We start from the raw sequence: 57,671 nt of genomic DNA on the forward strand, positions 1-57,671 counted from the left end.
AGTGATCGTTTTGTTTGTCCTTAATCTGAGTGGAAATAAATCGTATTCTGGATTCAAATCAAATAAAATAGACGAAAAAGACTAAAAAAAGGCTGCTCATAACTAATTTGAGCAGCCTTTTTCTTTGATTATGCGATGAATAACCGAATCAGTCCAATAGCTAAAAGAACTTGAATGACACCAACAGAAAGTCCGTAGATCAAGAAACGTTTGCCTTCTTTAAAGAATTTTTGAAAATCTAGACGTAATCCGATCGCGGCTAAAGCAGTGATTTCAAACCAGCCGCTAAAAAAATGAGCTGTTTGGCTTAGTTGTGCAGGAAGTTGGATCAAGCTATTAATAATACAAAATAAGACGAATCCAACGACATACCAAGGAAGACCAGCCTTTTTTTTAGCAACAGTTGCTGTTTCGGCGGTTGTTGCAATTGGCGTTTTCCGTTCTTTAAACTTTCCGAAAAGATAAACAACAACCACTAACAACATGATTCGCATGATCTTAAACAACATAGCAAATTCAACCACTTCTCCGTTGATCATACTTGCACTAGCCACTACTTGTCCAACTGATTGTAGAATCCCTCCAATCAGAGCGCTTTTTGCTAATAGATCAGTACCATATAGAATAGAAGCGATCAAAGGTAAGAGCAGCATCAAGATAGTGCCTAGCAAGTTGACTAATGTGATGATTTGTCCTTTTTCTTCTTCTTTTGCATGGATTGAAGGAGCAATCGATGCAATCGCAGAAGATCCGCAGACTGCATTACCCCCAGCCATCAATAAAGACATGTTATCCGAGAACAATAATTTTTTTCCTAGAATATAAGTAGCAAGGATCGTTAGTCCCATTTGTAACACTACAAAGATCCCGCCTTTTATCCCAATATGAGCAATTGTCTGAAAAGTTACTGTTGCACCTAACAGGACAACTGAGAATTCTAATAATTTTCCTTCTGCTATTTTTGTTCCTTTCTCCAGTATAGGATGTTTTAAACACGTATTCCCTAACACTATGCCTAGTAAAATCGCGATCGTCGCTGCACCTAACGTTGGCAGCCAAATCGCGATTCCTTTACTGATCACAGCAACAATAAAAGCGGTGATCAGTCCAGGCAGGATCGTGAGTGCTTGAGTTAAATAAGAGTTAGTAGTTTTCACTAAGGTATTCATCTTCTTTCTTCATTTATCTATGTATTCAGTATAGCGAAATAAGTTGCATTTGAGAAATAGATAGTTAGAATAATATCTATAAGAGAAATGAATGGAAGGGGATTCTATGTTTAAATTACTGAAGACATTCCGCACAGTCTACGAAACAAAAAATTTTTCAAAAGCAGCAGAGACCTTATTTATTTCTCAACCAGCTGTTTCTAATCAAGTAAAGCAGCTAGAAGAAGAGTTGGGTGTCGTGTTGTTTATACGAAGTGGACGGCAAGAAATGACTGCGACAAAACAGGCTGACATTTTATACCATCATCTACTGAATCTAACGGATGATTGGGAAGATCTTTTACAAGCCTTAAAAACACGATCGATCCCTAGAGAGATTTGTAAAATAACTGCTTCAAACACATTTGCTGTCTACTATTTACCAGAAGTGATGAAAGAGCTAGTACAGCATTTTCCAGATGTTTCATTTATTTTAGAGATGGATAATTCAGAAGTTGTTTTGGACAAAATAGAAAAACATCAGGCACATTTTGGTTTTATTGAGAAGCCGTTAGTCATGGAAACTGCTATTCGTCAGGAAATTTTGAGTGATGAATTGGTTCATGCTGGCGATCTATCAAGCGACTTATGGTTGATTCGGGAAGAGAACTCTGGCGTCTATCATTATACAGAGCGCTATTTTTTAGAAAATGATCTGAATCCACAAAAAATGATTGTTAAAAATAATGAAATCATTGTTCGATGTTTAGAAAAAGGAATAGGACAATCCATTTTATCAAAGAAAGCTATAACTAAAGCTGTCAATTGGCGTTCCTTAGGGCCTGCATATCAAAGAAAATTTTACTTGATCAAGCGTGATCGCATTGAATCTGTCCAGTTACAAAAAATCATTCACTTCATCAGCACTTATTTTGAAGACGGAAGAAATCTAAGTTGATGTAAACTATTTTTTCTAGACAAGCAACATGATAAAATAGAACAGGTAGAGGACGAAATATTTATTTAATGAGCATCAAAAAAATAGGCTGGAAATAAGCGGATCAGGCTTATTTCCAACCCTAATAGTCACCAATAAAGAAAATACACACAATGAGTGTCGTATATAAAAGGAAGTATTGAAAAAGGTTACGAAGTTAATTTTGTTGTATTTTCTTATTGAATACTTGGGAGTAGTACCTGACTATTAGCTTTAAAAGAACGATACTTACTCAATCAAATCATCCAGGAGAATGGGAAAAAGCTGGTTGGGAACAGCTTTTATTTGTCAATGATTGGTTGACGAATATATGTGATGATTTCAAAAAGTAAGTCAACGTCCTCTGAGATAGAAACGAATACGTAAAAAAAAACGACGTTGGACACAAATCCAACATCGTTGTAAGGTCAATAAATAAGCATAAACATCTTTAAGTCAGAAAAAACTAGTATAAACCTCTAGAAATTTCTGTCAAAATTGAGTAAAATGGAAGATGTCAATGTATAACTATTGGCTTAAGCAACTTGATTGGTCAGGTGTTCACTGACTGTTCAGGGCTTCATGATTTAGTTGGTAGCTAAATTATGAAGTGCTTTTTTTTATTCTATTCGTTTCTATCTACTTTCCATTTTATAGGAAAACCCTTTTAGGGTCAATAAAGGGTTGGAAAAAAATCAGACATTTGTCGGATTTTTCTGTAATTTATCTCAACCTATTAAAATAAAATAAATACCTTTATGCGTGTTTCATTGATTAAAAGTAGTTTAGAAGTATTTATGTGAAGCTACATTTCTTGACCAATTATAACCTAAAAAGTATTTGCTACTGAAAAATAAGAAAGAATAGCTTCTATTTAACCCTTTTACTTGAAATTATGGTAAGCCCAAAACAAAACTAAAAATTAGTTTTGTTTTGGGCTTTTATTCTGAGTAAATGGCGAAGCAAAAGCAGCTCTTTCAGATATAAACACTTTTGTCTCAGCCTTATTTTTTGTTCAGAGAAAAAGTAGATAAAAAACAGATTGGCTTTAGAAGAACTACAGATGGCTTGTCTATAATAAGTTTTATCAAATAGATACAAACTAAATGAATGGATCGAAAGGAAAGATTTAATATGAAAAAAATAACGAAAATAATTTTGGCGATGGTTATTGCATTATCTTTGAGCGCAATGACAGGTTGTAACAAAAAAGAAACGAAAGAAGACGGTTATCCATCAAAGCAAGATTTCAAAGATAATGTTCAAAGTAAGAGAAAAGTAACCGTTGATGGTGAAGAGAGAGATGAATACACTATGAAAGATGGGATGAAAGTTCAAGGTGTTGGCCTTGAAGACGCTGTTGAAGGAGACGAAGATTCAGAATAAACTGAAATAGAAAAATGAGAAGGTTTCAAGGGAAAAAATCAGCTTCTCTTGAAACTATTTTTAATAAGGAGACAATAAATATGAGAGCAACAGGAAAAACAAATAGAAAAAAGCTTTTGCTGATAGGTTTTGCAATCGTGATAGCGGCATTAATTACTTTTATAGTGATAAATGCATTTAGCTCGTCCGAGGAGAAAAATATAAATGCTTCTAATCCAGAAAACAAAGTGGAAGAGAGGAGCATCAAATCTTTAGTTGAAGAAAGTAAAGCGAGCGATTTGACTTTAGCTGGTAAAGTGACAGCGAATAATACGAATAAAATAAAAATCGACCCTGATAAAGGGACGGTCAAAGAAGTTTTAGTAAAAGAAGGAGATCGCGTAGAAAAAGGTCAAGCACTATTTACCTATCAAACAGATCAGCAAATGAAAACAAAAGAAGCTGAACTGGATGCAGAAGCTAAAGCTAGAGCTGTTGAAGTAGCAAGAAGCAGTGCGGGCATCAAATGGGAAACCTATAATAAAAAGGTAGCGCAATTGAACAAAGCGAAGGCAGATTATGATAAAGAGAACACAGAAGAACTAAAAGGTGAAATCAAAACGCTGGAAGGTGAAGTCGATCAAGCATACACAGAAGGCTTGACGGGAGATAATGAAGTAAAAAATGCAGAAAGTGAATTGGAAAAAGCGCAATTGATGCAAACAAACGAACAGGAAAGACTAGGAGCAGATACGATCGTTGCAGATAATGCTGGTACGATCAAATCATTGAATATGGATTTGATCAATCAATCGAAAGAAAAACAACGGGAAGAGAGCTTTATGGAAATCATTGACGACTCAAGCCTGTTTGTCAACGGCGATATCAATGAATTTGATAGAGAAAAAGTGTCACTAAATCAACCAGTAGAATTGATCGATAGAAAAAATAAAGATAAGAAGTGGCAGGGGAAAATCGTTCAAGTTGCTAATTTAAGCTCAGATGAAGCAGGAAAAGACAAGAAACAAGACGAAGATCCCAACTTATCTAAATTTCCTTACAAAGTCCTAATCGACAAAACGGATCAAATGCCGATTATTGGTTCTCATGTCTATGTAAAAGTGTTACCGAAAGAATTTGAAAGCGGCAAAATTATTTTAAATAAACAATATATCCTTTCACAAGATGATAAGCAATACGTGTGGAAAATAGACAACGATAAAATCAAACGCCATGAAATCAAAGGAACACCAGTCGGTGAAAATTTAGTGTCAGTCAATGAAGGGCTTGCCCAAACGGATAAGATCGCAATACCAAAAGCTGGCATGAAAGATGGAATGGAGGTAGGTGAAGATGTTAAGCCTTAAACAAATCAAAAAATCCTACTGGCAAGGGCAAACAGAAATTCCAGTATTGAAAGGAATCGACTTGGAAGTAGATGAAGGAGAATTTGTTGCTATTATGGGACCATCTGGTTCTGGTAAATCAACGTTGATGAACATCATTGGTTGTTTAGACAAAGCAACAAGCGGCGAGTATGAAATCGAAAATGTAGAGGTGAGTACTTTATCTGATAATGAGCTAGCCGATTTAAGAAATCAGAAAATCGGCTTTGTTTTTCAAAATTTTAATTTAATGCCTAAGTTGACCGCCTGTCAAAATGTAGAGCTGCCGTTGACTTACAGTAAAGTCAGCAAACAGGAACGGCGCGAACGTGCATTGAAAATGCTTGATTTGGTTGGTCTAAAGGAGAGAAGCGAGTTCAAACCAATGGAACTATCTGGAGGACAAAAACAACGTGTAGCGATTGCCAGAGCATTAGTGACAGATCCGAGTTTTATCTTAGGGGATGAACCGACCGGAGCGTTAGATACAAAAACGAGTGTTCAGATTATGGAGCTATTTAAAGAGTTTCACTTGGAAGGAAAAACGATCGTCTTGATCACTCATGAGCCAGAAATCGCCGAGCTATGTGAAAGAACGGTCGTTTTGCGTGATGGCAATATCACAAGTGACACCTCGGAACAAAAAGAGGTGATGGTGTAATGGAGGAAATCGGCGTTGCTATCCAATCCATATTGGCACATAAAATGCGTTCGATTTTGACAATGCTTGGTGTGATCATCGGTATTGCAGCGATCATCTCTATTTTTAGTATCATCGAGGGCAATACAGCAAATATGAAAAAGGAAATGATTGGTGGCAGTAACAACACGATGGAAGTAGAATATGATAAAAAAAGCTCATTCGATCCATCTCTTCGCTCGGGAAAGGAAGAACAAAAACCAAGCTATTTACCGGAAATCGGTGAGGAACAGCTAAAAAAAGTGAGACAGGTTCCAGACGTGATCGATGCGGGATTAGCGTATCAAACGGAAGCGAATGTTTACCGTCAGGCAAGCAAGACTCAAAGCAAAGTATCAGCTGTAACACCAAATATCGATAAATTGAAAAGGTTGAAAATCCTAAAAGGAGAAGGCTTTGATTCAAAGGATTTTAAAGAAAATAAGCAAATCATTTATTTGGATCAAACCTTGTATGAGGAACTATTTAAAGGTCAAGATGGAATCGGGCAATATGTAGAGGTCAAAGGAGTGCCGTTTGAAGTCAAAGGTGTTTTTAAAGCTGAAGAAGAGGATGATAGTCCATATAGCTTTGTTGAAAAAGAAGCATATATCCCATTAAAACAGGCTTATAAGATTTTTTCAGAGATCGATATCGCACCGAAAGTAATCATTCAATCAACAGATACGGATAAACTACAAATTGCAGCGAGCAAAGTTGCGGAAGTTTTAAATAAAGAAATCCCCAAATCCGATTATGTTTATGGTGTGAGGAATATGGAAGAACTTCAGAAAAGCCTTGAACAGTTCAATCAATCCAACTTTATTCTTTTAGCAGGGATCGCTAGCATTTCACTTTTGGTTGGCGGAATCGGAGTAATGAATATCATGCTGGTGTCAGTGACGGAGCGAACACGAGAAATCGGTGTAAAAAAAGCTTTAGGAGCAAGAAGGAAAGTCATTCTAAAACAATTTCTTGTAGAAGCAGTGGTCATTACTTTAATTGGAGGGATTTTGGGTGTATTGATCGGTTTATTAGGTGGCTTTATAATAACTCGTGTGTTGGAATATCCGTATATCGTTTCAATTATTTCAGTCGTTGCCAGTCTTGCGTTTTGTTGTATAATTGGAATTATCTTTGGATTGTTACCGGCGATGAAAGCATCGAAGCTGGATCCAATCGAAGCATTACGCTTTGAATAAGGAGTTGTAAACATGGTAAAAATTCTAGTCGTTGAAGATGATGAAATGATCAATCAGGTTGTAACAGAATTTTTGATGGAAAAAAACTATGAGGTTGTCTCTGTAAAAGATGGGGAAGAGGCGTTAGAGGAATTTGAATTGCAGCATTTTGATTTACTTTTGCTGGATATCATGCTGCCTTCGATTAGCGGAGTCGATATTTTAAAAAAAGTTCGTGAGACATCAGACGTTCCAGTCATCATGTTGACAGCGATCGATGATGAATATACTCAGTTAGTCAGTTTCAATCATTTGATCAGTGATTATATCGTGAAGCCTTTTTCACCAGTCATTTTGATGAAACGTGTAGAAAATGTATTAAGAATGAGCAGACCAAGTACACAAATCGAGATCAACGGCTATTTGATTGATCTTGACGATTGTCTAGTGACCTATGAAGAAAAAGAAATTTCCTTGACGAAAAAAGAGTATGAAATTTTAGCTGTTTTAGCAAAAAGAGCAGGTAATCTAGTGACCCGTGAACAATTAGTTTACCAAGTATGGGGCTATGATGATTATTTAGATAGCAGAATATTAGACAACCATATGAAGAATTTGCGAAAGAAATTACCTTTATTGTCCATCCAAACGATCAAAGGGATGGGCTATAAAATCGAGGTCTTGAAATGAAAATCATGTGGAAGAATTTCTTGTTTTCGATTTCTGTGATTTTTACAGTAACGACGGTTTCATTAGTGATTTTGTATTTTGTGATGCCGATTTACTATGAGTACACGAAACTGAATGCAGTAGAGAAAGAATTTAATAAGATCACGGACGAATTGAATCAGAAGTCTTTAGAGGATATAAAAGGAAAGATAGATAAACAATTATTTGAAGGTCAAGAAGCAATCACACTGATTTTATCTGATCTAGATGGAAAGATCGTTCATCCATATTTAGGAGAGGGAAGTAATTCACTTAGTATTGGATTAGGCGATCAAGGAGAAACGAAGATCTTAGATTCCTCAGACGTGATGAATGTGGAATTATCAGAATTGGATAGAGGAAAAGAATTGATAAGTACAATCAAAGATGAACATGGAACGGAATATTTGTTGACAGGACTATTCTCACTGCAGCCGATCTCTGATGCTAGCGCAGTATTGCTGCAGATTTATCCATTTCTTTTAGTGATCGATTTTTTGATTGGCGGAATTGCGGCGTTTTTTTATAGTCGTTTTTCAACGAAGCGAATCAAGCAGATATCTATGGCGACCAATCAAATGTTAAGTTTGGATCATACGATCAAATGTGAGATCAAAGGAAAAGATGAACTGGCTTTACTTGCTCAAGATATTAATCAGCTGGATCAAACACTGCTGACGACGATCGATGCCCTAAAAGCTGAAGTTGCTAAAGTAGAAGGAATCGAACGTTCTAAAGCTGAATTTATGCGCGTGACTTCACATGAATTAAAAACACCGGTCGCCTCATTGATGGGAATCATTGACGGCATGATTTATAATGTTGGAAAATTTAAGGATCGCGAGCATTACCTAGCAGTATGTAAAGAGATTTTGCAGCAGCAAGCAGACATGATCCAAAATGTTTTGACAGTTTCAAAGTTGGATATGTTTTCTTTGGAGGAAACGAATCAGGAAGTTTTTTCCCTAAAAGAGGTCATTGAGGATAAGCTTAAAACTTATCGATTGCTTGCAGAAGTCAATCAGGTGAAGTTAGTTGTGCATTTAGAAGAATGTCTGATCGAAGGAAATAAAGATGAGATCGGTAAGGTGATCAATAATCTTTTGAGTAATGCTTTTCGCTACACAAAGGTGAACGGTCAAATCGATTTATTTTTGGATCAGCATACGTTAGTGATCGAAAATCAAGCAGTGAAAGTTTTGTCTAAAGCTGAATTAAGCCAAATTTTCGAGCCGTTTTATCGTCCTGATTTTAGTCGGAATCGAGAAACTGGAGGATCAGGCTTAGGGTTATTTATTGTGAAGCAGATTTTGGATAAACAAGGATGGAATTTTTCATTCAAAGAATTAGAAGGTACACGAATGTGCTTTTCGATTTATTTTGATACAGAAAGAGTCATCATCTAACAAAAATATTTTTAGGTTTGTTATGAAAGTCCAATGACGATTCAAATGTAGCTTTCATAGATGTAAGGTTATGGGATCTTTTGTAAGTAGTTTACTCACCTTCCGTATGCTAGTATAAATGTACTGAGAGAAAGAAGGGGCAGGAATGAGTCGTGCAAGAGAAGTTATATCTTATCTAGTTATCATCTATCTATCGATCAGTGTTGGGAATCGGGCATTAGCCTTTTTTCAGAAGTTTCCAACTAATATTTGGATCGATCGAATCATTTGTATCATCATTACAGCAATAATCGCTGGTTTGTTAGGCTGTCTTTTATTGCCAAAAAACAAAGTCAAACAATAACATCAAATTTTGAGAGCGAAACAAAACTGATTTTTAGTTTTGTTTCGCTCTTTTTTTGTGATCAGTTTATCCAAATATCAGGCGGTAATATTTTTGTACTAATGAAAACAAGGTATAGTGATGAGAAAAATTAAAGAAATTATATTGTAGAAAGTGATCATCTATTTATTGCTGTTGAATCATACATTTGTCTTTTTTTTAGCGATAGGAAGATTTGAAATAGTCGATTCGCAAAATAAGAAAGGACGACGATTAAATCAATTCTAATGTTTTTTTTTAAAGGCATCAATTCTTAATTCGTAGTGCTATATTTTGTTTGAGTTATCAAAATAAATAATGATGATTGATAAAAAACGAAAAAATATGATGAAATATTTTTGGTAAAAAAAGAGTAAATAAAGCTTTTAAATGAGATTGTATAGGCGTTTATACAACCAACAGTTTATACAAAAAAATGAAAAAATACTCTTTCAATTAATGATGTGGTTCTGTATAGTTAATAAAAAAGAGAGAGGAAAAAGAAGATTTTTTAGTTATTAAATAGCTGAAATTGATTGCGATAATGAAGTAAAATGAAAAAAGATAGGGGTTAATAGAATGAGTAGAGTATTAAGTAGATTGTTGAGTAGATTGTTTTCACGTACTGATGGAGAAAGTTTAGTAGGCTATGTTGGAGTGATCCTTTTATTGTTGGTTGGAATTGTCTTCATTTACTGGCTATATTATAAATTTGTTACAGATAAGAAAATAGATTCTTTTGTGAAAGCTTATGAGGCTCCAGCTGATAAGCAAAAATATTTAGCTGCAGCATCGATCTATAGCCATGATCCATATCCAACAATGATATGTTTAAAAAGCTTTGATTTGGAAAAACCATTTCTTAAATTGATTCGAAGACAGGTATTTAAAAGAGACTGGTCGATCACTAATCATCAAACAACGATAGATACACTTGACTGGTTGTTTGACTCTGGACATCGAAAGGAAATAGATTTAAGCAGTACTTTGCACCAATTAGATTCGAGGTATGTGATCGATAGCCATCTTGCTCAGTTGATTACTGCTGCAAATGGTATTCAGGTATACAATGATAATGGTGAGCTACGAACAATAGATGAAAATGCTATTTATAATTGCAAAGGAATCTTAGCTTGGGACGCCCTACGCGGAGCTAATGTGGCGCGAGTTTGCTATAATTTGGGTTATTTGTCAGAAGAAGAAACTTGGCACTATTTAGAAAAGTTCTCTCATCAGCTTAAAGAAAATTACGATAATTGGGAAGAGGTTGCTTTTTCTTTTTTATTAGGACGGTATTTGTGGTCTGGAGATTCAACGCAAGAAACGTATGTTGGAATAATTACGAACCAATTTACGCATTATCCAATGCCGCAAAAATCTAAAAAAGAAATCAATATGTGGCAAAAATTTCCTGTAAGTTCACTGTAAATTAGAAGAAATGCAATCGATGCTGGTAATTATCTGTTTTTCTCAGGTCAAGTTGCTAAAAATAGTACTAATTATATCGAAGAAACCGGGAGTATAGAAGAACAAACAAAACAGTGTTTTGTCAATTTACAAGAAGTGATGAAAACGGCCAATGTTAGTTTAGACGATGTTGTAAAAGTCAATGTCTATCTAACACAAATGAAAAATTTTGAGGCGATGAATGAGGTTTACAAAACGATGTTTAAAGAACCTTTTCCGGCCAGAACATGTGTAGCTGTTCTGGAATTACCATTAGGTGCGGATATTGAAATAGAGGTCATTGTTTATAAAAATTCTAATGAACGTAATGACTAAAAAGGAGACAGTTTTGAAATACACGCCTAGGCTCTGGATAACTACTCTTTACTTTTTATTGATCATATTTTCTTTATTAATATATACGTCGAAAAATTGGGCGATTTCTTTTTTTAGTGTCCTATCAACTGATTTTTATTCGCATATATCGAATTTTTCTATTAGTCTGATAATCAGTTTGAGTGTAGGGTATATATGGTTATTGATGGGTGTGTATTTTCGATTTATAGCTATATTTTTAGGAATTATTGGTATTTTGAATGTATTATGTGAGACAGTCATGGGGTTCATGAATACTGCAGATTTACAAGATGCCCTGTATGGGATAATTGGTGTTGGAATAGCTTTTGTATTTTTATTGATCATGTCTAAATATGGAGTAGTTGTGTATAAAAAGGAAGAAAATAAGAATTGAACGAATCAGCCAGTTCTAGGTGAAAAGGAGAGATACAGATGTCAGATGAACTGAAAAATAGCTATCATGTAGCGGTGCCTACTGCTTTTTATGAGGATGAAGCGCTGAATGTACGAGCAACGTTGGATCATATCCTTTATCTGCAAACGATTGGTGTGCGGTCATTTTTAGTATGCGGCTCCACAGGAGAACAACATAGCCTAACTCTTGCAGAAAAAATCTCGTTATTAAATGAGATTGAAAATGAGGATAGGATAGAGAGCGATGTTGAAATTATTTTTGGCTTATCTAGTATACGCCAAAAGGAAGCAGTGGCTTTAGCTAAAGCTGTTGATAGCAAAGAAAAAATTTCGAGTATCCTTGTTGGATTTCCTCCGTATATTTTACCAACACAGTCAGAAGCGGTAAAGTATGTAGAAGCGATCTCGTTTGCTTGTGAAAAACCAATGATTCTGTACAATAACCCTAAGCGAACTGGCTTCAATTTGGAAACAGCTTCTTTTTTAAACATAGTGGAAACATGTCGTGTTATAGGCTTGAAGGAAGCAGGAGATGAACATCGCATCCTTGAGTTAAAATCAGTATTACCGGAAGACTTTTATTTCTATGCAGGCGGCGAAAATAAACTAAAAGAAAAAGTCGCCTTAGGTTTTAATAGACTTTCTTCTATCTCAGGTAATTTATATCCATTAGAAGTTAAACAATGGTTTGAGTCGCTGTGTAGCGGGAATGATGAAATTTTCTATTTAGAAAGCGAAATAAATAAACTATTCGAACATAGTCCATTAACTTATTTAAAAGCTCAACTATCAAAAAAAGAACACATACAGATGGGCATGCCAAGAAGTCCACTAGGAAATTAAAGTATTTAAAAGAAGTACGAATATGCTCGTTCTAAAAATCAAAGGTTCCCTATGCGTTTAAAGTATGAGGAACCTTTATCTTTGATAAAAAGTTGAACACTATAGACGTTGATCGATATTGCCGATTTAAACGGTCAATTATTGCTCTTCAATTTTTTTATACCCCATCTCAAGCAACAATTTTTCTACTTCATCTATCGTAGAAAGATCAGCGAGTGCAGATAAAAAGCCTATTTTTTCCCGATCGACCTTAGTGAAATCTATTTTATAGGATTCGATGGCTCGTTCTTCTTGATACTCTACGGAATAGTTGACCCCCTCAACATTTTCCAGCTCTTTTTGTTTCTGAGAAATCAAGGATTCGGCTTCTGTTTTATCTTTGATACCAAACCCAGCGTAAGGAATAGCTTCGGTCGTTTCTTCGGCAATTATTTTTCCATTTTCATAGGTTACTTTTTTTTCCATTTTATCTTCTTTACTGCCCAGCTCGGCTGTATAAGTGACGGTTCCTGTTTTTCCTTCACTTTTTGTTGAGCTTGGTGACGATTTCCCCTTTGATGAATTGCTCGTAGAGTTGATTTTTAATGATGCTTCCGAATTTTTTGTCTTGTCTTTCGTTGATTCTTCATTTGCTGTGCAGGCTGCTAATGTGACCGTTGCAGTCACTACTGTCAAAAATAGCACACGAGAATAGTGTAATTTCTTTTTCATATAAAAGACTCCTTTCCACTGTATCTGTAAGTCAGGTTATCATAAAAAGCTAGGCTAATAATGTGATGTAGAAAAACGGTACGAAAAAAATAGACAAAAATTACATTAAGGCATTTTATAAAAGAAAAACGAATTTGTTAATTTTATCTTTTTTATCTCGGCTAAAAGTCCTATATAAATGACGGACATTTTCTGATAAGGTACAATAGAAGAAACAAGTGGAGGGAATATGGATGGCAAAGATCATGATTGTGGAAGATGAAACGACGATTCGCGACTTGATTCGTGAAGAGCTGCAAAAATGGCAGTTTGATACATTCGGAGTGACTAATTTTAATACTGTTTTAGAGGACTTTCAGCAGGAAGATCCGCAGTTGGTTTTACTGGATATCAACTTACCTGTATTTGATGGTTATTATTGGTGTCAAAAGATTCGTGAAATTTCTAAAGTACCTATTATTTTTATTTCGAGTCGTAATACGAATATGGATATGATCATGGCGATGAATATGGGGGCTGATGATTTTGTGACAAAACCATTTCAATTAGATGTTTTGGTAGCTAAGATCAATGCTTTGCTACGGAGATCGTATAATTATTCTGAGGTCGGCAGCGAGATCATGTCTCATAACGGCATCACCTTGAATGTGGATAATGGCAGTATGGAGATCAATGGTGAAATCATTGATCTAAGTAAAAATGAGTATCGTTTGCTTTATATTTTGATGAAGAAGCATGGAAAAATATTGACTAGAGAAAAGCTACTGCGTGCGTTATGGGAAGATGAACGTTTTGTTGATGACAACACTTTAACAGTCAATATCAATCGCTTACGGAAGAAAATCGAACAGGCTGGATTGGAAGGCTACATCGAAACCAAAGTTGGCCAAGGCTACATTGTACCGTAGATAGGAGAAACGCATGACGATTCGTAATTATTTAAAGGATCACTGGCTTTTACTCGTTGGCTGGCTGACATTTATTGCACTGACCTGTTTTATTCTTTGGTTATCTCCAGATACTGCGGTGAATTTTTCGATCATTGGTTATTTAGTCTTATTAGAAGGTTTATTTTTACTGCTCTTTTTAACGATCGATTATTCATTAAAAAAACGTTGGTGGCGCTCACTGGATACAACAGAGCATCCGCCTTCTTTACAGCATTATCTAAGTGAGGCATCAAGGGCAGAAGAAAAGCTCGTTCAAGAATATATCAATGGGTTATTGGTCGAGCATCAACAAGTGATGCAGCAAGCGATCAATAACCAGCAGGATCAAAAAGATTATATCGATTCATGGGTGCATGAAATCAAAGTACCGTTGGCTGCAGTGAACTTGATTTTACAGTCTCTGGAAGATGACATTCCAGAGAAGAAATATTACTTGGTCGAAAATGAGCTGACAAAGATCGATGAATATGTGGAGCAGGTACTTTATTATGCCCGTTTGGATAGTTTTTCCAGAGATTATCTTATTCAGGAATATTCGTTGAAGGAGATCGTTCAATCTGTCATTCGGACACAGGGAAGCTATTTTATTCAAAAGAATCTACATTTTTCAATTGAAGGAACGGATCAACTCGTGTTGACGGATGCAAAATGGGTGGCGTTTATCTTCAAACAATTGGTGAGCAATGCAATCAAATATACGCCAGCTGGGGGAGATATCACTGTTACTTTTTCACGTACAAAAGAAGGCGCTTGGTTACAGCTGAAAGATACGGGTGTTGGGATTCCTAAAGAAGACCAGGGACGGATTTTTGACAAAGGCTTTACGGGTGAAAATGGTCGAACGAGTGAGCAGCATTCCACGGGTTTAGGCTTATATTTGGCAAAGAGTTTAGCGGATAAATTAGGTCATCAGCTATCGGTGGAATCTGTAGAAGGTGAAGGAACAACGATGAAATTGCTCTTTCCATTTTTGAGTTATTTTAAAGAGAGACGATAAAAATGAAGCCAGCGGATGAATTCGTTCGGCTTTCTTTTTTTGTGAAATTGAGAAAATGAGAGAAATTCTTTTGAACTTTTTTCTTTATTCTGGTTGTATCGGAAACGTTTTTATTGTTAGACTGAGATATCTACTTTATTGAATAGGAGTTTATTATGAATATTTTGATTGCGTTGATTCCGATGTTTGCCTGGGGCAGCATTGGTTTAGTCAGTGGAAAGATCGGCGGCAGTGCGAATCAGCAAACACTTGGAATGACGATCGGTGCATTGATCTTTTCACTAGGTATCTATTTTGTTGTTCAGCCGGCTATTACAGCCCAAATGATCCTCATTGGTATTTTGTCTGGTTTGTTTTGGAGCGTTGGACAAAATCAGCAATTTCATGGAATGAAATATTTAGGTGTATCTGTTGGATTGCCTGTTTCTACTGGAATGCAGCTGATCGTCAATACGATTGCCGGAGCAGTATTTTTTCATGAGTGGCATGGCAGCCGGGATTATCTTTTAGGTTTTCTTGCGTTAGGATTATTAGTGTTAGGTGCGTATTTGACTGCTCGTCAGGACGATGAAAGCACGGTCAAGACTACAAATTCTATGCTTGATTTTAACAAAGGTTTTCGTGCATTGATTGCTTCAACAGTAGGGTATGGAGCCTATACGATCATTATCAATGCGTTTGGGCTCGATCCGATGGGCATCATTTTGCCGCAAAGTATTGGTATGTTGATTGGTGCTAGTTTCTTTGCATTCAAGAAAATCAAGGTGGATCGCTATGTTTGGTTTAATATGAGCTGCGGACTTTTATGGGGGCTAGGGAATATTTGCATGCTTTTGACGATGCGTCAAATCGGATTAGCTATCAGTTTCTCTCTTTCTCAAATGGGCATTATCATTTCAACATTAGGCGGTATTTTCATTCTTGGTGAAAGCAAAACTAAGAAGGAAATGAGATATGTGATTTTTGGTTGCTTATTGGTGATCGTCGGTGGTATTCTTTTAGGGTATATGAAAGCGTAAATGAATGATTTACGCTTATTTTTATGAAATAAATGCAATTATTTATCAAAGTGAAGCGGTTGCTTGAATTTATTGGAGGAAATGAAATGTCGATATTTAGGAAAAAAGCACTGAAGGATTTATCTACTGAGCCTAGCGGAATGAAAAAAGACTTAAAAACGATGGATCTGATCATGTTAGGAATCGGTGCAATCGTTGGAACGGGAATTTTTGTGGTGACAGGGGTAGCAGCGCAAAGAGATGCTGGGCCGGCGTTATCTTTATCTTTTTTAGTAGCGGCAGGTGCAATTATTTTAGCAGGGTTATGTTATGCTGAATTTGCTTCCCGTATCCCGGTGATTGGCGGACCGTATGCGTATATGTATGTGGTGTTCGGCGAATTTATTGCCTGGATGACAGGCTGGCTTGTGATCTGTGAATTTTTCTTGGCCGTTTCGTCTGTTGCTTCCGGCTGGTCAGGCTATGTTCATGGATTTTTGAACAGTTTAGGGATTCATCTGCCTAAGGCTTTGAGTGGTGCATACAATCCAGCGAACGGCACTTATGTCGATCTGGTTGCGATGCTTGTTCTTTTAGCAGTGATGTTCTGGGTGTCTTTAGAAGCTAAAACCGCTTTACGCTTAAATAATGTCATGGTTTTTGTGAAATTTGGTATTATTGCTTTATTTTTAGTTGTTGGAATTTTTTATGTAAAACCAGATAATTGGCAGCCGTTCATGCCATTTGGTTTTTCAGGTGTGATCAGCGGCGCCGCAGTCGTTTTCTTTGCTTTCTTAGGCTTTGATGCGGTGAGTATGACTGCAGAAGAGGTCAAAAATCCGCAAAAGGATATCCCTAGAGGAATCATCGGCTCGATTTTGATCACAGCGGTTTTATATGTGATCGTCACATTGATCTTAACTGGGATCGTGCCATTTGATGCACTTGGTGTGAAAGATCCAGTGGCATTTGCGATGCGTTTTGTACAGCAGGATGGTGTTGCAGGTGTGATTTCGGTTGGTGCGATTTTAACACTTTTGACTGTGACGATTTCGATGATGTACAGTTTGGCTCGAATCATTTATGCGATCAGTAAAGATGGTCTTTTACCGAAATTTATGAGCAAGATCGATGAAAAGAATCGTACGCCGAAAAATGCGACATATGTTGCTGGTGTTTGTACGATGCTATTTGCTGGATTGGTGCCGATGGAATTGTTGGCTGAGCTGACGAATATCGTGACATTGATGTATTTGATCGTGATGGCGATCGGGATCATTCGTTTAAGAAAAACAGACGGTGCTCCTAAACCGGGGGAATTTAAAATTCCTTTTGTACCGTTTTTACCTATTTTATTGGTGATCGTCAGTATTGGTCTGATGTTGCAGCTACAAGCGGCTACTTGGAAAGCATTTGCTATTGCGTTAGTGTTAGGCGTAGCGATTTACTTTACGTATGGCTATACGCATAGTAATGAACATAAAACAGAAAAATAGATAAAGAAATAGGGTAAAGCAAATGACAGTAGTTGGCTTTACTCTATTTTTGTTTCGAAAGGTGGGCAAAGGGCGAACGATAGAAACATTTAGGCATGAAAAGTTACAAATTTCATTGTAAAAAAAGGCTGAACTACAGTATAGTTGTAGTAACTGAATAGATAAAGGAGAGGATCAGGTATCATGAGCTATCGGATCGAAAATGATTCTATGGGAGAAACTCGAGTGCCGGAGACGGCACTTTGGGGAGCGCAAACGCAGCGCAGCCGTCAAAATTTTAGTATCGGGGCTGAAAAAATGCCGCTGTCCCTGATTCAAGCATTAGCTATAGTTAAAAAGCACGCCGCGAAAGCCAACGAAGCCACCGGTAAGCTTGATACAGCGATCAGTCAGGCTATCCAGCAGGCAGCAGATCATATCGTCGATGGAATAGTTGATGAACACTTTCCATTGTCGCTTTGGCAGACAGGAAGTGGAACGCAGACAAACATGAATGTGAACGAAGTGATCGCTCATCTGTGTGAGAAAGAAGGCATCCAAGTTCATCCCAATGATCATGTGAATATGTCTCAAAGTTCAAACGATGTATTTCCGACAGCTATTCACATTGCTGCAGTTTTATTGATTGAACGAACACTGTTTCCTGTGTTGAATCGATCGATCGATACGCTAAATAAACTTGAGCATGCCAATGAAGAGGTCATTAAGATCGGTCGTACTCATTTACAAGATGCAACGCCAGTCACATTTGCACAGGAGATCAGCGGGTGGCGTTCTGGTTTTGAGCATACTAAACAAATGATCGAGCTAAGTTTGACTGAGTTGAAACAATTAGCGATCGGCGGAACAGCAGTTGGTACTGGGTTGAATGCTTCAAAAGAATATGTCGATTTTTTTATTGCAATCCTAAATGAAGAGACACAGAGTCAGTTTTCGGCTGACTCAAATAAATTTCATGCGCTTGCAAACAAGGACGCTGTAGTATTTACCTCTGGTGCATTAAAGGCATTAGCGGCAAATGCCATGAAGATGGCGAATGATATTCGCTGGATGGCTAGCGGTCCGAGAAGTGGACTGGGCGAAATCACGATTCCTGCAAATGAGCCTGGAAGTTCGATCATGCCGGGAAAAGTCAATCCAACACAAGCCGAAGCGTTGACTATGATCGCCATTCAGGTAATGGGGAATGATACAACGATCGGTATCGGTGCATCACAGGGAAATTTTGAATTGAATGTATACATGCCGGTATTAGCATATAATTTGATTCAAAGTATTGAGTTGCTAACAGATGGTTTACGTTCGTTCAATGAGCATTGTTTAAGCGGGATTCAGGCAAATCAGGAAAAAATGAATCAGTATGTCGAACAGTCACTGATGTTGGTCACTGCTTTGAACCCACATATTGGTTATGATAATGGTGCTAAAATTGCTAAAAAGGCTTTTGCAGAAAATATGACATTAAAGCAAGCAGCTTTATCAACAGGGTTATTGACAGAAACGGAATATGATCAATGGGTGAGACCAGAACAAATGTTAGGAAACAACGTTTAATTTTTACTTGTATGAATTTGAAAGGAGAAAAAATAAATGACAACGATTTATGAAAAAGCATTGAAAGCACATGAAGAATGGCGTGGAAAAATCGATATTCATTCGAAGGCGAAAGTAAAAACGAAGGAAGACTTATCTCTAGCTTATACACCAGGCGTAGCAGAGCCTTGTAGACAAATTCATGAAACGCCTGATAAAATCTACGACTACACTTGGAAAGGGAATACCGTTGCAGTAGTGACAGATGGAACAGCTGTGCTGGGGTTAGGGGATATTGGTCCAAAAGCTGCGTTGCCTGTTATGGAAGGTAAAGCATTATTGTTCAAAGAGTTTGCAGATATCGATGCGATCCCGATTTGTTTGGACACGAAAGATCCTAAGGAAATCATTCAAATCATTAAAGCGATGGCGCCAACGTTTGGCGGGATCAATTTGGAAGATATTTCTGCTCCACGCTGTGTTGAGATTGAACGAGCTTTAATTGAAGAATTAGATATTCCGGTTTTTCATGATGACCAGCATGGCACAGCGATCGTAACGATTGCGGCTCTAATCAATGCACTGAAAATCGTTCATAAAAAAGTAGACGAGATCAAAGTCGTTATTTCCGGGACAGGTGCTGCCGGCAGTGCGATTATCAAGATGCTTCACCATTTTGGCGTGAAGAACATGATTGCTTTCAATATTGATGGGGCCTTAAGCAAAAACTCAGAACGATCGCTGGACTTCCTAGAAAAAGAGATCGCTGAAATTACAAATACCGAAAATTTTCAAGGAACGATGGCTGAGGCAATGGTAGGGGCAGATGTATTCATCGGTGTATCTGCACCAAAACTGGTATCGAAAGAAATGGTCGCATCAATGAACAAAGGAGCGATCGTGTTTCCAATGGCAAACCCGGAATCAGAGATCGATTACCAGGATGCGATCGAAGCAGGTGCTGCGGTAGTTGGTACGGGGCGTTCTGATCATCCAAACCAAATCAATAATGTTCTGGCTTTTCCAGGATTGTTCAAAGGTGCTTTCGTAGCAGAGGCAACTAAGATAACTGAGAATATGAAATTGGCAGCAGCTCAAGCGATTGCAGAAATTATTCCTGAATCTGAGCTGACAAGTGATTATATCATTCCATCACCATTTAATCCGGATTTAGTCGATATCATCATAAAAAAAGTTGCTGAAGCGGCTGTAAAAGACAGTGTGATCCGTTCATAAAAAAATTCTTGTAAAAAGCATCAGGTCATTTTTGTCCAAAGAGAATGATCTGATGCTTTTTATATGGAGAAAACACAAGGATTTCTAGTTCAATAAAGCCAAGTATGGTATACTGTTTAGGAGTAAATTCAAGAGAATGCTAAAGGAGGATGTTTCTGTATGTCAGAAAAAGAAACATTTTATATCACCACCCCGATCTATTATCCAAGCGGACAATTACATATCGGTAATTCATATACAACAATTGCCTGTGATGCGATGGCCCGTTACAAACGCTTGATGGGCTTTGACGTATTTTACTTAACAGGTGTGGATGAGCATGGACAAAAAATTGAAAATAAAGCATCAGAGCTAGGTGTTACCCCGAAAGAATATGTGGATAAAATGGCAGCAGATGTTCAAAAATTATGGAAAACCCTTGATATCAGCTACGATAAATTTATTAGAACCACTGATGATTACCATAAAAAAGCCGTACAGCAAATTTTTGATCGTTTATTAGAACAAGGCGATATTTATCTTGGTGAATATGAAGGCTGGTATTCAGTTTCTGATGAAGAGTATTTTACTGAAACCCAGTTAGCAGAAGTATATCGTGATGAAGATGGCAAAGTCATTGGCGGTAAAGCGCCAAGTGGTCACGAAGTTGAACTAGTCAAAGAAGAATCTTATTTCTTCCGTATGAGTAAATATGCTGATCGTTTACTTGAGTACTATAATGAGCATCCGGAATTTATTCAGCCGGAATCCCGTAAAAATGAAATGATCAATAACTTTATCAAACCAGGTCTGGAAGACTTGGCTGTCTCACGTACGACGTTTTCATGGGGAATACCGCTAACGAAAGATCCTAAGCACGTTGTTTATGTTTGGATCGATGCATTATCAAACTACATTACAGCATTGGGCTATGGTTCAGAAGATGATAGCTTATTCCAAAAATACTGGCCGGCAGATGTTCATATGGTCGGAAAAGAAATCGTTCGTTTCCATACGATTTACTGGCCGATCATGTTGATGGCACTTGATCTACCGTTACCGAAGAAAATTTTTGGTCATGGCTGGTTATTGATGAAAGACGGTAAAATGTCTAAATCAAAAGGCAATGTGGTTTATCCTGAAATGCTTGTGGAGCGCTATGGTTTGGATGCGTTACGTTATTATTTATTACGTGCCATTCCATTTGGCAGTGATGGTGTCTTTACGCCGGAAGACTTTGTTTCTCGTTTGAATTATGATTTAGCCAATGACTTAGGTAATTTGTTAAATCGAACGATTGCGATGATCAATAAATACTGCGAAGGCCAAGTACCGACTTATGCGTCTAAAGTTACACCATTTGACAGCGAATTATCCACAACTGCAGCTAATGTGATTGGAAAATACCATGAAGCGATGGAAAAAATGGAGTTCAACACAGCGATTTCCGAAGTGTGGACATTGATTTCCAGAGCGAACAAATATATTGATGAAACACAACCTTGGGTTTTAGCCAAAGATGAAGAAAAGAAAAATGAACTGGACAGTGTCATGGTGCATTTAGCAGAAAGCTTACGCATCGCTGCGATTCTTTTACAGCCTGTGATGACGGAAACACCAGCGAAAATTTTCGAACAGTTAGGTTTAGATCCTGAGACGATGAATATGGAAAACATCCACTTTGGAGAGTTTCCGACTGGGATCAAGGTTGTGGCTAAAGGAACACCGATCTTCCCTCGTTTGGAGATCGAAACAGAAGTGATCTACATTCAAAAGAAAATGTCTCAAAATGCCCAGACAACGACAGAAGAAATCAAATGGGATCCAGAGGAAACAGAACTGGTTTCTACCAAAGAAAAGCAAATCAAATATGAAGATTTTGATAAAGTCGAACTAAAAGTAGCAGAAGTGATCGACTGTAAAAAAGTCAAGGGTGCAGATAAGCTTTTACAATTCCGCTTAGATGCCGGCGATGAACAAGATCGCCAAATCCTTTCTGGTGTGGCAGAATTTTATCCAGACCCAAGTGCTTTGATCGGTAAAAAGGTTGTGATCGTTGCAAACTTGAAACCAAGAAAAATGCGGGGACAAATCAGTCAAGGAATGATTCTTTCAGCAGAATCGCCAGATGGTAAGCTGCAAATCATCGATGCACCAAAAGATATGCCGAATGGGGCAGGAATTGCATAAACATAGTCATGTAACGAAAATGAATGATTCTCAGAACTCTTATCCAGTCATTTGACTGGATAAGGGAACGCTGAGGTCGTTTTTTTTAAATAGTAAAAACAATTAGAACGGTGGGACAGACATGTGTGTATTCTGTAACAAAATAAATTTTATTTTGGAAAATGAACTGGCAGGCGCTTTTTATGATACATCACCGGTAAACAAAGGTCATATGCTGATCATACCTAAAAAACATAAAGTAGATTATTTTGATTTATCCATAGAAGAAAAAATAGCAATGGACGAGCTTCTCCAAGAAGGCAAACAGTTGCTTGACGAAAAATATCAGCCGGACGCTTATAACATCGGGGCCAATTGCGGTGTTGATGCGGGCCAAAGTATATTACATTGTCATATCCATCTGATCCCTCGCTATCATGGAGATATGCTTGAGCCAAAGGGCGGAGTACGAGGAGTGATTCCTTCAAAACAAGCCTATTAGTTAGGAGTAGTTGGTATATGAAATTAAGAGAATTATGCATAGAAGATCAGTTGAAATATCAGGCTTTTGTTCAGGAATGGTCAGATGCAGGAGAAATAAAGATCACGCCAATGTCAGCTAATCTGAATGGTCTAACGTTTGAACGTTGGTTAGAGAAATTAACGAAAGATAGACAGAAGAAAAATAATTCTTTTGTGCCTGCAGATACGTTATTTTTGGAGGTAGATGATAAGCTCGTTGGAGCGGTTCAATTAAGATATGAATTGACAGAAGGGCTTCAGAAAATAGGTGGGAATATAGGCTATGGCATAGCACCATCTGAAAGAGGAAAAGGATATGCTTCTGTGATCTTGCAGAAAGCTTTACTACGTTTTGAGGATAAAGGATTTTCTTCTGTTCTTTTGACTTGCGATAAAACAAACCTTGCTTCACAAAAGACGATACAAAAAAATGGTGGTTGTTTACTAGCGGAGTATTCCGTTGAAAATAAAAAGATTCAAAAATATCAAATCAACATAAATTCTTAAAAATGAATAGACATGAATAAAAATGATTGCTCAAGTTTTTATTCATGTCTATTTTTTATCGACGTATTGTTTTCTTTGCTGTCTTGATCCGTTTAAACCTTGTAGGTAAAAGCATTACTAATAATGCATAGGGAACACTCACGATCGACCATGCGAGAGTGCGGCTCAGACTATTATTTTTGTAAAGCCAGTGTAGCAGAAAATGTAACCCTAAAACACTGATAATAACGAAAAGCATGACAGCATAGTCCGGTTCGTTTTTAAGGATGGTACGACCGATACTACCGATCAATGGAACAAGATAGAAATATGCACTAGTCAACGATATGCGCCAGCTTTTTACAACTGTTCCTAAGTTCAACAGAAAAAACAACACGGATAAAGCAATTCCCAATGGTGGGAAAAAAGCGACCAGTAAAGAATAAATAGTCCCCCATAAGATCATCAAAGGTCCTTTAACAATTGCTGCAATCGCCATAAAAAGAGCAATCAAAAAGATTTGCTGTGTCATCGTGCCATATGCTAATAAACCAAACAGAATCAAAAGCAGCCAGTGCCAAACGGTATTCCCTTGTGGTTTTCTTTGGATCGTCACATTTTTTTGAATCGTTGATTTTAAAAAATCAGAACGCTCAAAGAAATTATTCAATCGATTCCCTCCTATCAAAATTGAAAATCAGGTTGATTTACAGTTTACTGCGGAGAGAATAGAGATACATCGGACTAAAGTCTTGTTTTCAACTTACTAGTAAATATGTTTCGATCAGACCCGATCGATTCGAGCGCTGTAACAACCTCTGGCAGCATAGTGAACATGGATAAATGAGATGTTCTTGTTTGTTAAAATGTGGCAGATGTCTTTTGCTGTCAAAGTTTTTGGCTGATAGAGGTAAGCCTCGATCATCATGCCTGACGAATCATAACAACGAAGAGATGTGAATCGATTGTAAATGATAGCAGGGATCTCGTTGATCTCCAGGGCAGCCTCATCCGTTCCTGCAATAACAAAAATAGGTCCAGCTGCATCATAAGGCGATTGTTTTTTTAGATGCTGATAATTCAACAAATAAATGGTTTCACCGACAGTACCTTCTCTTAACGTAATTCTACAAGGAAATCCTGGAGAACGATCAACGATTTGTTTTTTGATATGTTGTTCTTCTAATTCTTCTGCTGTCAAAGAATCTAATGCCAGAAAATCTTTTCTTTTCAATCCCGATATTAAAAAATTGTTTTCCATACTTAGTGCCTTCCTTTCTAGTGAATAGTAGCAGTATATATGAAAAAAATACTTCCTTCTTTCGAAAAATGAACAATAAATTTGTTTAGACTGCTACACCACAGAAAGAGATGGTCTTATTATTAGGCTATTCTGGATTTTAGCATTGATTCTAATGATTCTTGCGTTATTTTAGTAAGCTGACTGTTTAATCTGTCAGTAACTCTGCCAATTCTCCAATATAAGGAAGGAATACTTGTTTCATCCCACGGGAAATAGCTGTGTACAAAATCTTCTTCTCTCTATCCGTAGTTCCGTAATGTTGTGTGGATGGATCATGGATGATCACATGATCGAATTCCAGCCCTTTAGCCATATCGATCGAGAGAATTTGTACTTGTTTTTCTTCTGGGTCCAGCAAAAGTTCGGTTGTTAATTGCTGAGCTTCAGCAGCTGTTTTTGTGATGATCGCTATTGTTTCATCTGTTGTTAAGGTGCTTAACAGTTTAGTTAGTGCTTCTAGATAGTCTTCATGATCCGTACATTGGATAAAGACAGGTTTTTCACCATCTTTTCTGATAGGTATAATATTCAGTGACTCATGGTTTGTGACCAATCGTTGAAAAAGTCGCGTGATTTCCTTGCTGGAACGATAGCTATTCAGCAGCTGATGTGTTGATACTGATCGAGAGCCGCTTAATAAACGCTCCAAATCTGAAAAACTGATCGAGGTATTGAAAATCGCTTGGTTCTCATCTCCTGCGAAAGTAAAGCTGGCTTGAGGAAATAGCTTTAATAATAAAAGTAGCTGTGCTTCTGTATAATCTTGTACCTCATCAACAAGAATAAAAGCCATCTGACGATTTGTGATGTCTTCGATGAACGTATCTTTGATCAAGAGTAAAATCACGATTTCATCAGCAGTATAAGCTGTAGCTTCCCGAACATAATCAGTTGTTGTATAGCTTTTATAAAGTGTTTCAAAAAGCTGCCATTGATCGAACCAGGAAAAGTTAGCAATGGCTTTTTGAACAGTGCGGTACTTTTGCTGCAGTCGTTTCAAAGCAAATTCACTCAATTGATGCTCTTCTTGATCAGAAAAGGTGGTATGGAAATAACGTAGTTGTTCTTCTTCAGTCAAATCCTGCATTTGATCGATCATTTGTTTCGATTTTGATTGCTTGATCAAGTAACGGTTCCATTGGCTAGCTAGTTTCTCCTTTGTCGCAGAAATACGATCTCTGATCGTTAAAGTGCCAGGGGTTTGCTGATACAAATCAAAAATCGTTTTAGCGGAAAACAAAGGTTTACTTTTAAACATGATCGGTTTGAATAATGAAGGCTGAATAGCATTTGTATCATGATAGTCCTGAATAAAGGTAACAAATTCCTTTTTTTGAATGATTTGCTGTTGTTTTGATACTCCTCCAGCTGTAATACGCGTGAAATAGTCTATCTCATTTTCGATCGTTTGTTCCTCTTGAAACGTAAATTTGAGAAATTGCAGTAAGGTCAAATTCATTGGATTACGTTCACCTAGATTAGGCAATACTTGTGAAATGTAGTCAATAAAAGTTGAATTTGGCGATAAGAGTAAAATATCATCTGCAGTGATCTCAGAACGATGATTATAAAGCAAATAAGCGATCCGCTGCATAATGGCAGAAGTTTTCCCGCTACCGGCGATACCGTCGACTACCAATAGAGGAGAGCGTTCATCCCGAATGATCTCATTTTGCTCTTGCTGGATCGTTGTTGTGATATCTTTCATATATTGAGAAGAATCTGCTTCTAAAGAATGCAGCAGCACATCATCTTGAATCGCGAGTGTTGTATCAAAAAAGTTGATCAGCTGATCTTTATCAATGATAAATTGCCTTTTCAGATTTAAATGAACTGGGATTTCTGATCCATTAGCAGTATAGCTGCTTTTTCCTAAAATGTTCTTATAAAAAAGTGAAGCAATCGGCGAACGCCAATCATAAATACGAGTTTCGCCCTCTAAATTAGTGAAATCATTCATCCCGATGTAAAAGGTGTCCTGATCATCACTAGCATCTAAAAAAGTAACATCGATTTTCCCAAAATAAGGCACTTTGAGTAAACGTTCGACTTTTTCTAGTTGCTTAGCGGTCGTTTCATTCTTGATATTGAGTTGGTCGATTTCTCTGTTTTTCATTTCCAACATGGAGAAGGTATCAAGGTTATCAAGATAGCTGTCGAAATTTAGCTTCGTATCACCACCAAATTGTTCTAAGATACTTTTCCCATCAGCGTTGACTTCTTGGATGGCTTTTTGATACGTTTTTTCTGCTTGCAGTAATTCAGTATAGATCGACTGAAGCTGCTGGTTTTCTTGTGTTTTTTCGTTGGACATAACGACTCCCCCTGACATCAAATGGTGTAACCGAATAGTATAATCTATTTAGAGAAACAAATCAATAATAAAAATTAGAAAAGAATAAATACTGTCCGTTCAGCTTTTGTAAAAAGTATGATAAAGTATAGAAGACAGAGGAGGAATTTATTTGATATTTGATTCACATACCCATTTAAATGCAGAACAATTTAATGAAGATATTCCTGAAACGATTGCCCGTGCCAAGGAACTTGGAGTTACTGAGATGGCAGTTGTTGGTTTTGATACAGCAACGATCAAGAAATCGCTAGAACTAAGTCAAACATATCCAGAGATTCAAAGTATCATCGGCTGGCATCCGACTGAAGCGGGGAGCTATACGCCGGAAATTGAAAGACTACTACAAGAACGATTGACCACACCTAAAGTAGTGGCACTTGGAGAAATCGGCTTGGATTATTATTGGATGGAAGATCCTAAAGAGGTTCAGGATCGAGTATTTAGACGTCAAATTGCGATAGCTAAAGAAATGAATTTGCCGATCAGTATTCATACAAGAGATGCAATGGAAGATACCTATAAAATTTTGAAAGAAGAAGATATCCGCGATATCGGCGGAATCATGCATAGTTTTAGCGGCGATCCTGAATGGATGAAGAAATTTTTAGATATGGGCATGCATATCTCACTAAGCGGCGTGGTGACGTTCAAAAAAGCCTTAGAGGTTCAAGAAGTAGCAAAAGAGGTTCCACTTGAGCGTTTATTAGTCGAAACTGATGCCCCTTATCTAGCACCTGTACCTTATAGAGGCAAGAGAAATGAACCAGGTTATACGCGTTTTGTCGTCGAAAAAATAGCTGAACTGCGTGAGTTGTCTTTTGATGAAATTGCTAAAAATACGACCGATAATGCCCATCGCTTGTTTAGGTTAGTCTAATGACAGAAAAACTCAGGATCGAAGAAATCATAGTGGTCGAAGGAAAAGACGACACAAGACGGATTCAGGAGGTCGTTGATGCAGATACGATCGAAACGATCGGTTCAGCAATCAATGAAGAGATTTTGGAGCAAATCGAGCATGCACAAGAAACCAGAGGTGTGATCATTTTTACAGATCCAGATTATTCAGGAGAAAAAATACGTAAAACGATCATGGAAGTTGTACCAGATGCCAAACATGCTTTCTTATCCAGACGCTTGGCGGCACCTAAAAAACGCAGGTCAAGTTTAGGTGTGGAACATGCTAGTGATGAAGCAATAGTAGAAGCTTTAGAAAAGATCGTGACACCTGTTCATGAAGAAGATGATTATCAGGAGATCCCTCGACAAATGTTGATAGAATATGGTTTAATAGCGGGAGCTCATGCAAAAGAACGTAGAGAAAAATTAGGGGATGCTCTACGAATCGGTTATACGAATAGCAAACAGCTAACGAAACGGCTCAAAATGTTTCGAATCACAGAAAAAGAGCTTACTGATGCCATGAATGCTATCATAAAAGCAGCAAGTGAAAAATCGGAGGAATCAATGTGACAGAATATAAAGAAATCGCCACTCCTTCAAGAACGAAAGAAATTTTGAAGCAGCACGGCTTTTCATTTAAAAAAAGTTTAGGGCAAAATTTTTTAACAGAACCGAATATCTTACGTAAAATCGTTGAAACTGCTGGCATCGATACACAGACAAATGTAATAGAAGTTGGCCCTGGAATTGGCGCTTTGACAGAACAACTGGCAAAAAACGCCGCTCAGGTTTTAGCTTTTGAAATCGATGATCGCCTGATTCCTGTATTAGAAGATACACTTAGTCCTTATAGCAATGTAACTGTTGTTCACAAAGATGTGCTCAAGGCAGATTTGATCACAACGACAAAAGACGTGTTTAAAGAAGAGCTGCCGATCAAAGTCGTAGCGAATCTGCCCTATTACATTACAACACCTATCATGATGCATTTTTTAGAATCTGATTTAGAGGTTAGCGAGATGATCGTCATGATGCAAAAAGAGGTAGCTGATCGAATTTCAGCTAAGCCTAGTACGAAGGCGTATGGCTCTCTATCGATCGCTGTGCAGTATTTTATGGAAGCAAGTATTGCGTTTATTGTACCTAAAACAGTCTTTATCCCACAGCCGAATGTTGATTCAGCGATCATCAAATTAACGAAACGTGACAAACCAGCTGTAGATGTCACGAACGAAAAAGAATTCTTTAAATTGACCAAAGCGTCATTCCAACTACGTCGTAAAACATTATGGAACAATTTGACGCATTCGTACGGCAAAGATGAAACGACAAAAGAATGGCTGACAAAAAGTTTGACTGAAGCAGAAATCGATCCGTCACGTCGCGGTGAAACCCTTTCTTTAGAGGAATTTGCTCGCTTAAGTAATCAGTTAGAAAAAAATCGGTCACTCTAGACGAGAACTAAAGAGAATCAAAAATAAAGCAATTCCGTTTTATTTTTGGCTCTCTTTTTTGAACAATAAAGGGCGTTATAAAAACCATTTAATTGTGACTTTGTGCAAAATAATTCGCTTTGAGTTATTGACATTTCACAAATAACGAGCATAATATAAGAAAGCGCTTTCTTTGAGTGAGGAGGAATTTTGTGGATAAAAAGGAACCGAGAAATGTTGTTTGGATGCTTACAGCTATTTTTTTAGGCTATAGTTGTATCTATGTGGATAAGATGACGATTGGTATGTCGCTGGTAACGATTGCAACGGATTTAGGCTTTGATCCGCAGCAAAAAGGGTTGATCTTAAGTGCTTTCTTTCTAGGATACACGATTTTTCAAATTCCATTTGGGTATCTATCGAATAAAATCGGTACTAGAAAAATGATGATCACTTCTGTATTTTTAGTAGGTATTTTTCTTTGTTTATTCGGCTTTGGTTTTTCATTATTATATCTAATTATGGTTCGATTTATGACTGGAGCGGTCGCTCATTCTGGGTACCCATCTTCCGTAAGTACATTTATTTCACAAGAACTACCTTTAGAAAAACGTGGGCCAGCGCAATCGACAATGATTGCTTCATCAGGTTTTGCTTCGATCATTGGGCCGTTGCTGATCGCACCGCTATTGGTAATGGTCGGCTGGCATAAAACCTATTACTTATTAGGTGTAGCAGTGATGCTGATTGCGGTCATGATGTATTTTGTGATTCCAAAAGAATTTGGCGGAGTCAAAGAGCAGCTGCAGAATAGACAATCGATTTCTTTTAAAGAAGTATTGAAGGACCGAAATGTATGGGTCATGATTTTTGCGGCTTTTTTCATCAATGCAGCTGTCTATGGATTAAACGGTTGGATGGCGACTTATTTAGTAGAAGCGCATGGACTTGCTTTGACTCAAACAGCTTACGTGTCAGCAGTTATTGGATTATTCACAATGGTTGCGGCGATGGCAGGCGGTGTAATGGTCAATAAGTACTTTATGGGAAAAGAAAAATATGTGATTTTAGTTGCTACAATAAGCGGTGGAGTCTTTTCTATTTTTGTTTCGCTTGTTAGCAGCTTTATAGCAAGTATGCTATTTTTGGCTTTGGCAGTAGCAGCAGCCAGCTTGGCATTTGCGACATTGATGAGTATTCCCCTAAAGATTTTCCCGTCGGAAGAAGTATCTGCAAAATATGCAACGATCAATGCAGTAGGCGTCTCAGGAGGATTCGTTGCGCCAACGATCATTGGTGCTCTGATTCAATTGTCTCAAGGCAATTTCTTTAGTTCATTTATTTTTATTGCAGTATCGTTTGTTGTATCAGGAATCATCACATTGATGGTTCAACGAAAAGTGTAAGTTTGAAAAAATAAAAGGATGTGAAGGTATGTGTACAGGAATTTCAGTAGAATCAAAAGAAGGAAATCATTATTGGGGACGTACGCAGGAATTCAATCTTTTGTTGGATTATGAAGGAGCGATTATTCCCAAAGATTGTGAAATAAAAGTATCACTTGATCGTTTTAGGATCCGTTATGCTGCAATGGGTGTAGCACTTGCTGAAAATCCGTTGTTGATAGATGGGGTGAACGAAAAAGGATTGATGGGCGGTTCCTTTTATTTTGGCAATTATAATCGTTATATTGAAGAAGAAAAGATCCGTTCAGCTGGCAAGCTTCCTCTAGCCGGCGCGGAATTTGTGACATATGCGTTGACGAATTATGCCTCTGTTCAGGAAATCAAAGAGCGGGTGAATCAAGATACGGCAATCGCGATCGTGGACAATCAGTTGGGTATTCCTCAACATTATGTATTCCAAGATGGAACGGGTGCATCTGTTGTTGTTGAACCTTCCGTCGAAGGTGGTTATGAAGTGTATGACAATCCAGTTGGGGTATTTACAAATAGCCCTAAATTTGACTGGCATTTAATCAATCTTCAAAACTATGTTGGACTTAGTGATCAGATAGCAAGTGATATTCAAATGGGAGATCTGCACATTTTTTCTAACGGTAAAGGTTCCGGCATGCGTGGCTTGCCAGGAGATTATACCCCGCAATCACGTTTTATCCGAGCAGCGTATTTAAAGCATTTTACAGCACCAGTAAGCGATGATCTGGTGATCGAACAAATCTTTCATCTTTTGAACAGCTTTGATATTCCAAAAGGAGTGGTGAAAGTGACTTCGGAGAAAGACGTTCAGTATACACAGTATACAAGCGCTTATGATTGCGAGAAAAAAGTTATGTATATTCATTTGTATGAAAATCGTATGATTCAAACATTATCTTTAGACGAACATTTAGAGAAGGCAACGATTCCGCAATATTTTACTTTGAATATGAAACCTGCGTATCAGACAATGGCAAAAAAGTTTTAAGCTAAAAGGAGAATGATTGGGATAAAAAATGGATCTATGGTAAATTTTAAGTATAGGCGTTCGTTTATTTATCTCAACGTTAAAAACATAGAAGTTAAAATAGATTTGATGGAAGAAAATTACGGGAGAGACTGACTGACAGCACCGAAGGAATAAATAATAATTGGGGCACCCTTTATTATGAAGATCTCAGGTAAACGGACCGTAATTGGACATCACTCTGGAAAGCATAGGCACCGAAGGAGCAACTCTTCGATGAGAAGACGAATCTCTCAGGTTTTGTACAGAGGAACAGGCACTTTTTTAAGGTGCCTGTTCCTCTGTTTTTATATACTTATTTCAGCATGGAGGTGTCAATAAAATCAGTGTGAAAAACAGATGGAAAAAATAAAAAGTAAAGGAGTATGAAGATGGATCTAAAAACACCCTTATATGATGCGCATGTAAAAGCTGGCGGAAAGATGGTTTCTTTCGCAGGCTACATGTTACCTGTACAATATGCAAAAACAGGCGTGATCAAAGAGCACTTGGCGGTTCGTAACCAAGTTGGTCTATTTGATGTTTCCCATATGGGAGAAGTCGTGTATGAAGGAAAAGATGCTTTAGCGAATTTGCAATATGTTTTAACCAATGATTTTACTAATTTAGAAATAGGTCGGGTCCGCTATACCTTGATGTGTAACGAAAATGGCGGAGTCATCGATGACCTTTTGGTATATAAATGCAGTGAGGATAAATATCTACTTGTAGTCAATGCAGCGAATAGAGAAAAAGATGTTGCTTGGATGAAGCAGCATTTGTTTGGTGAAGTTGACTTTTCAGATCAGTCGGATTCATTCGTTCAAATCGCTTTACAGGGTCCTAATTCAAAAGAAATCATTGAAAAGCTGACTGCTGAAAAGGATATTCCAAAAAAATATTATAGTTTTGTTGAACATGCTAATGTGGGCGGAATCACTTGCCTATTGTCCAGAACGGGCTACACAGGAGAATTCGGCTATGAATTATATTGTTCTGCTGAAGATGGAGTTAAACTATGGGAGCTATTATTGGAAACAGGCGAAAAATTCGGACTTGTTCCTTGTGGTCTAGGTGCACGTGATACCTTGCGTTTAGAAGCAGGGATGCCGCTATATGGACATGAAATGAATGATGAAATCACTCCATTTGAAACAGATCTAAGCTTTGCGGTGAAGATGAAAAAAGAAGCGTTCATCGGAAAAAAAGCTTTAGAGGAAAAAGGTGAACCAAGCATCACTCGCATCGGTTTAATATTGACTGAACGGGGAATCGTGCGTGAAGGAGCACCTGTGTATTTCAATGGACAGGAAATCGGCACAACTACCTCAGGAACGATGTGTCCTTATGTGAATAAAGCTTGTGCCATGGCGCTTGTGGATAAAGGTCTTGTAGAAATCGGTTCATCGATCGAAGTTGACGTACGAGGCAAGAAAATTGCCGCTGAAGTTGTAGAGATTCCATTTGTAAAAAAATAATTTGACTAGAGGAGACGGTTAGAATGGCAAAAGTAGAAGAATTGAAGTTTTCGAAATCACATGAATGGGTCCTTTTTGAAGGAGACAAAGTAAAAATCGGTTTATCTGATTATGCACAGGATCAATTAGGAGACATCGTCTTTATCGATCTTCCAGATGAAGGAGACGAAGTCACTAAAGAAGAATCATTTGCTGATATCGAGTCAGTTAAAGCTGTTTCAGAAGCATATTCTCCATTGACAGGTACTGTGTCTGCTGTGAACGAAGAACTTTTAGATAGCCCTGAATTGATCAATTCAGCGCCATTAGATTCTTGGCTGATCGAAGTCGAAGAAATCAAGGAAGTCGAAGATTTATTAACAGCTGAGGAGTATAAGAAATTCTGCGAAGAATCTGAGGAGGCTTAATTCATGGGAAATTATCTTGGATCAACAGAGCAACAGCAAAAAGACATGCTGGAAAAAATCGGGCTCAACTCGATGAACGAACTGTACCAATCGATCCCAAAGGAAATGCTGGTAGAAAAACTTGATATTCCTGCTGGGAAATCAGAATTTGAAGTACGCAGTATCATAGAGAATATGGGACGGAAAAATAAAGTATTCTCTAAAGTCTTTCGTGGAGCAGGCGCTTATAACCATTATATCCCTGCTATCGTCAAACAAATCGCAGCTAAAGAAGAGTTTGTCACATCTTATACACCCTATCAGCCGGAAATCAGTCAGGGGTTGCTGCAATCCATTTTTGAATACCAAACAATGATTTGTGAGATCACAGGGATGGATGCAACAAATGCTTCAGTTTATGACGGTGCAACAGCGACGGCAGAAGGGATCAATATGTGCTTAGAGAAAAAAAGACTGAAGGTCTTGATCTCCGAGACGACCAATCCGATGACTGTGCAAACAGCGATCACTTATTTTAGCTCTAGGGATATCGAGTTTGTGATGATCCCTGAGAAGGATGGATTAACAGATTTAGCCGCTTTAAAAGAAGCCTTAGATGAAACAACAGCCTGTTTTATCGTTCAACAGCCGAATTATTACGGTGGTATCGAAGCAGTGGAAGAAATCGAAGGGTTAGTTCATGAAGCAAAAGCAAAATTCATCATGAATGTAAATCCTGTTGCCAGTACAGTTTTAAAATCAGCTGGAGAAGTCAATGCAGATATTGCCGTAGGCGACTCACAGCCATTTGGCTTGCCGCTAGCTTTTGGCGGACCTTATATCGGATTTATTGCGACGAAAGAAAAAATGATCAGAAAACTTCCTGGTCGAATCGCGGGTGAAACAGTAGATGAAGCTGGAGATCGCGCCTTTGTTTTGACTTTACAGGCGAGAGAACAGCATATCCGCAGAGAAAAAGCAGCTTCTAATATTTGTTCCAACCAAGCCTTGTGCGCATTGACGAATGCAGCCTATATGAGCACGATGGGTGCCAAGGGCATTCAGGAAGTTGCTACACAATGTTACAGTAAAGCACATTATTTAGCAGATCGATTAAGTAAAATAGCAGGCGTTCAGCTGGCAAATGATGCGCCATTTTTCCATGAGTTTGTCACTACATTACCGGTTTCAGAAGACCTCGTTCTTGCTAAATTAGAAGAACATGATATTTTGGGTGGCTATCCTACTGAAAAAGGGTTGCTATGGTGTGTGACAGAAATGAATACAAAAGAGCAGATGGATGAAGTAGTAGCGCTAGTGAAGGAGGCATGCCAGTCATGAAATTGATTTTTGAACGAAGTGTTGAAGGCTATTATAACGAAATGATTTCCTCTTGTGATGTGCCTGTTGTTGAATTGCCAGAAACGATGAAAAGAGAAAAAGAATTACATTTACCATCTTTGCCGCAGCCTGAAATCAGCCGTCACTATACTGAGCTGGCGAATGCGACTTTTGGGATCAACGATGGATTTTATCCGCTAGGTTCTTGTACGATGAAATACAATCCAAAAATCAACGATGAAATGGCGGCATTCCCAGCTTTCTCCAATATCCACCCGCTACAGCCGGAACGAACTGTGCAAGGCTCTTTAGAAGTATTCACTATGACAGAAAGACTATTGAAAGAAATCACAGGGATGAATGCGATCACTTTCCAACCAGCTGCAGGAGCTCACGGAGAATTTACCAGCTTGTTGATGATCAAAGCTTACCATGAAAAAAATGGCCAGCCCCAACGAAATAAAATCATCGTTCCTGACTCTGCTCATGGTACAAATCCTGCTAGTGTGGCAATGACTGGTATGATCACAGTCAATATTCCGTCGGATGAATATGGATGTGTGGATATAGAGGCATTGAAAGAAGCGGTCGGTGAAGATACGGCTGGATTGATGCTGACGAATCCGAATACTGCTGGTATTTTTGATAAAAATATTTTAGAAATCACGAAAATCGTTCATGATGCTGGCGGCTTAAATTACTATGACGGCGCAAATTTAAATGCGATCATGGGCGTTGCCAGACCAGGCGATATGGGCTTTGATATCATTCATTTAAACTTGCATAAAACATTCTCAACACCGCATGGCGGTGGCGGACCAGGCTCTGGTGCGGTAGGCTGTAAAGATATTTTGAAATCATTTTTACCCAATTTTTTTCCAGTTCAACAAGGAGAACAAATCGTCTTTACTGAACCGGCAGATTCTATTGGACAAGTCAAAGGCTTTTATGGTCAATTTTCTGTCTTTTTACGTGCGTTGACTTACATTTTATTCTTAGGCTCTGAAGGGATCTCCTCAGCATCTAAAGGAGCAGTTTTAAATGCAAATTACATGCTTCATGAATTGAAAGATATATTTGAAGTACCATATGGCGATACATGTATGCATGAGTTTGTGATCAGTTTAGATCGATTGAAAAAAGAAACGGGTGTTACAGCTTTAGATGTTGCTAAAGGAATATTGGATCATAAAATGTATCCGCCGACCATGTATTTCCCATTGACGGTACCAGAAGCATTGATGGTAGAGCCGCCTGAAACAGAATCAAAAGAACGGATCGATGACGCCATCTCTGTTTACCGCAAATTGTATGAAGCGGCGCATGAAAATCCAGAGGACTTCCATAATTATCCGCTCCATGCTCAAATTCATCGTGTAGATGAAGTGAGAGCGGCGCGGCATCCAATCGTTCGTTATGATTTTTCTAAAGAATAAGGAAGGGAGTGAAAAGGGTGAGGTATGATTTAATTGTTGTTGGAGCAGGACCTGGAGGCTATGTAGCAGCAATCAAGGCTGCTCAGTTGGACATGAAAGTAGCACTTGTTGAAGAGCAAAGAGTTGGCGGGACATGCTTGAATCGAGGCTGTATCCCGACGAAATCTTTGCTGCATTCTGCTGAGACAGTTAGAACGATCAAGCAGTCAGAGGAAATCGGCATTCACATCGACAATATCGTTCTTGACATGGATAGTATCTATCAAAAAAAAGAGCAAGTAGTCGATCAATTGGTTCAAGGAGTTGAAGCACTAGTCAAGGCAAACAAAGTGGACTTGATCATGGGACGCGGCGAAATCATTGCAAAAGGTAAAGTCAGAGTTTCAGGAGAAACTTATGAAACAGATAAGATCCTGATTGCAACTGGCTCAAAACCAGCGATTCCGCCCATACCTGGAAGTGAATTACCTGGTGTTTTAACGAGTAATGAACTTTTGGCTCAGTCAAATCAATATAAGCAGTTGGTCATTATCGGTGGAGGTGTGATCGGTGTCGAGTTTGCTTCGATTTTTAATGATCTAGGCTGTGATGTGACGATCATTGAGGCTGCTGACACGCTTTTACCAAATTTTGATAGTGAGATTTCTAAGAAATTAGCATTGATCCTGAAAAAGCAAGGAATCAAGATCTTTACTAAATCTAGTGTTGCATCGATCACTAAAGATGAGCTGTTGACCTGTACATTCACTTCAAAAGGCAAAGAAATGAGTGCAGAAGGGGACGCCGTACTGATCGCAACAGGTCGTAAAGCTGCATTTGATGGACTGTTTGCCGAAGGTTTTGCTGTTGAGCTTGATAAACAGGCGATTTGGGTCAATGAAACCTTTGAAACATCTGTTAAAGGCATTTATGCGATCGGTGATGTTGCCAGCCGCGGTATGCAATTAGCACATCTAGCTTCTGCTCAAGGAGTGAATGCTGTGATGGCAATGAATCAAAAGGCAGGTGTCTATGATTTGGACTTAGTTCCATCTTGTGTGTATACGACGCCAGAGATCGCTTCAGTCGGAATAACAGAGGCACAGGCAAAAGAACAGGGAATTTCGATCAAACTCGGTAAATATCCGATGGCCGGCAACGGAAAAACGATCATTGCAGGTTCTTCTTTAGGTTTTATCAAAGTCATCGCAGAAGCCCAAAGTGATAAAATCATCGGTGCTCATCTAATGTGTGAGCGTGCGACAGATATGATCAGTGAGTTTGCGACAGCTATCGCAATTGGCTTGACAATCGATCAAGTGACGACGATCATTCATCCTCATCCAACGTACAATGAAGGCGTTGGTGAAGCTTATGAGCTTTTAACAGGGCACAGTATCCACACCATGCCTAAAAAATAGACTGGAAAAATGACGCAGCGGTTTGGTATGATAGGTTTAACGTTTTATCTGTTGTTTTTGGTTGTTTACGATAAGATCAATGCGTCGCTCGATTGATCTATGTATATCAGTTAAAGTCACATCGGATCAAAAGAAAAGGAGAAAAATAAATGCTAACAGAAAAACAAACATTATTTGCTGATGGATTACAAGAAGAACTGGTCGAAATCAGAAGACATTTGCATCAAAACCCAGAGATTGGGCTGGAATTACCTAAAACCGTTGCGTTCGTGAAAGAAAAATTGACAGAGTATGGATATGATCCCCAATCGTGCGGGGAATCAGGAATTACGGTTGTTGCTGGGAAAAAGCCGGGAAAAACATTTTTACTACGTGGAGATATGGATGCTTTGCCAATTAAGGAATTGACTGATTTGTCTTTTAAATCTGAAAATGGCTATATGCATGCTTGTGGGCATGATATGCACACAACGATGCTCTTAGGTGCTGCAAAAATCCTGAAAGAGTTTGAAGATGAGCTTGAAGGGCAAGTAAAACTATTGTTCCAGCCTGGAGAAGAGATTCTTTCAGGATCAAAAGTTTGTATCGAAAGTGGTGTGTTAGAAAACCCTAAAGTGGATGCAGGAATGATGATGCATGTCTTTCCTTTCAGCACGCTAAAAGTCGGACAAATCATGCCGACGCCAGGGGGAACCTTCATGGCAAGTGCTGACTGGTTTGAGATCAATATCAAAGGACGGGGCGGTCATGGTTCTCAACCGGAAACATCGATCGATCCAATCAATGTAGCTGTGCATATCTATACTGCTTTACAGGAGCTTTCTGCAAGAGAGATCGGTTCAGAAGAACGATTTGTATTGACGATCGGTGAATTTACAGGAGGAACACCAGGAGCTTCAAATATCATTCCTGAAACGACTGTGATGAAGGGCACATTAAGAACATTGAAAGAAGATGTACGTGTGCAGGTCAAAGAACGAATGATAGCGATCGCAGAAAATATTGCCAAAGCATTTCGTGCAGAAGCAGAGGTCGTCTTTACGAATGGATGTACTACCAATATCAATGATCCTGAACTTTCAGCCTTTACCAAAGACTCACTGACAGAAACGTTTGGCGCAGAACGAATCGTAGATATTCCTATCTCAACACCATTGATGGGAAGCGAGGATTTTGGCGAAATCAGTCAATTGATTCCAACAGCAACGGTTCTTTTAGTCGCATCAGAAGAAAATATCAATTTGCATAATCCTGCCATCGTTTTTGATGAGTCGATTTTAAAAGAAGGAGCAAAAGTTTATTTTGATACAGCAGTGAGCTGGTTGAAAAAATAGACGAAATCAAATCAAAAAATGGAGGGTCAAAATGGTCAAAACAGATATCGAAATCGCACAAGAAGCAACGATGCGACCAGTGACAGAAATCGCTGAAAAGATTGGATTAAATGAAAATCAGTTTGAATTATATGGAAAATACAAGGCAAAGATCGATGTTGATCAGATCTCCCAAAATAAAGAAGGAAAAGTCATCTTAGTTACAGCAATCACACCAACACCAGCAGGCGAAGGAAAAACAACGACTGTCGTTGGCTTAGGAGATGCGTTGAATCGAATTGGCAAAGAGACGATCATTGCACTGAGAGAACCTTCTTTAGGTCCTGTTTTTGGGATCAAAGGTGGTGCTGCAGGTGGCGGCTATGCTCAGGTGATCCCTATGGAAGACATCAATCTACATTTTACAGGTGATTTCCATGCGATCGGCGCGGCAAATAACTTACTGGCGGCAATCATCGATAATCATATTTTCCAAGGCAATGAGCTGGGCATAGACAACCGCAGAATCACTTGGAAAAGAGCAGTAGATATGAATGATCGTCAATTGAGACATATTGTTGACGGGCTGGGTGCACGTGTGAATGGGGTTCCTAGAGAAGATGGTTTTGAGATCACGGTTGCTTCAGAAATCATGGCGGTACTATGTTTATCGAATGATATTGAAGATCTAAAAACAAATCTTGCAAATATTATCATTGGTTATACGTATGATAATCAACCAGTCACCGTAAGGGAATTGAATGCACAAGGAGCAATGACCGCTTTACTGAAAGATGCCATCAAACCGAATTTGGTTCAGACGTTAGAAAACAATCCAGCGTTGATCCACGGCGGTCCGTTTGCTAATATTGCTCATGGCTGTAATAGCGTGATCGCAACAAATACGGCTAGAAAATTGGCAGATTATGTTGTGACAGAAGGAGGATTCGGTGCAGATCTAGGTGCGGAAAAGTTCATTGACATCAAGTGCCGTAAATCAGGAATTCGTCCTTCAGCAGTCGTTGTAGTCGCAACAGTTCGCGCATTGAAAATGCATGGTGGCGTGCCAAAAGATCAACTGGGAACAGAAGACATCGATGCGTTGGAAAAAGGTTTGCCGAATTTACTTAAGCATATCGAAAATACAACCACTGTTTTTGGCTTACCAACAGTAGTTGCGATCAATAAGTTTCCGACGGATACAGATGCTGAATTAGCTTTAGTTGAAGCAGAATGTAAAAAACGAGAGGTAAACGTAGTTCTTTCTGATGTTTGGGCTAATGGTGGTGCAGGCGGTGAAGAGCTAGCTCGCGAAGTTGTTCGTTTAGCAGACCAAGAAAATCATTTTTCTTTTACCTATCCAGATGAGTATTCGATCAAAGAGAAAATCAGTGCGATCGTAGAGAAAGTTTACGGTGGTAAAGGTGTGCAGTATGAACCACTTGCCGAACGTGAAATTGCGAAATTAGAAAAACTGGGATTCGGTCATTTACCGATTTGTATGGCAAAAACCCAATATTCGCTGTCTGATGATCAAACGAAATTAGGACGGCCGACAGACTTTACTGTTACTATCAGTAATATCAAAATATCCGCAGGAGCTGGATTTATCGTTGCCTATACGGGAACTATCATGACTATGCCAGGCTTGCCGAAAAAACCAGCTTATGAGAAAATCGATGTTGATTCTGATGGGAAAATTGTAGGGCTTTTCTAAAATAAGAAAAAATAATCAAGTGCATAAACTTTAAAAAACATTCATGATCGATCTAATGAAATCATGAATGTTTTTTTGTTCAGCATATGTGTCTTGACACCTTGGGGTTTTTCACGTAAAATAAACTCATTCTATGTGTCAAGACACCTTTAAGGAGCTTAGAACAATGAAAAAAAAATCAGTTAGACAGTTAACGATCGCAGCATTATTAGTGGCAATGGGTATCATTATCCCGATGGTTATGCCAAGAATCACGATTGGTCCCGCTTCATTTACCTTAGCAAGTCATGTCCCGCTTTTCTTAGCAATGTTTTTTTCACCTGGTGTAGCAATCGCAGTTAGTTTGGGGACAGGCTTTGGATTTTTCCTTTCTGCGACGCCGATCATTGCTTTACGGGCACTTTCGCATTTGTTATTTGCAACAGTAGGTGCGTTATATCTACAGAAGCATCCAACGATCGTTTTATCAAAGCATAAGGTTGTTTTCTTTAATGGACGTTTTCAATTATTCAACTTAGTGATCGGCTTAATACATTCTGCAGCGGAATTAGCTGTAGTAAGTGTTTTTTATACGATGGGCAATATGCCGGAAACCTACTATACACAAGGGTACATGTATTCCATCTTTTTATTGATGGGTTTGGGCGGGTTGATCCATAGCTTGATCGATTACAACATTGCTTATTTTGTAGCGAATGCTTTAAGCAAACAATTTGATCTTCCAATTTTTAGTCAGGCTAGAAAAATGGAGAAAGAAAAACAACAAATTCTTCCCCAAGAAGTAGAAGTACAAGTGCGTTGAGGAGACAAAAATAAGAGGATGAGGTAAAACTAGAAAATAGTTTTACCTCATCCTTTTATTTTAACGATCACAAAATCAAGGTAACTTAATGACTTGTTCTGATTCAGGATCGAAGAAATGTGCTTTACTGATATTGAATGCTAAATCAACCATTTCTTCTGGTTTGTGAAAATCACGCGCATCAACTTTAGAAATAAATTCTGTATCGCCCAGTCTAGTATAAAGCATTGTTTCAGCACCTAGAAGTTCAGAAACTACGACTTCGGAACGAACGACTGCATCAGTCATTGTGTCTAAAGCAACTTGTTCACTGTGGATATCTTCAGGTCGAATACCGAAAATGACTTCTTTTCCTTCATAGCCTTTTTCAACGAGTAATTTGTTTTTTCCTTCTGGAATCTTTAATTCAAGTCCATGGCCATCTCGGATCACGCCATTGTTCAATATAACTTTAAAGAAATTCATTGCAGGTGAACCGATGAAGCCAGCAACAAACATGTTGCTAGGTGTATTATAAACTTCTTTTGGCGTTCCGATTTGTTGAATAAAACCATCTTTCATGATAACGATTCGGTCTGCCATCGTCATTGCCTCTGTTTGGTCATGTGTAACATAAATCGTCGTTGTTTCCAGACGGCGGTGTAGTTTAGCAATCTCAGCACGCATGGCAACACGCAGTTTTGCATCCAAGTTGGATAAAGGTTCATCCATCAAGAAGACTTTTGCATCACGTACAATGGCACGACCTAATGCCACACGTTGACGTTGTCCACCAGATAAGGCAGCGGGTTTGCGTTTTAAGTATTCTGTCAGACCTAATATTTCGGCAGCATTTTCTACCCGTGTTTTGATTTCTGCTTTGTCATATTTACGAAGCTTCAATCCGAAAGCCATATTGTCAAAAACAGTCATATGAGGGTATAGTGCATAGTTTTGGAAAACCATAGCGATGTCACGGTCTTTTGGTGCAACATCATTCACGACTCTATCTCCGATCGAAAGCTCGCCCTCTGTGATATCTTCTAAACCGGCGATCATACGCAAGGTTGTTGATTTTCCACAGCCGGATGGGCCAACAAAAACGATAAATTCACGGTCTGCTATCTCTAAGTTAAAATCTGTTACAGAATAATTCTCTGCATTATCATATTTTTTATAGACATTTTTTAACGCCATTTCCACCATCGTCGTCACTCTTTTCTCTTTTAGTATAAATGTAGTATAAATGAAAGCGCTGTACATGCTCAACGGAAGGTTGCACAAGAAAAAAAGCTTTTTTTCGTCATTATGACAAAACGTGTGATCATTCCTCTAACTTTTTATTAAAAGACTTTGTTATAATAGTAAAAAGAAGAGAATCGGGGGATAAAAATGAAAATAGCATTGATTGCTCATGACCGTAAAAAAGATTTGATGGTCAAATTGACCTTGGCGTATCAGCCTATATTGAAAGAACATGAATTATTTGCTACAGGAACTACGGGTTTGAAAATCTCAGAAGCAACAGGGCTGCCTGTTCATCGATTCAAGTCTGGTCCTCTAGGCGGTGATCAGCAAATCGGTGCAATGATTTCAGAGGACAAGCTCGATATGGTTATTTTTCTTAGAGATCCTTTGGCTGCTCAGCCGCACGAACCAGATGTGACAGCGTTGATCAGATTAAGTGATGTGTATGAGATTCCTTTAGCAACAAATATCGGTACGGCAGAGATTTTGTTAAGAGGACTTCAAGCCGGTTTTGCTGACTTTAGAAATGTTGTTCATGAAACAGATAATAAACCGCTTTCTTTTTAGTCAAAATTGATTGCAGTAATGTAAGGAATATGCTATATTTCAAGTAGGCTTCGGCCTAATAAAAACAGAGTAGGAAATAAAGCGTCAAGTGCTGAAAGGATGGGATGTTGCCTTTCGGACGAAGTATGAGGTAAAAGAAGCACGAGCTGGCTTTTCTGATCATACGCGGTTTTGTTTTCGCATTCGCTGCATATTTTGTGTAGCAGCTCTTAGAGGAGATGCTAGTATTGAAGAAAAAAAGAATTGATGCACGAACCATTACGTTGATGAGTTTATTGATCGCGTTGATGGTGGTTTTCACACGGTTTATTTCGTTTGAGACCCAATTTTTACGGATCAGTCTGACATTTATTCCAGAATCATTGATGGGAATTTTGTTTGGACCATTTTGGACAGGGATCGGCAGTGCAGTTGCTGACACAGTTGGCATGATGCTGTTTCCAAAGGGACCTTATTTCCCTGGATTTACACTGAATGCGTTTATTTCAGGAGCAATTTACGGTTTCTTCTATTATAAAAAGGAGCTGACTTGGAAACGTGTCTTTACAGCAACCTTGCTTGTAACAGTGCTCATTCATCTATTTTTAACACCATTGTGGCTGGGACTGATGTATGGGGTGAATCTATCAAATATTGCCTGGTGGATTCCTAGAATTTTGAAGAACATTATTTTCTTCCCGATTCAAGTAGTTGCTACTTACTATTTAGGCAATAAAGTACCATATAAACAACTTTTGAATAAATCATTAGCAAATTTTAAATAAAAAAACCCTTGATCTTTTCTACATCCCAGAAAAGATCAAGGGTTTTTATTCATTACAATTGATTCTTAAATTGAGCTTCGTATAATGCATGATAATAACCATCTTCTTTTTCGATCAGTTCGTCGTGACTACCGATCTCAACGACTGCTCCTTGATCCATGACTAAAATTTTATCTGCATTTTTGATTGTTGATAATCTATGAGCGATAACAAAGCTCGTACGACCAGTCATCATTTGCAAAAATGCGTCCTGGATCTTTTTCTCTGTCAAAGTATCGACTGAACTAGTGGCTTCATCAAGAATCAACATAGGCGGGTTGCTGATCATCGTTCTTGCAATTGTCATCAATTGTCTTTGACCTTCTGAAATCTTGATGCCGCTTGCACCGATCAGTGTATCCAATCCTTGTGGCAAACGTGTGACAAAATCAAAGATGTACGCTTTTTTCATGGCTTCCTCGATTTCTTCATCAGTTGCGTCTGCATTGCCGTAAGTCAGATTATCACGGATCGTACTGTCAAATAGCCATGTATCCTGCAAGACCATACCGAAACTTTTCCGCAAACTATCTCTCGTTATTTGTGTGATTGGATGTCCATCAATTAAAATCGATCCACTATTTACATCATAAAAACGCATCAGCAGATTTACTAGAGTTGACTTTCCTGCTCCGGTTTTACCTACGATAGCAATCGTTTCACCTGGGTTAGCGACCAAATTAAAATTTTTGATCAGTGGTTTAGATGGAGTATAGGAGAAATCAACATGATCAAAAACAACTTTTCCTACTGCACTAGTCAAAATAATAGCATGTTCGCCATCTGGCTTTTCTTCGGGCTGGCTAATAATATCAAACGTTCGATCCAGTCCAGCTAGAGCCGTTTGAATTTGAGTGGTAATACCAGATAATTCAATAAAAGGTTTTGAAAATTGACTAGAATAGATCGTAAAACTTGAAATCACACCGACGGTTACAGTATGGTTGCCATTCAAAAGCAATAATCCACCAACAAGACCGATCGATAAGTAAGTCAAATGATCGACAAAACGTGAAAGCGGGTTTGTTAACGAAGAAGAAAACTGTGCTTTTTGTCCTCGAACATATAAATGTTGATTGAGCTGTTCAAAGCGTTGCTGAGAAACGTTTTCTTGTTGAAAAGCTTTGACGATTTTTTGATTTCCAACCATTTCAGAAACAAATCCGGATATTTCTCCGACTATTTTTTGTTGCTCAGCAAAGTTTTTTTGTGAAGAGGTTGCGACTAGCCAATTAACAAGAAAAATGATCGGCGTTGACACAAGGACAACGATCGTGAGTAGGAGACTAAGCTTCAACATGAAAAAGAAGGCAATGATCACAACGGAAATTCCTGAGAATAGCTGGTTAAAAACAGCTGAGCAAGCAACAGAAATATTATCCATGTCATTCGTAAAACGGCTGACGATATTGCCATGTGAATTTTGATCATAGTAGTTGAGCGGCAGGCGATTCAGATGAGCAAAGGCATCTTTTCTAAGTTCAGCTACAGAAAGATAAGCGACGCGATTACCTAAACGCTGGATCAACCATTGACTGATGACTGTCACGATCAAGATGCCGCCAAGCAAGCTAAGTAAATAAAACAATCTGTGAAAATCCACATTGCCTAAACCTATCATAGTGTCGATCGATTTTCCCATATAATAAGTCATCAACACAGTCGTTAGTCCGCTTAAAATACCTAAAATCGTAGCAGCTGTTATTTCTTTTGGATAGTTTAGTAAATAAGGGAGAAAACGATTAAAAGAACGAGTTGAATTTTTTTTAGTCATCATGGCCGTTTTCCTCCTCTTGTGAAGCGACAATTTCTTGATATTCTTTAGAAGAATTCAGGAGCTCTTCGTGTGTCCCTAATCCGACTTGCTTACCGCTATTTAAGACTAGGATTTGATCTGCTTGTTGAATAGAGCTGATTCTTTGAGAAATCAGGATCAAAGTCGTTTCTTGCAGGTCTTTCTTTAACGCAGTTCTTAAATCTAGGTCAGTTTGGTAATCTAAGGCACTCAATGAGTCATCTAGAATCAAAATATCTGGTTTACGAATCAAAGCCCGAGCAATCGTCAGCCGTTGTTTTTGTCCACCAGAAAAATTCTTTCCGCCTTCATAGACTAGGGTGTCTAAACCCTCGCTTAAATTTTCAACAAAATCTTTACATTGAGCCGTAGCAAGAGCTTGCCAACATTCGTCATCAGTGGCATTTTCTTTGCCCCACTGGAGATTTTCACGGATCGTTCCAGTAAATAAGACTGCTGTTTGAGGTGTAAGAGCAATTTTTTTGCGTAGTTTTTCTATAGACCAGTCGCGTACATTTAGATCATCAACATAGACATTTCCTTCGCTTGTATCATAGAATCGCGGAATCAGTTGAGTAAGTGTACTTTTCCCGCCGCCTGTTGGTCCAGTGATCCCCAAAATTGAATTTTTTGGGATCGTCAGATTAATGTTCTGTAGAGCTAAGCCGGCATCAGGGTGATAACGGAATGAAACCTGATCGAAGACGATTCCTTGTGAAGAAAGGCCGTCAGATTCATTGGATACTTTTTCTTGAATGCTGGGTGTGATCGCTAATACTTCATTGACTCTTGAAGCAGAAGCAGAAGCTCGTGTAAAGATAATGACTAAATTTGAGACAACGATCAATGCCAGCAGCATCTGATTCATATAGTTGATCAAAGCCAATACTTCTCCTTGTTGCAGTCCGCCAACCTCGACCTTTATTCCGCCAAGATAAAGCAATGCTAATATGCCAAGATTCATAACAAGAGTGGTCGCAGGCGTCAATAAGGCGGAAATATTTGAAACACGTACATAGATGGAAGCAAGATCATCTGTTACTTTATTGACCTGTTTTTCTTCTGTCTGCTTTCTAGAAAAAGCTCGAATTACACGAACACCGCTTAAGTTTTGGCTGATTTGCCGATTTAATAAATCAAGTTTTTCTTGAACTTTCTTATATAATGGAACAGTTGTTTTGATAATAAAATAAAGAATAATGCAAAAAAGTGGGAGCATCAATAAAAAGATCAACCCCATCTGAACATTGATATAAAAAGCCATGATGACAGAACCGATACTTAAAAAAGGAGCTCGAATAACTAAACGTATCAACATTGCTAATGCTAGCTGCAGTTGATTGATATCGTTAGTCATGCGTGTAATCAAGGTATCAGTACCGAAACTATTCAGTTCGGCGTGAGAGAGCTGATTGATTTTTTTCATGAGCGCATTTCTCAACTCTGTGCCAAAGCCTTGCGAGGCGATCGAAGAATAATATTGACAAATCATGACACAGATCAAACCAATGATAGACATCAAAAGCATCCAGCCGGCCATTTGCAAGACATAACCCTGATCATTATTTCGAATCCCCTGATCGACCAAGCGAGCCATAAACAAAGGCAAGACCAGTTCAAAACAAGCTTCTAAAAATTTGAAAAAAGGCCCAAGGATGACCTGTTTTCGATATTTTTTAGCAAATCTAAGTAAACCTAACATAGAACTCCTCCTTAAGTTATAAGTAACAACATTCCGCTTCGCTACACCTTGTACTGTTTAACATCAACTCAATACTTTCTTTGTGATTCTCAGAAAATAGGAAATATCGAATGCGGCGTTTTTTGCCATACTCTATTTTTGTCTTTTTTTCGAGAGAATGGCTCATGTAGCTGGATAACACGAATAATCAACACTTTTTATTAACTGTGTTTCACAGCAAAAGTAGTATTTCTCGTACTGATAAGTATATCTCATAATTTTACTGTGTTTCTTATCATATTTCTAAACAAAGATTTTCTCTTCTATTCTATATCAATCTGGAAAGCAAATAAAGTTGCTCGCCTTAATCGGTACTTATTTGTTACAATAATTGTGAAAGTACTAACTATTAGAAGGAGAACATCTATGGATGAATTTATTAAAGTCGTTTTACTATTTTTTATTTACGCATTTATTGGTTGGTTATGGGAAACAGTTTATTGCTCATTAAAAGCAGGAAAATTTGTTTATCGAGGATTTTTGATCGGTCCGTATTGCCCTATTTATGGTTTTGGTATTTTAGGTGTGCTGTATTTTTTAGATCCATTCAAACAAAATATCGTGCTTTTATACATCTTATCAACCATTCTGGTAACCATTTTAGAGTATCTAACGAGTTATGGATTGGAAAAGCTTTTCCATGCATCATGGTGGGACTATAAGGATGTCCCAATGAACCTAAATGGTCGTGTAGCCTTGCCTGTATCGTTGTTTTGGGGGATCGGCTGTGTTTTGATCGTACGAGTGATTCACCCGAAAGTGCTACTATTTGAAGGCTTTTTGGCTAAACACTTTGGTTTGGTACTGCCGATCATTTTATTGATAATGATCACTAGTGATTTGATCTATACACTTATCAACATGCAAGCTTTCAAAAAAGTTACTACTCAACTCAGTACAGCAGTGGATGAAAGAAAAGAAGAATTGGCAGCTAAATTGAATGAAAAAAGAACAGAGTTTTCTTCAAATCTTTCTGAGCTGAAAGAATCTATTTCAGAAGAATTGACTGAACGAAAAAAAGCGAAGTCAAATGAACGCATTTCTTTGATCGAAGAGTTGAAAAATACACCGTCAATCAACGAGCTAGTTTCACATATTGGCTTCAATCAAAAGCGTTGGATTAAAAATTACCCTAATTTAACATTGAAAAATATTAAAAATCCATTTGAAGTAAAAGAAATTATCAATAAGAATAGAAAAAATAAGAAATAATGCTAGTTTAAATATAACAGTAGAGAGTTGTGTTTCATTTAATGCTAAAAGCTAGATAGAAGTGGGTTTCAGTCTATATTTTATGGATAGATTAGTACGGATTTACAGTAGTTATATTACAGTGAAAACGACATTTTCGTTAAAATGTAACAAATTGTAACAGTATTGAAATAATAAAGGCGTGATTGATTAGTATAATGAATAGAGTTGGATTTAGTTAGGAAAGGTGTTGGATTCAGTGAAAGTAAAAAAATTGATGCCGTTTTTAGCTGCTATCTTAGTTATGAATGTGGGATTTCCAGTCGGCGCTTTGGCAGAATCATTAGATGATCTGAACGAAAAAGAAGCACAGACTGAACAAGTGGGAGAATCCCTTAGCAAAGATATCAATACAGCTTTAAATGATGTTAATAAAAAATACGCTGAAATTGAAAAACTTAAAGTAGATATTTCAAAAGCTGAAGAAACAATCAAAAATTCTGAAGCAGAAATCACAATAACAGAGCAAAGCATTGAACGCCGGAAAGAAGTCGTTGGAAATCGTATGAAAGATATCCAATTGAGCGGGGAACATCGGACGTGGCAAGTATTGCTAGATGCCGAAAATATCTCAGATTTCTTCAATAAGGCATTTGCAATGACTACTTTACAAAATGCTGAACAAGATAAGATAGAGAGTTTGTCTAAAGACAAAGAAAAATTGAAAGATCTTCAAGAAACTGTAAAGAGCAAGCAAGAAGAGCTACAAACCAACGAAGCGAAATTACAGGAAGAAGCTTCTTCAATGGATGCGCAAGTCGCTTCTTTAAAAGAGCAATTAGCGGATAATGAATCAGCTTTACAGTTGATCGCCAGTCAAAAGCAAACAGAAGAAAAACGTATTTCTGATGAGAAAAAAGCAGCAGCAGCCCAAAAGCAAGCAGCAGCTCAAGAAGCACAGAGAAAAGCTAATGAAGCAGCATCGTCAAGTACGAGCAGCGAATCTTCAAGCTCCACTGATTCAAGCAGCAGTTCAAGCTCTAGTAGTGAAGAACAGCCAGTCGTAACACCGCCATCTGAGCCATCGGAAGAACATCCAAACCCTGGAGGCGGCGATACAGGAGGAGGCAATGTACTTTATGTACAGTCAACTGCTTACTCTTGGAGAGAAGCTGGATCTGGTTATATCACGGCTACTGGGATCGACTTACGTTCAAATAGTAATGTAATTGCTGTTGATCCAAGTGTGATTCCATTGGGATCATTTGTTGAGGTGGAAGGTTATGGCTTTGCAGTTGCTGGAGATACTGGTGGCGCAATCAACGGTCATATCATTGATGTCCATTTCCCAACAGTCGATCAATGTATCAACTGGGGACGTAGAAACAATGTAAAGGTTACGATTCAATAAGAACGTAAAGACACTTTTCGAAGTGTCTTTTTTTGTTAAGATGAAACTAAATAAACAAGTAATTATTTAAAAGAAATTAGAAAGCAATAGAATGTAATGCATTAATTTTTCATAAATGGTACACTGCTTTATAGAAAGAGAGGAATAACAATGATTCGTTTTGCAACAAAAGAAGACGGAAAAGCTATTGCTCCGTTGATCTTAGTTATTTTGAAAGACATGGAATTGCCATTATTGGACATTGTTCCTGAGGAAACCATTTTATCTGTTTTAGCTGAAGCTTCAGCTGATCCGACGTATCGGTATGGGTATCAAAGAGGCTTAGTGTATGAGCATGAGGGACAAGTCGCGGGAATCGCCTTTGGTTATCCGAATGAAGATGAACCAGTGATCGATGAACCTTTGAAGAAGGTTTTGCGTAAACATAATTTAGATGAAGAAATTAGGATTTTTGTTGATCCTGAAACATTGCCGAATGAATGGTACCTTGATTCAATTTCAGTAAATGAAAAATATCGTGGTTTAGGTATTGGCTCGAAATTACTAGATGCATTGCCGCAGATCGCTAAACGAGATGGAAAAGAAATCATTGGATTGAGTGTAGATAAAGCAAATCCTAATGCGAAAAAATTATATAGCCGTAAAGGATTTAAAGATGTGGCAGAAATGATGATCAGCGGACATGTATATGATCATATGCAAAAAAAAATCAGCGAGTAAAAATCGCTGATTTTTTTAGTTGTGTCAAACTACTGACAGGTACCCAGACCCATAATTGGTTTACGCCCATTATTCTTTTTTTTATTATATAGCCAGTAATCGAGAACAGCAGCAATACAAATACAAAGAGGGGCATCGTCATCATCAACTACGTTCAAGCTGAAGTAATCTCCAGTAAAAAGAGTTGCTTTACTCATTTCCATGATTTCATGATTCATTTGATAGATGGAGTAATGATGATTTTTTATATCACCTGAGACAGTCCAATGTAAGTGCTGGATGTAGTAGAAGTCAGCGTTTAAGTTTAGGATTTTTCGTAAAACACCGACTTTTTTAAAGCCTTTATACAGTTCAAAGCGTGAACCGAACATAAAAGAGGTTTGTTTGATACTTGCGACAAGCTCCCCGCTCATTGCATATAATGAAAGGGCATCGCCTCGAGTTCCCCAGCGTCCGACAAGTAGGTAAAGAGATTTACCATCTTCATCTTTGACAAGTGTTCTCGTGATATTGCTTAGTTGTTGTTCTTGTATAAAAAACTCAGACACCATCTCTCACCTCTTTTCATTGTTGTCTGACTGAGAGAAACGTTATAAGTCTTCTCTGATTGCTCTTAAAATAGCTTCGCCAACGCCATTTTCCAAGTTGGTCGATGTGACATATTTGGCGTGATCTTTCACTTCAAGTTCTGCATTTCCCATGGCAAAACTAACACCGGCCCATTGAAGCATACTGACATCGTTAAAATTATCACCGATCGTCATAACTTCCTTTTCAGAGATACCGCGGTCTTTTGCTACATGAGCAACAGCAATGCCCTTTTGTGCGTTTTTATGATTGACCTCGATATTGTTTTGGGCAGAAGAGGTAACAACCAGATCAGGTAACTGTCTAATTTGAGTACTTGTTGGTCCTAAAACGGTTGGTCCTTCCATACTGAAACCGATGATTTTTAAAATCTCTATATCCTTTTGCTCCAGCAGAGAACGAATGTCTTCGATATAATTGACATCTAGTAAAGATAGATGAGCTGCTGCCATCGCAATAGCCACTTTATAGGTCAAATGAGGCATGGTCGTTGCAATATGGGCGGCAAAATTTTCGATTCTTTTTTCTTGATGTGCTGAAAAAATACCTTTATTGGTGGAAACTTCAAAATATACATTATTTGCATCTAGGATATCCATGATTTCAGCTGTCGTTCCCTTTTCGATTCCTGCTGTAAAAAGTGAGTTTCCAGCTTTATCAAAGACTTTTGCACCATTCAAAGTAATCATCGCACATTCGATCCCAGCTTCGTCCAGTGCTGGTTTGGCTTCTGTATAGGCTCGACCTGTAGCGACCATAAATTCGATCCCAAGACGTTCTGCCTCGCGTATCGCTGAAGCATTGTCTTTTGAAATGCCCATTTTTGAATCTAGTAATGTTCCGTCCATGTCTGAAGCAATCAATTTAATCATAAATTTTTCTACACCTCGTTTATTTAACTTACCTATAGTTTACCATGTTTTTATGATTTCAGTGCAGAAAAAATTTTCTTGTCACATCCCATAAAATCCGCTATGCTAATCATGTAAAAGAAAGTTGGCAGAATAGACGTTTTACTTAGTGAATAATTACAGTAAAAAAGAATTATATTAAAGGAGAAGTATTAATGAAAGAAATCATTCATAATAGCTGGCAAGATGTTTTAAAGGATGAATTCAGTAAAGACTATTATCTAAAGCTGCGTGAATTTTTGAAGCAAGAATACAGTCACCAAACCATTTATCCTGATATGTATCATATTTATTCAGCCCTTGAGCTGACGCCGTATGAAGAGGTCAAAGTTGTGATATTAGGACAGGACCCGTATCATGGACCAAACCAAGCACATGGACTAAGTTTTTCAGTACAGCCTGGAGTAAGAACACCGCCATCATTGATGAATATTTACAAAGAACTTCAAGATGATCTGGGCTATCCGCCAGTCTCACATGGTTTTTTGGAAAGCTGGGCAAAACAAGGAGTTCTACTATTAAACACTGTATTGACTGTTCGAAATGGACAAGCTTATTCTCATCGTGGACAAGGGTGGGAAAACCTGACGGATGCAATCATCCAGAAGCTGAATGAGTGGGAAAAACCAATTGTCTTTATTTTATGGGGCAAGCCGGCACAGGAAAAAATCAAGATGATCGACACCAATAAACATATTATTATCAAATCGCCTCATCCAAGTCCCTTAGCAGCTCATCGTGGCTTCTTTGGTTCAAAGCCATTTTCAAAAACAAATCAAGCATTAGAACAGTTAGGAGAAACGCCGATCAACTGGCAGTTGCCTGATACAGTGTCATAAAACAGAGCTCATCTGTTATAGTGCAGATGGCTTAGTTTGTGAAAAGGATATCAGAATCAGTGTTTTTTCCACTAATACAGCAAGAAATAACTGTTATTTTCTTTAAGAATGGTGTATGATAAGTTTGTATAAATAATCATTGGAGGGTATATCGTGGAATTATTCGATAGCTTAAAATTTAAAGTCATTCGCCGCAATATCAAAATTGTTTTCCCAGAGGCAACAGATCCTCGTATTTTGGGAGCTGCCGCACGTTTGAAAGCAGAAGAATTAATGGAACCGATCTTGATCGGAAAGCAAGAAGACATTGTTGAAGCAGCACATGCTCGTGGAATCAAAACATCAAACTTCACTATTATCGATCCTGATAATTATGAAGGATGGGAAGAAATGGTTGCATCATTTGTTGAACGTCGTAACGGTAAAGTAACAGAAGAAGATGCACGTAAGATTCTTAAAGACGTGAATTATTTCGGCACAATGCTGACTTACATGGGTCTTGCAGATGGTATGGTCAGCGGAGCGGTCCACTCAACAGGTGATACTGTTCGCCCTGCATTACAAATCATCAAAACAAAACCAGGTATCAGCCGTACAAGTGGTGCGATGATCATGGTTCGCGGACGCGATCAAGAGAAATATATCTTTGCAGATTGTGCGATCAATGTAAATCCAACAGCTCAAGAACTTGCTGAGATCGCTGTTGATAGTGCAAAAACTGCTGAATTATTCGATATCGATCCAAAAGTTGCAATGATGAGCTTCTCTACAAAAGGTTCTGCAAAAGCACCTGAGGTTGATAAAGTTGTTGAAGCGACTAAAATCGCCAAAAGTTTAGCACCAGAATTGGAAATCGATGGAGAATTACAATTTGATGCTTCTTATGTTGCTTCTGTAGCACAACTTAAAGCGCCAAATTCACCAGTTGCTGGTCAAGCTACAGTCTTTGTTTTCCCAGAATTACAATCAGGAAACATCGGCTACAAAATTGCACAGCGCTTAGGTAACTTTGAAGCGATCGGACCAATCTTACAAGGATTGAACAAACCTGTTTCAGATTTATCTCGTGGTGCAAATGAAGAAGATATCTACAAGTTATCGATCATCACTGCAGCACAATCATTGATGAATTAATTATATAACTAGAGAGCTAAACAAAACGAGGGATGTTTTTGTTTAGGTCTCTAGTTTTTTTTAGGATAATTCGGTATACTACACTACATAGAAAGATAGAACAACGAGTTAGAAAAGCAGGTGAAAAAAGTGGAGATTTTAATCAATGATCCTAAAGAAACAGAAGAGATCGCTAAGCTCATTGGTTTGAGTGCAAGAGCAGGAGACACGATCATTCTTTCTGGAGATCTCGGTGCGGGGAAAACAACGATGACCAAAGGGATCGCTTTAGGGCTAGGGATAGAGCAGATGATCAAAAGTCCTACCTATACGATTATTCGTGAATATCGTGAAGGACGATTGCCGTTATATCATATGGATGTTTACCGTATTGAGGATGGCGCGGATGATTTAGGGTTAGAGGAGTATTTTGAAGGAGACGGTTTATCTGTTGTTGAATGGGGAAAACTCTTAGGTGAATTTATGCCTGACGATTATCTGGATATCACAATTGAAAAAGATTCAGAAAATCTGGAAAAAAGAAAACTTGTGATTCAAGCGTTCGGACGACGGTCTGAACTATTTTTAGTACGAATCCAGCAAAAAATGGAGGAAAAATAATGACAGAGGTTGAATTTACGATTCGAGAAGCAATTCCAACTGATGCTGCAGAGATTTTACGAGCTCTCAAAATTATTGGCAGCCAAACGCCTTTTTTAGTGATGGATGAAAAAGGACTGGAGATGACGATAGAAGAAATGAATGAAAATCTAGGGAATCTCTATGATTCTCAGAATAATGTTTTGATGGTCGCATTAGCTGATAACAAAGTGATCGGAACAGCTTCAGTGAAAGCATCAGCAAAAAAACGCATGGAACACATCGGAGAAATCGGTATCAGTATCTTAAAAGATTACTGGGGCTTTGGTTTAGGCAGTTTGATGATGGAAGAGTTGATCGATTGGGCAAAGGAAAGTGATGTGATCCGAAGGCTGGAATTAACCGTACAGCATCGGAATCAACGCGCTGTTCATGTTTATGAAAAAATTGGTTTTGTTACCGAAGCCATCATGCCACGGGGCGCTAAAACAGATGAGGGCGAATTTTTGGATGTTCATTTGATGAGTATGATGATCGATTAAGAAAGAAGAAAAAGTATTGGACAGGAGTGATCCAGCTGTTCGATGCTTTTTTTGTTACGCAGCGTAACTACAATGTCACAAGTTACCTATTTGCATTCCTGTAACGACTTCTTGTATTTCTATATACGGTCTTTCATGGAAACGCTATACTGAAAGCAGATAAATTACTAAGGAGCTGAAGGTCATGTCAAAAGGAATCAAAATTGTAACGATCGGTGGAGGTTCAAGTTACACACCAGAATTAGTTGAAGGATTTATTAAACGTTACGACGAATTACCGGTCCGTGAATTATGGCTTGTAGATATCGAAGCAGGAAAAGAAAAATTAGAAATCGTTGGAGAAATGGCTAAACGAATGGTCAAAGCAGCCGGTGTCGACTGCGAAGTTCATTTAACATTAGATCGCCGTGAAGCATTGAAAGATGCTGATTTTGTTACAACACAATTACGCGTAGGACTATTGGATGCACGTATTTTAGATGAACGAATTCCTTTAAGTCATGGCATGATCGGTCAAGAAACGAATGGTGCAGGCGGGATTTTTAAAGCATTGAGAACCGTCCCTGTGATTTTAGATATCGTTGAAGATATGAAAGAATTATGCCCGAATGCTTGGTTGATCAACTTTACAAATCCAGCGGGAATGGTCACAGAAGCTGTTTTACGTTATGGTAATTGGGACAAAGTCGTTGGGTTATGTAATATTCCAGTCAATGCCGTTTTTGAAGAAGCAGCATTGTTAGGGGAGGAAAACCGTGATTTATTCTTCCAATTCGCTGGAATCAATCATTTACATTGGCATACGATCACAGATAAAAATGGAAAAGACCGCACAGATGAGCTGATTAAAATCATGTATGGTCAAGACGATGCAAAATCGATCGTGGCAAATATCAAGGACAATAATTTGATCTGGGAACAAGTAGAGAATCTACATATGGTTCCTTGCCCGTACCACAACTATTACTACTATACAGATAAAATGCTGGCAGAAGAGTTAGAAGACTTCAAAAACAATGGGACGCGCGCGGAAAAAGTGAAAGAAATCGAGCATGAATTGTTTGAATTATACAAAGATCCAAACTTAGACTACAAACCAAAACAACTTGCAGAGCGCGGTGGCGCCCGCTATAGTGATGCAGCTTGTGAAATCATCAATTCGATCCACAATGATAAACGTACAACAATGACTGTCAGCACAAGAAATAACGGAACGATCACGGATTTACCAGCTGAAAGCGCAGTTGAAGTAACATGTACGATCACAGGAAAAGGTCCTGTTCCATATAACTTTGGCAGCTTTGAACCAAAACAACGAGGATTGCTGCAAGTCATGAAATCTATGGAAGAATTAACGATCGAAGCGGCAGTAACGGGAGATTATGGAACGTTATTACAAGCATTCACGATGAATCCATTGATCACAAGCGGAGACGTTGCCAAAGAAGTGATGGATGAATTATTAGAAGCACATAAAGCCTATTTACCAAATTTCTTTAAATAAAAAAATAAACAAGCAGCAGCCTCTTAGGTGCTCGCTTGTTTATTTTTTTGCACTTCTTTAGCCAAGTATTCTACAGTATAAAGCGCAGGGACTTGGGAGGTGATATCGCTGTCACCGATTCTCTCTGTCGAAATATAGTATGGGATATTGACATCAGATAAAGAGGCAATCGTTGATTTTTCACTATTTGTGATCGAAATGATCGCACAATCATTAGAAAGAAAATGATTTAAGTAATTGATGATCGCTTCATTTTCACCACTGACAGAAAGAGCAATGACACAGACGTTTTTTGCAATGCTTTTGTTGAAAAAGTTTACTGGGTGATTGATAGGGTCTTCAATATGAAAAGCCATACTAAAAATAGAAGAAAAGTACAACGCACCATATTCTGCAATGATTTTTGAAGAGCCCGTTCCAATAAATAGAACCAGATCTTTTTCAGCAAGTAATTTTACGG

Annotated in this window: 56 protein-coding genes and 2 riboswitches (2 of these 58 running past the window's edge); of the genes, 45 read left to right on the forward strand and 11 right to left on the reverse strand. The window is 38.2% G+C overall.

The annotated features are described in order from the left end of the window. On the forward strand, positions 1 to 85 hold the 3' end of the coding sequence (gene psiE / locus H3T55_RS05040) for a phosphate-starvation-inducible protein PsiE (RefSeq protein ID WP_087640935.1). Its footprint begins 359 nt before the window's first position; the window shows 85 of its 444 coding nt (coding positions 360–444); its start codon lies beyond the left edge, outside the window; its stop codon occupies positions 83 to 85. Between the two features lie 43 nt (positions 86 to 128). On the opposite strand, the gene H3T55_RS05045 is transcribed toward psiE, so the two are convergent. Further along, positions 129 to 1,169, reverse strand: a complete 1,041-nt coding sequence (locus H3T55_RS05045) for a YeiH family protein (protein WP_225533601.1) — start codon at positions 1,167 to 1,169, stop codon at positions 129 to 131. Positions 1,170 to 1,275: 106 nt separating this feature from the next. Between H3T55_RS05045 and H3T55_RS05050 the strand changes: the two genes are divergently transcribed. From H3T55_RS05050 to H3T55_RS05105, 12 genes are all read left to right on the forward strand, one after another. Further along, entirely contained in the window at positions 1,276 to 2,106 is an 831-nt protein-coding gene (locus tag H3T55_RS05050) for a LysR family transcriptional regulator (RefSeq protein ID WP_225533602.1), read from the forward strand. Positions 2,107 to 3,258: 1,152 nt separating this feature from the next. Then, positions 3,259 to 3,510 (forward strand): hypothetical protein, encoded by a 252-nt coding sequence (locus tag H3T55_RS05055; RefSeq protein ID WP_225533603.1) that lies wholly within the window; start codon positions 3,259 to 3,261, stop codon positions 3,508 to 3,510. Positions 3,511 to 3,590: 80 nt separating this feature from the next. Continuing rightward, a complete protein-coding gene (locus H3T55_RS05060) occupies positions 3,591 to 4,856 on the forward strand; it encodes an efflux RND transporter periplasmic adaptor subunit (RefSeq protein WP_225533604.1) in 1,266 nt (421 codons plus the stop codon). After that, the gene (locus tag H3T55_RS05065) at positions 4,843 to 5,535 is read left to right on the forward strand and encodes an ABC transporter ATP-binding protein (RefSeq protein WP_225533605.1); all 693 of its coding nucleotides are present in this window, start codon (positions 4,843 to 4,845) and stop codon (positions 5,533 to 5,535) included. The genes H3T55_RS05060 and H3T55_RS05065 overlap by 14 nt, the downstream gene beginning before the upstream one ends. Next, the gene (locus H3T55_RS05070) at positions 5,535 to 6,755 is read left to right on the forward strand and encodes an ABC transporter permease (RefSeq protein ID WP_225533606.1); all 1,221 of its coding nucleotides are present in this window, start codon (positions 5,535 to 5,537) and stop codon (positions 6,753 to 6,755) included. The genes H3T55_RS05065 and H3T55_RS05070 overlap by 1 nt, the downstream gene beginning before the upstream one ends. A gap of 12 nt (positions 6,756 to 6,767) precedes the next feature. Beyond that, on the forward strand, positions 6,768 to 7,424 hold the full coding sequence (locus H3T55_RS05075; RefSeq protein WP_225533607.1) for a response regulator transcription factor: 657 nt from the start codon (positions 6,768 to 6,770) through the stop codon (positions 7,422 to 7,424). Further along, positions 7,421 to 8,848 (forward strand): sensor histidine kinase, encoded by a 1,428-nt coding sequence (locus H3T55_RS05080; protein WP_225533608.1) that lies wholly within the window; start codon positions 7,421 to 7,423, stop codon positions 8,846 to 8,848. The genes H3T55_RS05075 and H3T55_RS05080 overlap by 4 nt, the downstream gene beginning before the upstream one ends. Before the next feature lie 145 nt (positions 8,849 to 8,993). Further along, positions 8,994 to 9,191, forward strand: coding sequence for a hypothetical protein (locus tag H3T55_RS05085; protein ID WP_087640945.1), 198 nt, complete (start codon positions 8,994 to 8,996; stop codon positions 9,189 to 9,191). A gap of 597 nt (positions 9,192 to 9,788) precedes the next feature. After that, complete coding sequence (locus tag H3T55_RS05090; RefSeq protein ID WP_225533609.1) at positions 9,789 to 10,637, forward strand: DUF1266 domain-containing protein; 849 nt, start codon at positions 9,789 to 9,791, stop codon at positions 10,635 to 10,637. Between the two features lie 15 nt (positions 10,638 to 10,652). Further along, complete coding sequence (locus tag H3T55_RS05095) at positions 10,653 to 10,991, forward strand: RidA family protein (protein WP_225533717.1); 339 nt, start codon at positions 10,653 to 10,655, stop codon at positions 10,989 to 10,991. A 205-nt stretch (positions 10,992 to 11,196) separates the two neighbouring features. After that, on the forward strand, positions 11,197 to 11,406 hold the full coding sequence (locus H3T55_RS05100; RefSeq protein ID WP_225550109.1) for a hypothetical protein: 210 nt from the start codon (positions 11,197 to 11,199) through the stop codon (positions 11,404 to 11,406). Positions 11,407 to 11,444: 38 nt separating this feature from the next. Further along, entirely contained in the window at positions 11,445 to 12,269 is an 825-nt protein-coding gene (locus tag H3T55_RS05105; protein ID WP_225533611.1) for a dihydrodipicolinate synthase family protein, read from the forward strand. Positions 12,270 to 12,407: 138 nt separating this feature from the next. On the opposite strand, the gene H3T55_RS05110 is transcribed toward H3T55_RS05105, so the two are convergent. Further along, complete coding sequence (locus H3T55_RS05110; protein ID WP_225533612.1) at positions 12,408 to 12,980, reverse strand: DUF1307 domain-containing protein; 573 nt, start codon at positions 12,978 to 12,980, stop codon at positions 12,408 to 12,410. 233 nt (positions 12,981 to 13,213) lie between these two features. Between H3T55_RS05110 and sapR the strand changes: the two genes are divergently transcribed. The 9 genes from sapR to H3T55_RS05155 all read left to right on the forward strand — a co-directional run bounded on the left by sapR (position 13,214) and on the right by H3T55_RS05155 (position 23,367). Next, the gene (gene sapR / locus H3T55_RS05115; protein ID WP_087640951.1) at positions 13,214 to 13,888 is read left to right on the forward strand and encodes a two-component system response regulator SapR; all 675 of its coding nucleotides are present in this window, start codon (positions 13,214 to 13,216) and stop codon (positions 13,886 to 13,888) included. Between the two features lie 13 nt (positions 13,889 to 13,901). Further along, a complete protein-coding gene (sapS, locus tag H3T55_RS05120) occupies positions 13,902 to 14,927 on the forward strand; it encodes a two-component system sensor histidine kinase SapS (RefSeq protein WP_087640952.1) in 1,026 nt (341 codons plus the stop codon). A 155-nt stretch (positions 14,928 to 15,082) separates the two neighbouring features. Continuing rightward, entirely contained in the window at positions 15,083 to 15,946 is an 864-nt protein-coding gene (locus tag H3T55_RS05125; protein ID WP_225533613.1) for a GRP family sugar transporter, read from the forward strand. Between the two features lie 86 nt (positions 15,947 to 16,032). Further along, a complete protein-coding gene (locus H3T55_RS05130) occupies positions 16,033 to 17,421 on the forward strand; it encodes an amino acid permease (protein ID WP_225533614.1) in 1,389 nt (462 codons plus the stop codon). A gap of 183 nt (positions 17,422 to 17,604) precedes the next feature. After that, positions 17,605 to 18,975: a class II fumarate hydratase gene (fumC, locus tag H3T55_RS05135; RefSeq protein ID WP_225533615.1), complete on the forward strand. Its 1,371-nt coding sequence runs from the start codon at positions 17,605 to 17,607 to the stop codon at positions 18,973 to 18,975. A 36-nt stretch (positions 18,976 to 19,011) separates the two neighbouring features. Beyond that, positions 19,012 to 20,190, forward strand: coding sequence for an NADP-dependent malic enzyme (locus H3T55_RS05140; protein WP_225533616.1), 1,179 nt, complete (start codon positions 19,012 to 19,014; stop codon positions 20,188 to 20,190). 159 nt (positions 20,191 to 20,349) lie between these two features. After that, the gene (gene metG, locus H3T55_RS05145) at positions 20,350 to 22,359 is read left to right on the forward strand and encodes a methionine--tRNA ligase (protein ID WP_225533617.1); all 2,010 of its coding nucleotides are present in this window, start codon (positions 20,350 to 20,352) and stop codon (positions 22,357 to 22,359) included. 121 nt (positions 22,360 to 22,480) lie between these two features. Continuing rightward, positions 22,481 to 22,840 carry an HIT family protein gene (locus H3T55_RS05150; RefSeq protein WP_225533618.1) on the forward strand — a complete coding sequence of 120 codons (360 nt, stop codon included), beginning with the start codon at positions 22,481 to 22,483 and terminating at the stop codon, positions 22,838 to 22,840. 17 nt (positions 22,841 to 22,857) lie between these two features. Continuing rightward, the gene (locus H3T55_RS05155) at positions 22,858 to 23,367 is read left to right on the forward strand and encodes a GNAT family N-acetyltransferase (protein WP_225533619.1); all 510 of its coding nucleotides are present in this window, start codon (positions 22,858 to 22,860) and stop codon (positions 23,365 to 23,367) included. 55 nt (positions 23,368 to 23,422) lie between these two features. Here the strand turns inward: H3T55_RS05155 and H3T55_RS05160 are convergent, their stop codons facing one another. From H3T55_RS05160 to helD, 3 genes are all read right to left on the reverse strand, one after another. Beyond that, on the reverse strand, positions 23,423 to 24,016 hold the full coding sequence (locus tag H3T55_RS05160; protein ID WP_225533620.1) for a hypothetical protein: 594 nt from the start codon (positions 24,014 to 24,016) through the stop codon (positions 23,423 to 23,425). Between the two features lie 114 nt (positions 24,017 to 24,130). After that, positions 24,131 to 24,607, reverse strand: coding sequence for a DUF1203 domain-containing protein (locus tag H3T55_RS05165; protein ID WP_225533621.1), 477 nt, complete (start codon positions 24,605 to 24,607; stop codon positions 24,131 to 24,133). A 187-nt stretch (positions 24,608 to 24,794) separates the two neighbouring features. Then, entirely contained in the window at positions 24,795 to 26,963 is a 2,169-nt protein-coding gene (gene helD, locus H3T55_RS05170) for an RNA polymerase recycling motor HelD (RefSeq protein ID WP_225533622.1), read from the reverse strand. A gap of 151 nt (positions 26,964 to 27,114) precedes the next feature. Between helD and H3T55_RS05175 the strand changes: the two genes are divergently transcribed. The 13 genes from H3T55_RS05175 to H3T55_RS05235 all read left to right on the forward strand — a co-directional run bounded on the left by H3T55_RS05175 (position 27,115) and on the right by H3T55_RS05235 (position 41,659). Further along, positions 27,115 to 27,882 (forward strand): TatD family hydrolase, encoded by a 768-nt coding sequence (locus H3T55_RS05175; RefSeq protein ID WP_225533623.1) that lies wholly within the window; start codon positions 27,115 to 27,117, stop codon positions 27,880 to 27,882. After that, a complete protein-coding gene (rnmV, locus tag H3T55_RS05180; protein WP_225533624.1) occupies positions 27,882 to 28,478 on the forward strand; it encodes a ribonuclease M5 in 597 nt (198 codons plus the stop codon). Before H3T55_RS05175 ends, rnmV begins: the two co-directional genes overlap by 1 nt. Beyond that, positions 28,475 to 29,362, forward strand: coding sequence for a 16S rRNA (adenine(1518)-N(6)/adenine(1519)-N(6))-dimethyltransferase RsmA (rsmA, locus tag H3T55_RS05185; protein ID WP_225533625.1), 888 nt, complete (start codon positions 28,475 to 28,477; stop codon positions 29,360 to 29,362). Before rnmV ends, rsmA begins: the two co-directional genes overlap by 4 nt. 191 nt (positions 29,363 to 29,553) lie before the next feature. Beyond that, a complete protein-coding gene (locus H3T55_RS05190) occupies positions 29,554 to 30,747 on the forward strand; it encodes an MFS transporter (protein ID WP_225533626.1) in 1,194 nt (397 codons plus the stop codon). 28 nt (positions 30,748 to 30,775) lie between these two features. Continuing rightward, on the forward strand, positions 30,776 to 31,768 hold the full coding sequence (locus H3T55_RS05195) for a linear amide C-N hydrolase (protein WP_225533627.1): 993 nt from the start codon (positions 30,776 to 30,778) through the stop codon (positions 31,766 to 31,768). Between the two features lie 112 nt (positions 31,769 to 31,880). Continuing rightward, positions 31,881 to 31,983: riboswitch (glycine riboswitch) on the forward strand. Positions 31,984 to 32,178: 195 nt separating this feature from the next. Then, positions 32,179 to 33,264, forward strand: coding sequence for a glycine cleavage system aminomethyltransferase GcvT (gene gcvT / locus H3T55_RS05200; RefSeq protein ID WP_225533628.1), 1,086 nt, complete (start codon positions 32,179 to 32,181; stop codon positions 33,262 to 33,264). Positions 33,265 to 33,287: 23 nt separating this feature from the next. Beyond that, positions 33,288 to 33,671 carry a glycine cleavage system protein GcvH gene (gene gcvH / locus H3T55_RS05205; protein WP_087640969.1) on the forward strand — a complete coding sequence of 128 codons (384 nt, stop codon included), beginning with the start codon at positions 33,288 to 33,290 and terminating at the stop codon, positions 33,669 to 33,671. Positions 33,672 to 33,674: 3 nt separating this feature from the next. Then, the gene (gcvPA, locus tag H3T55_RS05210; protein ID WP_225533629.1) at positions 33,675 to 34,991 is read left to right on the forward strand and encodes an aminomethyl-transferring glycine dehydrogenase subunit GcvPA; all 1,317 of its coding nucleotides are present in this window, start codon (positions 33,675 to 33,677) and stop codon (positions 34,989 to 34,991) included. Beyond that, positions 34,988 to 36,427 (forward strand): aminomethyl-transferring glycine dehydrogenase subunit GcvPB, encoded by a 1,440-nt coding sequence (gene gcvPB / locus H3T55_RS05215; protein ID WP_225533630.1) that lies wholly within the window; start codon positions 34,988 to 34,990, stop codon positions 36,425 to 36,427. Before gcvPA ends, gcvPB begins: the two co-directional genes overlap by 4 nt. 17 nt (positions 36,428 to 36,444) lie before the next feature. Next, on the forward strand, positions 36,445 to 37,827 hold the full coding sequence (gene lpdA / locus H3T55_RS05220; RefSeq protein WP_225533631.1) for a dihydrolipoyl dehydrogenase: 1,383 nt from the start codon (positions 36,445 to 36,447) through the stop codon (positions 37,825 to 37,827). Between the two features lie 149 nt (positions 37,828 to 37,976). Then, the gene (locus H3T55_RS05225) at positions 37,977 to 39,161 is read left to right on the forward strand and encodes a M20 metallopeptidase family protein (RefSeq protein WP_225533632.1); all 1,185 of its coding nucleotides are present in this window, start codon (positions 37,977 to 37,979) and stop codon (positions 39,159 to 39,161) included. Between the two features lie 31 nt (positions 39,162 to 39,192). Next, a complete protein-coding gene (locus H3T55_RS05230) occupies positions 39,193 to 40,857 on the forward strand; it encodes a formate--tetrahydrofolate ligase (RefSeq protein ID WP_225533633.1) in 1,665 nt (554 codons plus the stop codon). A 166-nt stretch (positions 40,858 to 41,023) separates the two neighbouring features. After that, positions 41,024 to 41,659, forward strand: a complete 636-nt coding sequence (locus tag H3T55_RS05235) for a hypothetical protein (RefSeq protein WP_087640975.1) — start codon at positions 41,024 to 41,026, stop codon at positions 41,657 to 41,659. Positions 41,660 to 41,734: 75 nt separating this feature from the next. On the opposite strand, the gene H3T55_RS05240 is transcribed toward H3T55_RS05235, so the two are convergent. After that, on the reverse strand, positions 41,735 to 42,844 hold the full coding sequence (locus tag H3T55_RS05240; RefSeq protein ID WP_225533718.1) for an ABC transporter ATP-binding protein: 1,110 nt from the start codon (positions 42,842 to 42,844) through the stop codon (positions 41,735 to 41,737). Positions 42,845 to 43,030: 186 nt separating this feature from the next. Here H3T55_RS05240 and mgsA point away from each other — a divergent pair, with 186 nt between their 5' ends. Further along, entirely contained in the window at positions 43,031 to 43,453 is a 423-nt protein-coding gene (gene mgsA / locus H3T55_RS05245) for a methylglyoxal synthase (RefSeq protein WP_087640977.1), read from the forward strand. A 63-nt stretch (positions 43,454 to 43,516) separates the two neighbouring features. Continuing rightward, positions 43,517 to 43,644: riboswitch (THF riboswitch) on the forward strand. A gap of 27 nt (positions 43,645 to 43,671) precedes the next feature. Beyond that, positions 43,672 to 44,217, forward strand: coding sequence for a folate family ECF transporter S component (locus H3T55_RS05250; protein ID WP_176372831.1), 546 nt, complete (start codon positions 43,672 to 43,674; stop codon positions 44,215 to 44,217). A gap of 52 nt (positions 44,218 to 44,269) precedes the next feature. On the opposite strand, the gene H3T55_RS05255 is transcribed toward H3T55_RS05250, so the two are convergent. Together H3T55_RS05255 and H3T55_RS05260 are read right to left on the reverse strand one after the other, a co-directional pair. Further along, positions 44,270 to 46,033: an ABC transporter ATP-binding protein gene (locus H3T55_RS05255; RefSeq protein ID WP_225533634.1), complete on the reverse strand. Its 1,764-nt coding sequence runs from the start codon at positions 46,031 to 46,033 to the stop codon at positions 44,270 to 44,272. Continuing rightward, a complete protein-coding gene (locus tag H3T55_RS05260) occupies positions 46,023 to 47,753 on the reverse strand; it encodes an ABC transporter ATP-binding protein (RefSeq protein WP_225533635.1) in 1,731 nt (576 codons plus the stop codon). Before H3T55_RS05260 ends, H3T55_RS05255 begins: the two co-directional genes overlap by 11 nt. 405 nt (positions 47,754 to 48,158) lie before the next feature. Here H3T55_RS05260 and H3T55_RS05265 point away from each other — a divergent pair, with 405 nt between their 5' ends. The 3 genes from H3T55_RS05265 (at position 48,159) to H3T55_RS05275 (ending at position 51,114) form a co-directional block, all read left to right on the forward strand. After that, complete coding sequence (locus tag H3T55_RS05265; protein ID WP_225533636.1) at positions 48,159 to 49,004, forward strand: putative ABC transporter permease; 846 nt, start codon at positions 48,159 to 48,161, stop codon at positions 49,002 to 49,004. 256 nt (positions 49,005 to 49,260) lie between these two features. Beyond that, entirely contained in the window at positions 49,261 to 50,394 is a 1,134-nt protein-coding gene (locus H3T55_RS05270) for a 3D domain-containing protein (protein ID WP_225533719.1), read from the forward strand. Positions 50,395 to 50,544: 150 nt separating this feature from the next. After that, positions 50,545 to 51,114: a GNAT family N-acetyltransferase gene (locus tag H3T55_RS05275; protein ID WP_087640983.1), complete on the forward strand. Its 570-nt coding sequence runs from the start codon at positions 50,545 to 50,547 to the stop codon at positions 51,112 to 51,114. Between the two features lie 29 nt (positions 51,115 to 51,143). Here the strand turns inward: H3T55_RS05275 and H3T55_RS05280 are convergent, their stop codons facing one another. Next, complete coding sequence (locus H3T55_RS05280) at positions 51,144 to 51,662, reverse strand: LURP-one-related/scramblase family protein (RefSeq protein ID WP_225533720.1); 519 nt, start codon at positions 51,660 to 51,662, stop codon at positions 51,144 to 51,146. Positions 51,663 to 51,704: 42 nt separating this feature from the next. Then, the gene (locus H3T55_RS05285; protein WP_225533637.1) at positions 51,705 to 52,574 is read right to left on the reverse strand and encodes a Cof-type HAD-IIB family hydrolase; all 870 of its coding nucleotides are present in this window, start codon (positions 52,572 to 52,574) and stop codon (positions 51,705 to 51,707) included. A 194-nt stretch (positions 52,575 to 52,768) separates the two neighbouring features. Between H3T55_RS05285 and H3T55_RS05290 the strand changes: the two genes are divergently transcribed. The 5 genes from H3T55_RS05290 (at position 52,769) to H3T55_RS05310 (ending at position 57,211) form a co-directional block, all read left to right on the forward strand. Beyond that, the gene (locus H3T55_RS05290; RefSeq protein ID WP_225533638.1) at positions 52,769 to 53,452 is read left to right on the forward strand and encodes a uracil-DNA glycosylase; all 684 of its coding nucleotides are present in this window, start codon (positions 52,769 to 52,771) and stop codon (positions 53,450 to 53,452) included. 153 nt (positions 53,453 to 53,605) lie between these two features. Continuing rightward, positions 53,606 to 54,586, forward strand: coding sequence for a phosphate acetyltransferase (gene pta / locus H3T55_RS05295; protein WP_087640987.1), 981 nt, complete (start codon positions 53,606 to 53,608; stop codon positions 54,584 to 54,586). A gap of 141 nt (positions 54,587 to 54,727) precedes the next feature. Next, positions 54,728 to 55,186 (forward strand): tRNA (adenosine(37)-N6)-threonylcarbamoyltransferase complex ATPase subunit type 1 TsaE, encoded by a 459-nt coding sequence (tsaE, locus tag H3T55_RS05300; protein ID WP_412523562.1) that lies wholly within the window; start codon positions 54,728 to 54,730, stop codon positions 55,184 to 55,186. After that, on the forward strand, positions 55,186 to 55,707 hold the full coding sequence (locus H3T55_RS05305) for a GNAT family N-acetyltransferase (RefSeq protein ID WP_225533640.1): 522 nt from the start codon (positions 55,186 to 55,188) through the stop codon (positions 55,705 to 55,707). The genes tsaE and H3T55_RS05305 overlap by 1 nt, the downstream gene beginning before the upstream one ends. A 184-nt stretch (positions 55,708 to 55,891) precedes the next feature. Continuing rightward, complete coding sequence (locus H3T55_RS05310) at positions 55,892 to 57,211, forward strand: 6-phospho-beta-glucosidase (protein ID WP_225533641.1); 1,320 nt, start codon at positions 55,892 to 55,894, stop codon at positions 57,209 to 57,211. Between the two features lie 23 nt (positions 57,212 to 57,234). Here the strand turns inward: H3T55_RS05310 and H3T55_RS05315 are convergent, their stop codons facing one another. Then, positions 57,235 to 57,671: the 3' portion of a MurR/RpiR family transcriptional regulator gene (locus H3T55_RS05315; RefSeq protein ID WP_225550116.1), read on the reverse strand. 325 nt of this gene lie beyond the right edge of the window; the window shows 437 of its 762 coding nt (coding positions 326–762); its start codon lies beyond the right edge, outside the window; its stop codon occupies positions 57,235 to 57,237.

It is taken from the genome of Enterococcus sp. S22(2020) (assembly GCF_020295385.1).
In the GTDB taxonomy this organism is placed as follows: Bacteria; Bacillota; Bacilli; order Lactobacillales; family Enterococcaceae; genus Enterococcus_L; species Enterococcus_L dunnyi.

Excerpts from the sequence above, each read along its gene's own strand:
- H3T55_RS05045 (WP_225533601.1), bottom strand. The coding sequence starts at position 1,169 with ATGAATACCTTAGTGAAAACTACTAACTCTTATTTAACTCAAGCACTC.
- H3T55_RS05050 (WP_225533602.1), top strand. The coding sequence starts at position 1,276 with ATGTTTAAATTACTGAAGACATTCCGCACAGTCTACGAAACAAAAAAT.
- H3T55_RS05055 (WP_225533603.1), top strand. The coding sequence starts at position 3,259 with ATGAAAAAAATAACGAAAATAATTTTGGCGATGGTTATTGCATTATCT.
- H3T55_RS05060 (WP_225533604.1), top strand. The coding sequence starts at position 3,591 with ATGAGAGCAACAGGAAAAACAAATAGAAAAAAGCTTTTGCTGATAGGT.
- H3T55_RS05065 (WP_225533605.1), top strand. The coding sequence starts at position 4,843 with ATGTTAAGCCTTAAACAAATCAAAAAATCCTACTGGCAAGGGCAAACA.
- H3T55_RS05070 (WP_225533606.1), top strand. The coding sequence starts at position 5,535 with ATGGAGGAAATCGGCGTTGCTATCCAATCCATATTGGCACATAAAATG.
- H3T55_RS05075 (WP_225533607.1), top strand. The coding sequence starts at position 6,768 with ATGGTAAAAATTCTAGTCGTTGAAGATGATGAAATGATCAATCAGGTT.
- H3T55_RS05080 (WP_225533608.1), top strand. The coding sequence starts at position 7,421 with ATGAAAATCATGTGGAAGAATTTCTTGTTTTCGATTTCTGTGATTTTT.
- H3T55_RS05085 (WP_087640945.1), top strand. The coding sequence starts at position 8,994 with ATGAGTCGTGCAAGAGAAGTTATATCTTATCTAGTTATCATCTATCTA.
- H3T55_RS05090 (WP_225533609.1), top strand. The coding sequence starts at position 9,789 with ATGAGTAGAGTATTAAGTAGATTGTTGAGTAGATTGTTTTCACGTACT.
- H3T55_RS05100 (WP_225550109.1), top strand. The coding sequence starts at position 11,197 with ATGGGTGTGTATTTTCGATTTATAGCTATATTTTTAGGAATTATTGGT.
- H3T55_RS05105 (WP_225533611.1), top strand. The coding sequence starts at position 11,445 with ATGTCAGATGAACTGAAAAATAGCTATCATGTAGCGGTGCCTACTGCT.
- H3T55_RS05110 (WP_225533612.1), bottom strand. The coding sequence starts at position 12,980 with ATGAAAAAGAAATTACACTATTCTCGTGTGCTATTTTTGACAGTAGTG.
- sapR (WP_087640951.1), top strand. The coding sequence starts at position 13,214 with ATGGCAAAGATCATGATTGTGGAAGATGAAACGACGATTCGCGACTTG.
- sapS (WP_087640952.1), top strand. The coding sequence starts at position 13,902 with ATGACGATTCGTAATTATTTAAAGGATCACTGGCTTTTACTCGTTGGC.
- H3T55_RS05125 (WP_225533613.1), top strand. The coding sequence starts at position 15,083 with ATGAATATTTTGATTGCGTTGATTCCGATGTTTGCCTGGGGCAGCATT.
- H3T55_RS05130 (WP_225533614.1), top strand. The coding sequence starts at position 16,033 with ATGTCGATATTTAGGAAAAAAGCACTGAAGGATTTATCTACTGAGCCT.
- fumC (WP_225533615.1), top strand. The coding sequence starts at position 17,605 with ATGAGCTATCGGATCGAAAATGATTCTATGGGAGAAACTCGAGTGCCG.
- H3T55_RS05140 (WP_225533616.1), top strand. The coding sequence starts at position 19,012 with ATGACAACGATTTATGAAAAAGCATTGAAAGCACATGAAGAATGGCGT.
- metG (WP_225533617.1), top strand. The coding sequence starts at position 20,350 with ATGTCAGAAAAAGAAACATTTTATATCACCACCCCGATCTATTATCCA.
- H3T55_RS05150 (WP_225533618.1), top strand. The coding sequence starts at position 22,481 with ATGTGTGTATTCTGTAACAAAATAAATTTTATTTTGGAAAATGAACTG.
- H3T55_RS05155 (WP_225533619.1), top strand. The coding sequence starts at position 22,858 with ATGAAATTAAGAGAATTATGCATAGAAGATCAGTTGAAATATCAGGCT.
- H3T55_RS05165 (WP_225533621.1), bottom strand. The coding sequence starts at position 24,607 with ATGGAAAACAATTTTTTAATATCGGGATTGAAAAGAAAAGATTTTCTG.
- helD (WP_225533622.1), bottom strand. The coding sequence starts at position 26,963 with ATGTCCAACGAAAAAACACAAGAAAACCAGCAGCTTCAGTCGATCTAT.
- rnmV (WP_225533624.1), top strand. The coding sequence starts at position 27,882 with ATGACAGAAAAACTCAGGATCGAAGAAATCATAGTGGTCGAAGGAAAA.
- H3T55_RS05195 (WP_225533627.1), top strand. The coding sequence starts at position 30,776 with ATGTGTACAGGAATTTCAGTAGAATCAAAAGAAGGAAATCATTATTGG.
- gcvT (WP_225533628.1), top strand. The coding sequence starts at position 32,179 with ATGGATCTAAAAACACCCTTATATGATGCGCATGTAAAAGCTGGCGGA.
- gcvH (WP_087640969.1), top strand. The coding sequence starts at position 33,288 with ATGGCAAAAGTAGAAGAATTGAAGTTTTCGAAATCACATGAATGGGTC.
- gcvPA (WP_225533629.1), top strand. The coding sequence starts at position 33,675 with ATGGGAAATTATCTTGGATCAACAGAGCAACAGCAAAAAGACATGCTG.
- gcvPB (WP_225533630.1), top strand. The coding sequence starts at position 34,988 with ATGAAATTGATTTTTGAACGAAGTGTTGAAGGCTATTATAACGAAATG.
- H3T55_RS05225 (WP_225533632.1), top strand. The coding sequence starts at position 37,977 with ATGCTAACAGAAAAACAAACATTATTTGCTGATGGATTACAAGAAGAA.
- H3T55_RS05230 (WP_225533633.1), top strand. The coding sequence starts at position 39,193 with ATGGTCAAAACAGATATCGAAATCGCACAAGAAGCAACGATGCGACCA.
- H3T55_RS05235 (WP_087640975.1), top strand. The coding sequence starts at position 41,024 with ATGAAAAAAAAATCAGTTAGACAGTTAACGATCGCAGCATTATTAGTG.
- H3T55_RS05240 (WP_225533718.1), bottom strand. The coding sequence starts at position 42,844 with ATGGTGGAAATGGCGTTAAAAAATGTCTATAAAAAATATGATAATGCA.
- mgsA (WP_087640977.1), top strand. The coding sequence starts at position 43,031 with ATGAAAATAGCATTGATTGCTCATGACCGTAAAAAAGATTTGATGGTC.
- H3T55_RS05250 (WP_176372831.1), top strand. The coding sequence starts at position 43,672 with ATGCTAGTATTGAAGAAAAAAAGAATTGATGCACGAACCATTACGTTG.
- H3T55_RS05255 (WP_225533634.1), bottom strand. The coding sequence starts at position 46,033 with ATGATGACTAAAAAAAATTCAACTCGTTCTTTTAATCGTTTTCTCCCT.
- H3T55_RS05260 (WP_225533635.1), bottom strand. The coding sequence starts at position 47,753 with ATGTTAGGTTTACTTAGATTTGCTAAAAAATATCGAAAACAGGTCATC.
- H3T55_RS05265 (WP_225533636.1), top strand. The coding sequence starts at position 48,159 with ATGGATGAATTTATTAAAGTCGTTTTACTATTTTTTATTTACGCATTT.
- H3T55_RS05270 (WP_225533719.1), top strand. The coding sequence starts at position 49,261 with ATGCCGTTTTTAGCTGCTATCTTAGTTATGAATGTGGGATTTCCAGTC.
- H3T55_RS05275 (WP_087640983.1), top strand. The coding sequence starts at position 50,545 with ATGATTCGTTTTGCAACAAAAGAAGACGGAAAAGCTATTGCTCCGTTG.
- H3T55_RS05285 (WP_225533637.1), bottom strand. The coding sequence starts at position 52,574 with ATGATTAAATTGATTGCTTCAGACATGGACGGAACATTACTAGATTCA.
- H3T55_RS05290 (WP_225533638.1), top strand. The coding sequence starts at position 52,769 with ATGAAAGAAATCATTCATAATAGCTGGCAAGATGTTTTAAAGGATGAA.
- H3T55_RS05305 (WP_225533640.1), top strand. The coding sequence starts at position 55,186 with ATGACAGAGGTTGAATTTACGATTCGAGAAGCAATTCCAACTGATGCT.
- H3T55_RS05310 (WP_225533641.1), top strand. The coding sequence starts at position 55,892 with ATGTCAAAAGGAATCAAAATTGTAACGATCGGTGGAGGTTCAAGTTAC.